57 protein-coding genes, 1 tRNA gene and 1 pseudogene (1 of these 59 only partly in view) are annotated in these 55881 nt (G+C 67.8%); 29 read left to right on the plus strand and 30 right to left on the minus strand.

Features of this window, described 5'->3' with window-relative positions; genetic code table 11:
- Positions 1-101: 101 nt before the first annotated feature.
- Together D0C15_RS09015 and D0C15_RS09020 are read right to left on the minus strand one after the other, a co-directional pair.
- Positions 102-1358 carry an MFS transporter gene (locus tag D0C15_RS09015; protein WP_116042829.1) on the minus strand — a complete coding sequence of 419 codons (1257 nt, stop codon included), beginning with the start codon at positions 1356-1358 and terminating at the stop codon, positions 102-104.
- Positions 1351-2676, minus strand: a complete 1326-nt coding sequence (locus D0C15_RS09020; protein ID WP_116042831.1) for a GH1 family beta-glucosidase — start codon at positions 2674-2676, stop codon at positions 1351-1353. Before D0C15_RS09020 ends, D0C15_RS09015 begins: the two co-directional genes overlap by 8 nt.
- 140 nt (positions 2677-2816) lie before the next feature.
- Between D0C15_RS09020 and D0C15_RS09025 the strand changes: the two genes are divergently transcribed.
- Positions 2817-3464 carry a TetR/AcrR family transcriptional regulator gene (locus D0C15_RS09025; protein WP_245975660.1) on the plus strand — a complete coding sequence of 216 codons (648 nt, stop codon included), beginning with the start codon at positions 2817-2819 and terminating at the stop codon, positions 3462-3464.
- 126 nt (positions 3465-3590) lie between these two features.
- Here the strand turns inward: D0C15_RS09025 and D0C15_RS09035 are convergent, their stop codons facing one another.
- Positions 3591-4742 carry an amino acid deaminase/aldolase gene (locus D0C15_RS09035; RefSeq protein ID WP_116043173.1) on the minus strand — a complete coding sequence of 384 codons (1152 nt, stop codon included), beginning with the start codon at positions 4740-4742 and terminating at the stop codon, positions 3591-3593.
- A 121-nt stretch (positions 4743-4863) separates the two neighbouring features.
- Between D0C15_RS09035 and D0C15_RS09040 the strand changes: the two genes are divergently transcribed.
- Positions 4864-6168 (plus strand): D-arabinono-1,4-lactone oxidase, encoded by a 1305-nt coding sequence (locus tag D0C15_RS09040; protein WP_116042834.1) that lies wholly within the window; start codon positions 4864-4866, stop codon positions 6166-6168.
- Between the two features lie 2 nt (positions 6169-6170).
- Here the strand turns inward: D0C15_RS09040 and D0C15_RS09045 are convergent, their stop codons facing one another.
- Positions 6171-6824, minus strand: a complete 654-nt coding sequence (locus tag D0C15_RS09045; protein WP_116042836.1) for an SDR family oxidoreductase — start codon at positions 6822-6824, stop codon at positions 6171-6173.
- Between the two features lie 68 nt (positions 6825-6892).
- Positions 6893-7519, minus strand: coding sequence for a hypothetical protein (locus D0C15_RS09050; RefSeq protein WP_425455372.1), 627 nt, complete (start codon positions 7517-7519; stop codon positions 6893-6895).
- A gap of 302 nt (positions 7520-7821) precedes the next feature.
- Here D0C15_RS09050 and D0C15_RS09055 point away from each other — a divergent pair, with 302 nt between their 5' ends.
- The 3 genes from D0C15_RS09055 to D0C15_RS09065 all read left to right on the plus strand — a co-directional run bounded on the left by D0C15_RS09055 (position 7822) and on the right by D0C15_RS09065 (position 10597).
- Positions 7822-8445, plus strand: coding sequence for a maleylpyruvate isomerase family mycothiol-dependent enzyme (locus D0C15_RS09055; protein WP_116042840.1), 624 nt, complete (start codon positions 7822-7824; stop codon positions 8443-8445).
- Positions 8446-8646: 201 nt separating this feature from the next.
- Positions 8647-9723 (plus strand): HpcH/HpaI aldolase/citrate lyase family protein, encoded by a 1077-nt coding sequence (locus D0C15_RS09060; RefSeq protein ID WP_116043175.1) that lies wholly within the window; start codon positions 8647-8649, stop codon positions 9721-9723.
- Positions 9716-10597, plus strand: a complete 882-nt coding sequence (locus tag D0C15_RS09065; protein WP_281270676.1) for an HpcH/HpaI aldolase/citrate lyase family protein — start codon at positions 9716-9718, stop codon at positions 10595-10597. The genes D0C15_RS09060 and D0C15_RS09065 overlap by 8 nt, the downstream gene beginning before the upstream one ends.
- A gap of 16 nt (positions 10598-10613) precedes the next feature.
- On the opposite strand, the gene D0C15_RS09070 is transcribed toward D0C15_RS09065, so the two are convergent.
- The 8 genes from D0C15_RS09070 to D0C15_RS09105 form a co-directional block, all read right to left on the minus strand.
- Complete coding sequence (locus tag D0C15_RS09070) at positions 10614-11996, minus strand: amidase (RefSeq protein ID WP_116042842.1); 1383 nt, start codon at positions 11994-11996, stop codon at positions 10614-10616.
- Positions 11993-12796 carry an SDR family NAD(P)-dependent oxidoreductase gene (locus D0C15_RS09075; RefSeq protein ID WP_116042844.1) on the minus strand — a complete coding sequence of 268 codons (804 nt, stop codon included), beginning with the start codon at positions 12794-12796 and terminating at the stop codon, positions 11993-11995. Before D0C15_RS09075 ends, D0C15_RS09070 begins: the two co-directional genes overlap by 4 nt.
- Positions 12793-14235: an aldehyde dehydrogenase family protein gene (locus D0C15_RS09080; RefSeq protein WP_116042846.1), complete on the minus strand. Its 1443-nt coding sequence runs from the start codon at positions 14233-14235 to the stop codon at positions 12793-12795. Before D0C15_RS09080 ends, D0C15_RS09075 begins: the two co-directional genes overlap by 4 nt.
- Positions 14235-15029 carry an ABC transporter ATP-binding protein gene (locus D0C15_RS09085; protein ID WP_116043179.1) on the minus strand — a complete coding sequence of 265 codons (795 nt, stop codon included), beginning with the start codon at positions 15027-15029 and terminating at the stop codon, positions 14235-14237. The genes D0C15_RS09080 and D0C15_RS09085 overlap by 1 nt, the downstream gene beginning before the upstream one ends.
- Before the next feature lie 11 nt (positions 15030-15040).
- Positions 15041-15823 (minus strand): ATP-binding cassette domain-containing protein, encoded by a 783-nt coding sequence (locus D0C15_RS09090; protein WP_116042848.1) that lies wholly within the window; start codon positions 15821-15823, stop codon positions 15041-15043.
- A gap of 73 nt (positions 15824-15896) precedes the next feature.
- Positions 15897-16730, minus strand: coding sequence for an ABC transporter permease (locus D0C15_RS09095; protein ID WP_245975661.1), 834 nt, complete (start codon positions 16728-16730; stop codon positions 15897-15899).
- A gap of 144 nt (positions 16731-16874) precedes the next feature.
- Positions 16875-17822 (minus strand): ABC transporter permease, encoded by a 948-nt coding sequence (locus D0C15_RS09100; RefSeq protein WP_116042850.1) that lies wholly within the window; start codon positions 17820-17822, stop codon positions 16875-16877.
- A complete protein-coding gene (locus tag D0C15_RS09105) occupies positions 17819-19315 on the minus strand; it encodes an ABC transporter substrate-binding protein (protein ID WP_116042852.1) in 1497 nt (498 codons plus the stop codon). The genes D0C15_RS09100 and D0C15_RS09105 overlap by 4 nt, the downstream gene beginning before the upstream one ends.
- Before the next feature lie 88 nt (positions 19316-19403).
- Between D0C15_RS09105 and D0C15_RS09110 the strand changes: the two genes are divergently transcribed.
- A complete protein-coding gene (locus tag D0C15_RS09110) occupies positions 19404-20162 on the plus strand; it encodes a FadR/GntR family transcriptional regulator (RefSeq protein ID WP_116042855.1) in 759 nt (252 codons plus the stop codon).
- A gap of 4 nt (positions 20163-20166) precedes the next feature.
- Positions 20167-21234, plus strand: coding sequence for a patatin-like phospholipase family protein (locus tag D0C15_RS09115; RefSeq protein ID WP_116042857.1), 1068 nt, complete (start codon positions 20167-20169; stop codon positions 21232-21234).
- A gap of 127 nt (positions 21235-21361) precedes the next feature.
- Here the strand turns inward: D0C15_RS09115 and D0C15_RS09120 are convergent, their stop codons facing one another.
- From D0C15_RS09120 to D0C15_RS09135, 4 genes are all read right to left on the minus strand, one after another.
- On the minus strand, positions 21362-22567 hold the full coding sequence (locus tag D0C15_RS09120; RefSeq protein ID WP_116042859.1) for a thioester domain-containing protein: 1206 nt from the start codon (positions 22565-22567) through the stop codon (positions 21362-21364).
- Positions 22568-22913: 346 nt separating this feature from the next.
- Positions 22914-23981, minus strand: a complete 1068-nt coding sequence (locus D0C15_RS09125) for a trans-sulfuration enzyme family protein (RefSeq protein ID WP_116042862.1) — start codon at positions 23979-23981, stop codon at positions 22914-22916.
- Positions 23978-25012 carry an SGNH/GDSL hydrolase family protein gene (locus D0C15_RS09130; protein ID WP_211323132.1) on the minus strand — a complete coding sequence of 345 codons (1035 nt, stop codon included), beginning with the start codon at positions 25010-25012 and terminating at the stop codon, positions 23978-23980. The genes D0C15_RS09125 and D0C15_RS09130 overlap by 4 nt, the downstream gene beginning before the upstream one ends.
- A gap of 40 nt (positions 25013-25052) precedes the next feature.
- Positions 25053-28256 (minus strand): penicillin acylase family protein, encoded by a 3204-nt coding sequence (locus tag D0C15_RS09135; RefSeq protein ID WP_116043187.1) that lies wholly within the window; start codon positions 28254-28256, stop codon positions 25053-25055.
- 182 nt (positions 28257-28438) lie between these two features.
- Here D0C15_RS09135 and D0C15_RS09140 point away from each other — a divergent pair, with 182 nt between their 5' ends.
- Positions 28439-29479 (plus strand): fatty acid desaturase family protein, encoded by a 1041-nt coding sequence (locus tag D0C15_RS09140; RefSeq protein ID WP_116042864.1) that lies wholly within the window; start codon positions 28439-28441, stop codon positions 29477-29479.
- 78 nt (positions 29480-29557) lie between these two features.
- Positions 29558-29929 carry an FKBP-type peptidyl-prolyl cis-trans isomerase gene (locus D0C15_RS09145; protein ID WP_116042866.1) on the plus strand — a complete coding sequence of 124 codons (372 nt, stop codon included), beginning with the start codon at positions 29558-29560 and terminating at the stop codon, positions 29927-29929.
- 62 nt (positions 29930-29991) lie between these two features.
- Here the strand turns inward: D0C15_RS09145 and D0C15_RS09150 are convergent, their stop codons facing one another.
- Both D0C15_RS09150 and D0C15_RS09155 read right to left on the minus strand, forming a co-directional pair.
- Entirely contained in the window at positions 29992-30363 is a 372-nt protein-coding gene (locus D0C15_RS09150; RefSeq protein ID WP_162829968.1) for a hypothetical protein, read from the minus strand.
- Positions 30364-30726: 363 nt separating this feature from the next.
- Positions 30727-30812, minus strand: a tRNA-Leu gene (locus D0C15_RS09155).
- Positions 30813-30939: 127 nt separating this feature from the next.
- Here D0C15_RS09155 and D0C15_RS09160 point away from each other — a divergent pair.
- The 8 genes from D0C15_RS09160 (at position 30940) to D0C15_RS35440 (ending at position 41313) form a co-directional block, all read left to right on the plus strand.
- A complete protein-coding gene (locus D0C15_RS09160; RefSeq protein ID WP_116042870.1) occupies positions 30940-32259 on the plus strand; it encodes an FHA domain-containing protein in 1320 nt (439 codons plus the stop codon).
- 258 nt (positions 32260-32517) lie between these two features.
- Positions 32518-32982 (plus strand): FHA domain-containing protein FhaB/FipA, encoded by a 465-nt coding sequence (locus tag D0C15_RS09165; RefSeq protein ID WP_116042872.1) that lies wholly within the window; start codon positions 32518-32520, stop codon positions 32980-32982.
- Complete coding sequence (locus tag D0C15_RS09170; protein WP_116042875.1) at positions 32979-34358, plus strand: PP2C family protein-serine/threonine phosphatase; 1380 nt, start codon at positions 32979-32981, stop codon at positions 34356-34358. Before D0C15_RS09165 ends, D0C15_RS09170 begins: the two co-directional genes overlap by 4 nt.
- Positions 34358-35842: an FtsW/RodA/SpoVE family cell cycle protein gene (locus tag D0C15_RS09175; RefSeq protein ID WP_116042877.1), complete on the plus strand. Its 1485-nt coding sequence runs from the start codon at positions 34358-34360 to the stop codon at positions 35840-35842. The genes D0C15_RS09170 and D0C15_RS09175 overlap by 1 nt, the downstream gene beginning before the upstream one ends.
- Complete coding sequence (locus tag D0C15_RS09180) at positions 35839-37308, plus strand: peptidoglycan D,D-transpeptidase FtsI family protein (RefSeq protein WP_116042879.1); 1470 nt, start codon at positions 35839-35841, stop codon at positions 37306-37308. Before D0C15_RS09175 ends, D0C15_RS09180 begins: the two co-directional genes overlap by 4 nt.
- Before the next feature lie 4 nt (positions 37309-37312).
- Positions 37313-38692, plus strand: coding sequence for a serine/threonine-protein kinase (locus D0C15_RS09185; RefSeq protein ID WP_116042881.1), 1380 nt, complete (start codon positions 37313-37315; stop codon positions 38690-38692).
- A complete protein-coding gene (pknB, locus tag D0C15_RS09190) occupies positions 38689-40677 on the plus strand; it encodes a Stk1 family PASTA domain-containing Ser/Thr kinase (RefSeq protein WP_116042884.1) in 1989 nt (662 codons plus the stop codon). Before D0C15_RS09185 ends, pknB begins: the two co-directional genes overlap by 4 nt.
- A gap of 501 nt (positions 40678-41178) precedes the next feature.
- Positions 41179-41313, plus strand: coding sequence for a hypothetical protein (locus D0C15_RS35440; RefSeq protein ID WP_281270678.1), 135 nt, complete (start codon positions 41179-41181; stop codon positions 41311-41313).
- Here the strand turns inward: D0C15_RS35440 and D0C15_RS09200 are convergent.
- Complete coding sequence (locus D0C15_RS09200) at positions 41310-41579, minus strand: hypothetical protein (RefSeq protein ID WP_116042889.1); 270 nt, start codon at positions 41577-41579, stop codon at positions 41310-41312. The two genes, D0C15_RS35440 and D0C15_RS09200, sit on opposite strands and share 4 nt — an antisense overlap.
- Before the next feature lie 51 nt (positions 41580-41630).
- On the opposite strand from D0C15_RS09200, the gene D0C15_RS09205 reads away from it, so the two are divergent.
- Genes D0C15_RS09205 through D0C15_RS09220 form a run of 4 tightly spaced genes read left to right on the plus strand, consistent with a single transcriptional unit; the run spans position 41631 to position 43440 of the window.
- Entirely contained in the window at positions 41631-42497 is an 867-nt protein-coding gene (locus tag D0C15_RS09205; RefSeq protein WP_116042891.1) for a helix-turn-helix domain-containing protein, read from the plus strand.
- Positions 42498-42520: 23 nt separating this feature from the next.
- On the plus strand, positions 42521-42709 hold the full coding sequence (locus D0C15_RS09210) for a DUF397 domain-containing protein (protein ID WP_116042893.1): 189 nt from the start codon (positions 42521-42523) through the stop codon (positions 42707-42709).
- 54 nt (positions 42710-42763) lie between these two features.
- Positions 42764-43093, plus strand: coding sequence for a nucleotidyltransferase family protein (locus D0C15_RS09215; RefSeq protein ID WP_116042896.1), 330 nt, complete (start codon positions 42764-42766; stop codon positions 43091-43093).
- Positions 43090-43440, plus strand: a complete 351-nt coding sequence (locus D0C15_RS09220; RefSeq protein ID WP_116042898.1) for a HepT-like ribonuclease domain-containing protein — start codon at positions 43090-43092, stop codon at positions 43438-43440. Before D0C15_RS09215 ends, D0C15_RS09220 begins: the two co-directional genes overlap by 4 nt.
- 118 nt (positions 43441-43558) lie before the next feature.
- Here the strand turns inward: D0C15_RS09220 and D0C15_RS35665 are convergent.
- Positions 43559-43666: pseudogene (locus D0C15_RS35665) on the minus strand (ATP-binding cassette domain-containing protein); the annotation flags it as partial.
- A gap of 2 nt (positions 43667-43668) precedes the next feature.
- The gene (locus D0C15_RS09230; protein WP_116042903.1) at positions 43669-44304 is read right to left on the minus strand and encodes an aminodeoxychorismate/anthranilate synthase component II; all 636 of its coding nucleotides are present in this window, start codon (positions 44302-44304) and stop codon (positions 43669-43671) included.
- Positions 44305-44479: 175 nt separating this feature from the next.
- Between D0C15_RS09230 and D0C15_RS09235 the strand changes: the two genes are divergently transcribed.
- Complete coding sequence (locus D0C15_RS09235; protein ID WP_116042905.1) at positions 44480-45847, plus strand: FAD-dependent oxidoreductase; 1368 nt, start codon at positions 44480-44482, stop codon at positions 45845-45847.
- 151 nt (positions 45848-45998) lie between these two features.
- On the plus strand, positions 45999-46400 hold the full coding sequence (locus tag D0C15_RS09240; RefSeq protein WP_116042908.1) for an SCO5389 family protein: 402 nt from the start codon (positions 45999-46001) through the stop codon (positions 46398-46400).
- Here D0C15_RS09240 and D0C15_RS09245 read toward each other — a convergent pair.
- Genes D0C15_RS09245 through D0C15_RS09250 form a run of 3 tightly spaced genes read right to left on the minus strand, consistent with a single transcriptional unit; the run spans position 46369 to position 48601 of the window.
- Positions 46369-47415 carry an LLM class flavin-dependent oxidoreductase gene (locus tag D0C15_RS09245; RefSeq protein WP_245975662.1) on the minus strand — a complete coding sequence of 349 codons (1047 nt, stop codon included), beginning with the start codon at positions 47413-47415 and terminating at the stop codon, positions 46369-46371. The genes D0C15_RS09240 and D0C15_RS09245 overlap by 32 nt on opposite strands.
- Complete coding sequence (locus tag D0C15_RS34510; protein ID WP_170161329.1) at positions 47412-47567, minus strand: hypothetical protein; 156 nt, start codon at positions 47565-47567, stop codon at positions 47412-47414. Before D0C15_RS34510 ends, D0C15_RS09245 begins: the two co-directional genes overlap by 4 nt.
- Positions 47567-48601 carry a class E sortase gene (locus tag D0C15_RS09250; RefSeq protein ID WP_245975663.1) on the minus strand — a complete coding sequence of 345 codons (1035 nt, stop codon included), beginning with the start codon at positions 48599-48601 and terminating at the stop codon, positions 47567-47569. Before D0C15_RS09250 ends, D0C15_RS34510 begins: the two co-directional genes overlap by 1 nt.
- Positions 48602-48790: 189 nt before the next feature.
- Between D0C15_RS09250 and crgA the strand changes: the two genes are divergently transcribed.
- Both crgA and D0C15_RS09260 read left to right on the plus strand, forming a co-directional pair.
- A complete protein-coding gene (gene crgA / locus D0C15_RS09255) occupies positions 48791-49057 on the plus strand; it encodes a cell division protein CrgA (RefSeq protein ID WP_116042910.1) in 267 nt (88 codons plus the stop codon).
- An 84-nt stretch (positions 49058-49141) separates the two neighbouring features.
- On the plus strand, positions 49142-49558 hold the full coding sequence (locus tag D0C15_RS09260) for a PH domain-containing protein (protein ID WP_116042912.1): 417 nt from the start codon (positions 49142-49144) through the stop codon (positions 49556-49558).
- 6 nt (positions 49559-49564) lie between these two features.
- Here the strand turns inward: D0C15_RS09260 and D0C15_RS09265 are convergent, their stop codons facing one another.
- Positions 49565-50524, minus strand: a complete 960-nt coding sequence (locus D0C15_RS09265) for a rhomboid family intramembrane serine protease (protein ID WP_116042914.1) — start codon at positions 50522-50524, stop codon at positions 49565-49567.
- A 42-nt stretch (positions 50525-50566) separates the two neighbouring features.
- On the minus strand, positions 50567-51118 hold the full coding sequence (locus tag D0C15_RS09270; RefSeq protein WP_245975664.1) for a peptidylprolyl isomerase: 552 nt from the start codon (positions 51116-51118) through the stop codon (positions 50567-50569).
- Positions 51119-51215: 97 nt separating this feature from the next.
- On the opposite strand from D0C15_RS09270, the gene D0C15_RS09275 reads away from it, so the two are divergent.
- A complete protein-coding gene (locus tag D0C15_RS09275; protein ID WP_116043193.1) occupies positions 51216-51926 on the plus strand; it encodes a hypothetical protein in 711 nt (236 codons plus the stop codon).
- 61 nt (positions 51927-51987) lie between these two features.
- On the opposite strand, the gene D0C15_RS09280 is transcribed toward D0C15_RS09275, so the two are convergent.
- Together D0C15_RS09280 and D0C15_RS09285 are read right to left on the minus strand one after the other, a co-directional pair.
- A complete protein-coding gene (locus D0C15_RS09280; protein ID WP_116042918.1) occupies positions 51988-52440 on the minus strand; it encodes a DUF6918 family protein in 453 nt (150 codons plus the stop codon).
- 185 nt (positions 52441-52625) lie between these two features.
- Entirely contained in the window at positions 52626-53168 is a 543-nt protein-coding gene (locus D0C15_RS09285) for a DUF2020 domain-containing protein (RefSeq protein WP_116042921.1), read from the minus strand.
- A gap of 148 nt (positions 53169-53316) precedes the next feature.
- On the opposite strand from D0C15_RS09285, the gene D0C15_RS09290 reads away from it, so the two are divergent.
- The 3 genes from D0C15_RS09290 (at position 53317) to D0C15_RS09300 (ending at position 55746) form a co-directional block, all read left to right on the plus strand.
- Positions 53317-54582 (plus strand): M14 family metallopeptidase, encoded by a 1266-nt coding sequence (locus D0C15_RS09290; protein ID WP_116042924.1) that lies wholly within the window; start codon positions 53317-53319, stop codon positions 54580-54582.
- An 88-nt stretch (positions 54583-54670) separates the two neighbouring features.
- Positions 54671-55069, plus strand: a complete 399-nt coding sequence (locus D0C15_RS09295; protein ID WP_116042926.1) for a hypothetical protein — start codon at positions 54671-54673, stop codon at positions 55067-55069.
- Between the two features lie 38 nt (positions 55070-55107).
- Positions 55108-55746 (plus strand): Pr6Pr family membrane protein, encoded by a 639-nt coding sequence (locus D0C15_RS09300; protein ID WP_116042929.1) that lies wholly within the window; start codon positions 55108-55110, stop codon positions 55744-55746.
- A gap of 40 nt (positions 55747-55786) precedes the next feature.
- Here the strand turns inward: D0C15_RS09300 and D0C15_RS09305 are convergent, their stop codons facing one another.
- Positions 55787-55881, minus strand: partial view of a hypothetical protein gene (locus tag D0C15_RS09305; RefSeq protein ID WP_116042932.1) — the 3' end only. It continues 253 nt past the right edge of the window; only the last 95 of its 348 coding nucleotides appear in the window; the start codon falls outside the window, past its right edge — the gene reads right to left on this strand; the stop codon is at positions 55787-55789.

A 55881-nucleotide genomic window follows, 5' to 3' on the forward strand; every position in this document is an offset into this window, starting at 1 on the left:
CCCCGTTCACAGCACTTGTCGCCCCGCCCCCTCGCGGCACTGGGAGTTCCCCAATGTGGCATTGGGGACGTTCAAGTTCCCTAAAGCCACATTGGGGAACTTCAGCGCACCGTGCGGACGCGGGTGATCAGCAGGCCCGCGGCGAGGGTGACGACTGCGGAGGCGGCGTAGAGGCTGCGGTAGCCGCCGAGGTGCGCCAGTACCAGTGTGGCGACGAGTGGCGCGATGACCTGCGGCAGCGAGTTCGAGATGTTGACGATCCCCAGATCCTTGGCCCTGGCCGTCGCGGCCGGGAGCACCTGGGTGAGCAGCGCGAGCCCGACCGACGCGTAGACGCCGAAGCCGAGCCCGAGTGTCAGCGCGGCGAGCATCGTCACCGCCCACGTCTGCCAGATCACCAGCAGGACCGACGCACCGCCCATCAGCAGGACCGCGATGACCACGTACGGCTTGCGGCGGCCGGAACGGTCCGACAGCGCACCCGTGACCACGGCGCCCACCAGGACGGCGCCCGCGTACAAACTCATCGCGATCAGCAGGCCCGCGTCCGGGTCGGGCAGCCGCACCACGTCGGTCAGAAAGAACAGCAGATACATCACACCGAGCGCGTTGCCGACCTGAACGCAGAAGTGGCCTGCCCAGGCCCAGGCGAAGTCGGGATGCCGCCGGGGTGAGACCCAGATCCCGCGTAAGCCTGCCCCGAACGACTCGGCGGCGGCATCGGTGGGCGGCAGGACGGTGTCCGGGGTACGGGCGGCGAACAGCAGTGCGCCGAGGATCACCGCGACACCGCAGGCGAGGTAGCCGCCGCCGATGCCCACGATCAGCGTGGTGATCACGACAGTCCCCGCGAGGGTGCCGACAATCTGGGTTATGCCGACGATCCCGGCCACCCGCGCGCGCTGCAGCACCGGAACCCGGTCGGGCAGTGCCGCGGTGAGCGCCGCGAGTGTCGCGTTCAGTCCCGCCTGCACCAGGCACCAGCCCAGTGTCATCACCACGACATCGCCCGCGTTCGCCAGTACGACGAACCCCATGGACCCGGCCAGTGCACCGCCGACTGTCCATGGATGACGACGGCCGAACCGTGAGGTGGTGCGATCCGAGGCCATCCCGGCGAGCGGGGTCACCACGGCGGCCACCACCGCTCCGACGCCGGTGACCGCACCGAACACCAGCTCCTTGTCCCCCGCGTCGAGCAGCGCGGCCTGCTTTGGCAGCAGCACCTGGATGGGCGTGATCAACGCGAACCACAGTCCGACGTTGGCCAGGAAGAGCAGGCAGGTCCAGCTGGAGCGCACAGGGGACACCGGCTCGGCGTGGGGATCGGTGACCGGCAGGGCCGCGGGATCAGCCATCGTCGCGCACCAGGCGCTGGTACCACCCGAAGGAGTCCTTCGGCGTGCGCCGCTGTGTCGCGTAGTCGACGTGAACCAGACCGAAGCGTGGGGCGTACCCCTTCGACCATTCGAAGTTGTCCATCAGGGACCAGACGAAGTATCCCCGCACGTCCACGCCGTCGTCCATGGCGAAGCGTAGCGCTCGCAGATGGCCGGAGAGGAATTCGACACGGTCCGGGTCGTGCACGTGACCGTCCTCCGCGACCTCGTCGTCGGCGCTGCAGCCGTTCTCGGTGATGTAGATCGGCGGGAGGGCGCCGGCGTATCGCTCGTGCATCGAGAGCAGGAGTTCGTGCAGGGCATGCGGCACGACTGGCGAGTCGTTCGTGGTCAGTGGGTAGCCCTCGACCGGGCGCAGTTCGAACGGTAACGGGTTTCCCGGCCCCGGAGCGGCGACCCGTTGCGGCTCATAGTAGTTCACGCCGTAGAAGTCGAGTTCCTCGCGAATCACCGGTAGATCTTCGGCGTACCCATCCGGCAGGTGCTGCTCCATTTCGGACGGATATGTCCCGAGCAACACAGGATCGGCGTAGAGCCGGTTGATCAATGCGTCCAGCCAGATCGCGGCGGCTTTGTCATCATCGCCTTCGCTGGCCGTCCACACCGGACTGTGATTGTTCGCCGTACCGATGCCGCTCGCTCCGGTGGCCCGCAACGCTCGAACGGCGAGGCCGTGCGCGAGGTTCTGGTGGTGCGCCGTGGGAATCGCGTCGAGCAACAACGTCTTCCCCAGCGCATACTCGCCGATGGCGTAGCCGTAGATCGACATCACCATCGGTTCGTTGAGCGGGATCCACATCCGCACCCGGTCACCGAAGCGCTCGCCCAGAATCGACGCGTACTCGGCGAACCGCTCGGCGGTGTCCCGGACGAGCCAGCCGCCGGCGTCCTCGACGGCCTGTGGAGTGTCCCAGTGGTACAGCGTGGCAACGGGAGCGATATCCGCGTCGCAGATCGCGTCGAGCAACCGGTCGTAGAAGGCGAGGCCCTCAGCGTTCGGCGCACCCTTGCCTTCCGGTTGAATTCTCGGCCAGGCGAAGGACATCCGGTAGGCGCCGACACCGAGTTCCGCGAGCAGCGCGACGTCCTCCGGGTAGCGGTGATAGTGGTCGGCGGCGATGTCCGCGTGCTCGCCACGGGCGATTCTGCCGGGAGTGGCGGCGAAGGTGTCCCAGATCGAGGGACCGCGACCGCCCTCCCCGGTCGCCCCTTCGATCTGGAATGCCGACGTTGAGACGCCCCAGAGAAATTCACGCGGGAAGGTCGATCTGTCCACGGGCTGCACACCTCTCGCCGGACGTACCCGTTAATGTGAAAAGTATTCACATGCTAGTCGTTCCCTCGACCGGGGGAAAGTGAACGGACGCGCTAAAGTCGCTGATCACGCGACCGGCAACAGCGAAAGTAGAGCCCGCCTTGTCCGACACTCAGGCCGCGAAGTCCGCGGGATCCGCTGATGGAACCCCGCTTCGCAGGCAACCCGTCCAGCAGCGCAGCGCGCAGCGCGTCGAACGCATGCTCGACGCGAGCGCCGAACTGATCGAGGAAGTCGGGTACGACGCACTCACCACCACCCTCATCGCCAAGCGGGCGGGAGTCGCCGTCGGGTCGCTCTACCAGTTCTTTCCGGACAAACGCGCCGTTGTGCAGGCCCTGACGCAGCGCAACCTGGAAAAATTCATGAGCGCGGTGCGCGAGCGACTGACCGGAGTGGATCACCAGCACTGGTGGGACCTGGTGGACTCGCTGCTCGACATCTACCTGCGGATGCACCGGGAGGTGCCGGGGTTCTCCAAGGTCCACTTCGGCGACGCCGTCGACGTGCGCCTGCTCGACGACCGGCGAGACAACAACAACGTGGTGGCCGATTCGCTGACCGGGCTGCTCACCGCCAATCTCAACCTGCCGGAGGACCAGCTCGCGCTGCCGATCGCCGTGGCCGTGGAAACCGCGGACGGCCTGCTCAACCTCGCGTTCCGTCGCTCTCCCGACGGTGACGAGGCTGTCGTCGCCGAGACGAAATACCTGATCAAGGGATATCTGGCCAGCCGGCTTGGCGAGTAAGCAGGCCTGCGAAGTGCTAGGCCATTAGCCGTCTGACCGCAAGCGAGAAAGCGATCATGCTCCGTGCCTCGACGTCGTCCTCGTCCTGGCAGAACGCGCGGAACAGCGAACAGACGCTGGCCAGAGTCAGCCGAAGTTGCGGCCTTCGCCCCGGTAGGTCGGCACCGATCGGTCGACGTGCTGGTCGCGCACGAGGTGGTACTCGTCGAACCGCTCGGCCAGCTCACCGGCTTTCGCGTGGCGCAACCACACCCGGTCGCCCACCCGCAGCGAGTCGGCCGCAGCGCCGGTGACCGGCGTCTGCACCTCCCCCGCACCCTCGACGCCGAGAAGGGTGAGACCTTCCGGCAGATACGGGCGCGGCAACCGGGAGGTGCTCGCCGGGCCGGAGGCGATGTATCCCCCCGCATACAGGGTCGCGATGCCCTTACCGGGCTTACGCACGACCGGCAACGCGAACAACGTCGCGGGTCTCGGGTGGAACCGCGAGTAGCCGTCGAACAGCGTCGGCCCCATCAATCCCGAGCCCGCGGCGATCTCGGTGACCGCGGGGTCCGCTCCGGTGGTCTCGATGCTGCCGGTACCGCCACCGTTGACGAACTCCAAATCCGCGACCGCCCGTACCGCGCGCACGACGGCGCCTCTGCGGCGCGCGAGTTCCGCGGCGGAGCGGCGCTGCATCCAGCGGATGAGCGCACCGCGCTCGCGTGCGTCGGGAACACCGGCGATCTGACCCTCGTAAGCCATCACGCCCACCAGCCGGAAACCCTGCCGCGCCCGCACTTCCCGCGCCAGCCGGACCGCTTGGCGTGGGGTGAAGACCGGCGAGCGGCGAGTGCCCACGTGCAGTCCGGGCAATGGCCGCCAGGAAGCGTCGAGTTCGAGGCAGACCCGGATTTCCGGGCGTCCTGGCCCGACCGCGGCGGCCACGAGGTCGAGGTGCTCGACGGAGTCCACCATGATCGTGATCGTCTGCCTGGCCCGGTCGTCCGACACCAGTTCACGTAGCGCCGAATGATCCGCGGTTGGATAGGCGACCACGATGTCGTCGCTGGTACCAAGCCCGGCCAGCCAGAGTGCCTCGCGCAGTGAATAGCACATCAGCCCGGCGAAACCCGGGCGCCGCAGCACCCGCTCCAACAGGAACCGGCACCGGACGGACTTGCTGACGACCCGTATCGGCTTTCCGTCGGCCCGACGCAGCAGATCGTCGGCGTTCGCGTCGAACGCGGCCAGGTCGACCACGGCAAGCGGAGGATCGAGGTCCTTCGTCGCCATACCGTAGACACTGGTGTTCAGAGTGGACACATAACGACGGTACGACAATCAACCTTGAAACGCGAATCTGATTCACTTATCGTTCGGACACTCGGGCGCGGCGAACGGAACAGGTGGGCTGATGGCAGGGTGGACCAACTGGGCTAGAACCGCCCAAGCTTCGCCGACGCGGGTACACAAACCGCGCAACGTCGCGGAGATCGCTCGTGCCGTCGCCGACGCGGCCGTGGACGGCAGGCGTATCCGCGCACTCGGCAGCGGCCACTCGTTCTCCCCGATCGCCGTCGCCCACGACGACGCCATCGACCTCACTCAGTGGAGCGGCATCGTCTCGGCCGACGCCGGATCCGGCCTCGTCACCGTCCGTTCGGGCACCACGCTGCGCGCGTTGAACGCCGAACTCGACGCGCTGGGTCTCGCGATGACCAACCTCGGGGACATCGACGCGCAGACGATCTCGGGCGCGGTGTCCACCGGCACCCACGGCACCGGGGCGCGCCTCGGCGGGCTGGCCACCCAGATCGCCGCGTTGGAACTGGTGCTCGCCGACGGCAGCGTCGTGTCGTGCTCCGCCGGCCGTCGTCCCGAACTGTTCGCCGCGGCCAGGGTCGGACTCGGTGCGCTCGGGGTGATCAGCACAGTGACACTGCGCTGTGAACCGTCGTTCGTACTCGCCGCCCAGGAGCGTCCGGAACCGTTGGACGAGGTGCTCGCCGGTTTCGATGCGGCTGCCGAGGCCAACGATCACGTCGAGTTCTACTGGTTCCCCTACGGTCGCAACGCGCTGGTGAAACGCAACAACAGGGAGCCCGCCGGGACGGCGGCGAGGCCGCTGTCCGCCGTGCGCCGCTACTTCGACTACGAGATCGTGGAGAACCGCGCGTTCGGCGCACTGTGCGGGCTCGGCCGCACAGTGCCGAAACTGGTTCGCCCGTTGGGGAGACTGTCCTCCTCACTGCTTTCCGCGCGGCAGTACAGCGACGTGTCGCACCGGGTCTTCGTGACCCACCGCGCTGTGCGGTTCGTCGAGTCGGAGTTCGCCGTACCCCGCGAATCGCTGCATCACGTGCTCGGCGAGCTCCGGCGGGTGGTACCTGGACTGGAGAGTCCCGTCGCGTTTCCGGTCGAGGTGCGCGTGGCTGCCGCCGATGACATCTGGCTGTCGACCGCGTACGGCCGCGACTCCGCCTACATCGCCGTGCACCAGTTCGCCGGGATGCCCTATCGCGAGTACTTCGCGGCCTTCGCGGCGATTGCCGGCGAGGTCGGTGGCAGGCCGCACTGGGGCAAGATGCACGAACTCGGCGCCGAACAGCTGCGTGAGCGCTATCCGAGGTTCGAGGACTTCCGGCGGGTGCGGGCCGAGGTCGATCCGCACGGGGTCTTCACCAACGACTATCTGGATCGGGTGCTGGGAGCCGAATAGCGTCAGAGCCGGCTGAGCGCTTCCTCGATGGGCGTGTGGCCGCCGGTCAGTTCCAGGGTGCGGCGCACGGAGATGGACTCGTCCACCACCAGCTCGGCCAGTACCGCAGCGACGTCCTGTCGGCTGATCGCGCCTGCGGGAACGTCCTCGGCGAGGTGCACCACACCAGTTCCCGGATCGTCGGTGAGGCGTCCCGGCCGCAGGATGGTCCAGTCGAGGTCGCGTGCGCGCAGATCGTCCTCGGCGGCGGCCTTCGCCTTGAGGTAAATGGCGAAGGTTTCGTCCATCCCTTCCTGGTCCGCCCGGTCCAGGCCCATCGCACTCACCTGAAGGTGCCTGCGGACACCCGCCTGCTCGGCGAACTCGGCGAACAGCACCGCGGCAGCCCGGTCCACGGTCTCCTTGCGCGCGGTGCCACTGCCCGGCCCGGCACCCGCGGCGAATACGGCGACATCCGCTCCGGAGAGGACCTCGGCGACCGCCGAGACATCGGCGTTCTCCAGGTCGAGTACGGCGGGTTCGGCGCTGACCTCGCGCAGATCCGCCGACTGCTCCGGTTTCCGGATGATCCCGACGGCATCGTCCCCGTTCGCGGCGAGCAACTTCTCCAGTTGCAGCGCGATCTTTCCGTGGCCTCCGGCAATAACGACTCGCATGGCCGCCAGCCTAGATCAGTCGATCGCTGTGCACCGGACGGCGAACGAGGCCGCGGGATGGCTTGGACTCAGCTCTCGGTGGCGACGACGAGCTGGTCGTACACCAGCTCGTTCACCCAGCGGGAGACGGCGTCCTCGTCCAGCAGCAGCCGTTCGGTGCGCCCGCTGAGGTCGAGGTCGACGACGGCATCCTCGTCGGCCGTGACCACGGCCATGCCATAGGTACGGGCACGGGGAAGGCAGTTGTTGACGTAGTCCTGGGTCAGCACAGCCGAGGAGGGCAGGACCATCGCGGCCTCGCCGTAACGCGCGAACGGCACGGTGGCCGCCATCCCCGTCCGCCAGTGCCGGGCGACCGCGAGCACACCGACGATCTCGGCGGCGGCCGGCGCGGCGGTCGCGGCGAGTTCGGGCCAGGTCCAGGTGGAGACGGTGGCCCGGTCGGTCACCGGCTCGACGCCCATGGCGATCCGCTCGGCGTGTGCCTCCATCCGCAGCCGCGCGACCACGAACACTCGCCTGCCGAGAACGGTCATCGGCAGGACGGAACCGTCCCAGCCGAGCTGGGCGGCTGCTTCCACCGCGAGCTCGTCGACGCCCGCGGGAAGTTCGACGGGAGGCAGAACCCGACTCGCCAGCGAATGCGTTCCCTTGGTGCCGCCGTTTACCGCGGTCTGCCCGGGTGTTGTCGCCACGAGGTCCGCCTCCTTCTGTCGCGCCGCCATCAACGTCGTGCCTCCCGAAAGGGGCACATGACTTGACTACCAGTCAGAAAGAGGCAGGTCTGCGGGTCACGAACGCACCTGCGATCGACGGCGCCGAACGGTCGGTGACCGGTCGGTGGGCGGTCATCGGACTTCAGCCCGACGGTGCGGCCGGACGGGTGAGGCAGGGCTGAACGGTCGGACGGTCAGTAGTCAGGCCAACAACGAGAGTCACCGTTCGGCCCTCCGCACGCCGAGCGAAGCGAGGCCGAGCAAAGCTAGCCTCCTGTGCCATGAGCCTGAAGCGGATGGCGCGGGACGAGCGGACGGAGTTCGCGGCGTTTCTCGCGACGCTTTCCCCCGAGCAGTGGGACACCCAGACCCTGTGCGCGGGCTGGCGGGTACGCGACGTCGTGGCCCACGTGATCAGCTACGACGAACTCGATGCCCGCGGCCTGGCCAGCCGCCTCGCAAAGGCACGGTTCAATCCGGACCGGGCCAATGCGGCCGGGCTGCCGGAGTACAACGTCCGACAGCCGGAAGAACTGGTGGCGCTGCTTGACGAGCACGCGGAGCCGCGGGGGCTGCCAGCCGCATTCGGCGGCATGATCGCCCTGGTCGACGCGCTGATCCATCAGCAGGACATCCGGCGTCCGCTGGGCATGCCGCGCGAGATTCCGGCCGAGCGACTCCTGCCCGCCCTGCGTTGCGCGCTGTTCGCGCCGGTCATTCGCGGCTTCTGGCGCGTCCGGGGAGTGCGGTTGGTCGCCACCGACCTCGACTGGGCCAGTGGGAAAGGCCCTGAGGTGCGCGGCAAGGCCGAGGCCCTGCTGATGGTCATCGCGGGACGCCGCGGTGTTACCGGGGAACTGTCCGGCCCGGGGCAGGCGAAACTGGCGGACCGGATCGACGGCTGACCGCCGTTTTGCATCGGTCGTTCCTAAACCGACCGCGAACGCATTGCCGTGCTGGCGGTGCTGGACATCGCGACCCTCATCCCGGAGTTCGTTCGACGCGGCGGGCACGTCTCGCCACAGGGTGAGCTGGACCGCAGCGCGTCCGCGCCCCCGGCGTTAAGGTGACCGCTGAGTAACTTGCCCGCAGCCATGGAGGCTCAATTGCGCTCGCCGAAGGACTTCTTCGCACCCCTGGCCGTGGGGGCCCCCGAACCGGTGCGCCAGATTCCGGCCCTGCCGTCGCGCATGATCCACTTCTTTGACCCGAGCAACGAGAAGATGGCCGCGAAGGCGCCGGACATCGCGAAGAAGGTCGACGTACTGCTCGGCAACCTGGAGGACGCGGTCCGCGCCGACCGCAAGGAGGCCGCGCGGAACGGTCTCGTGGAGATCGCCAAGGCCAACGACTTCGGGCAGACGCAGCTGTGGACGCGGATCAACAGCCTCGACTCGCCATGGGCACTGGACGACCTGATCACCCTGGTAACCGAGATCGGCGACAAGCTCGACGTGATCATGGTGCCGAAGGTGGAGGGCGCACAGGACATCCACTACGTCGACCGGCTGCTGGCCCAGCTGGAGGCGCGGGCCGGGCTGAGCAGGCCACTGCTCGTGCACGCGATCCTGGAAACCGCCAGCGGGGTGGCCAACGTCGAGGAGATCGCCGGGGCGAGCCCGCGCATGCAGGGCATCTCACTCGGGCCCGCCGACCTCGCCGCGAGCAGGCGGATGAAGACCACCCGAGTCGGCGGCGGGCACCCCGGATACCTGGTCCGCACCGATCCGACCGGTGAGGACCTCAACGCGGGGCGCACCACCTACCAGCAGGACCTGTGGCACTACACGGTCGCGCGGATGGTCGACGCCTGCGCGGCGAACGGGATCCTGCCCTACTACGGCCCGTTCGGCGACATCCGCGACGTGGTCGCCTGTGAGGACCAGTTCCGCAACGCCTTCCTGCTCGGCTGCGTCGGCGCGTGGAGCCTGCACCCCGCGCAGATCGACATCGCGAAGAAGGTGTTCTCGCCGGAGCCGTCCGAGGTGGCGTGGGCCCGCAGGGTCATCGCCGCGATGGGCGACGGCACGGGTGCGGTGATGATCGACGGCAAGATGCAGGACGACGCCTCCTTCAAGCAGTGCCAGGTGGTGGCCGAACTCGCCGACGCGCTGAGCGCTCGCGATCCCGAACTGGCCGAGGCCTACGACAAGGCGACCGAGGAGGCACTTGCCGGTGAGTGAGACACAGCTACGGCCCCGCCGCTCGGTGCTCTACATGCCCGGCGCCAACGAGCGCGCGCTGGAGAAGGCCAAGACGCTGCAGGCGGATTCGCTGATCCTCGATCTGGAGGACGCTGTCGCCCCGGACGCCAAGGCGGACGCACGGGAACGGGTGTGCGCGGCCGCCGCCTCCGGCGACTACGGGCAGCGTGAGGTGACGATCCGGGTCAACGGTCTGGACACCGAGTGGCACGACGCGGACCTGCGTGCGGCGGCCCAGGCCGGACCCGCGGCCGTGGTGGTGCCGAAGGTGAACTCGGCCCGCGAGGTGCGCGACATCGAGCGTGCGCTCGAACTCGGCGGCGCGCCGGAGCACACCAAGATCTGGGCGATGGTCGAGACGCCGGTCGCGATGCTGCACGCCGAGGAGATCGCGGCGGCGAGCGACCGGCTGACCGTGCTGGTGATGGGCACCAACGACCTGGCCAAGGAACTGCACGCGGAGTTCGTCCCGGGCAGGGCACCGCTGCTGGGCGGGCTTTCGCTGTGCCTGCTGGCCGCGCGCGCCACCGGCAAGGTGATCCTCGACGGCGTCTACAACGACGTGAAGGACCTCGAGGGGTTCGAGGCGGAGTGCCTGCAGGGCCGCCAGTTCGGCTTCGACGGCAAAACGCTGATCCACCCAGGGCAGCTCGAACCGTGCAACCGCGTGTTCGCGCCGTCCGAGGCCGAGATCGAGTGGTCGCGCAAGGTCATCGAGGCGTTCGAGCAGGCCGGGGCCGAGGGCAGGGGCGTGGTCACGGTGGACGGCAGGATGATCGAGAACCTGCATGTCGACAACGCCCGTCGCATTCTCGCGATGGCCGAGGCGATCAACGCGTCCGCGCAGGCCTGAGCACGCCCCGAGCCGCTCAGGTGGGCCAGGGGCGAGCCGGGGGGCGGAGGCGTTCGTAGGCGGCGGCGAGGCGGAGCACGCCGACGTCGTCGAAGCGGCGGCCCGCTATCTGCAGGCCGATGGGCTGCCCCTCGCTGGTGTAGCCACAGTTGATCGACACCGCGGGCTGGCCGGACATGTTGTACGGCACGGTGAACGCGATGTGCTCGAACGGGCGCGCCGGATCGTTCGTCGGAGATGGCGCGTCGGCGGCAGGCGCGGAGACCGGGCACGTCGGTGCCAGCACCGCGTCGAACGGGGCGCCCGCACGCAGGGCAGCCACGCTGATCGCGTCGATCTGCGCGAACCCGCGGTAGACGTCCAGTCCCGAAACCGCCTCGCCGCCCCAGATCCACTCGGTGATGTACGGCAGGATCCGCTCCTTCCTGCGCGGATCCAGCCCCTCGAGCTCGCCCCGGAAACGGGTGCGCCAGAACTGGTCGAGACCGTCGAGCATCTCCCTGGTCAGGAAGGGCGGCACCACCTCGACCACGGCGCCCGCCGCCTCCAGCACCCGGGCCGCCTCGGCGACCGCCGCACGGATCTCCGGCTCCACCGGAAGGCCGACGCCCGGGTCCAGCTGCAGACCGATGCGCAGGCCTGCGACGTCACCGTCGAGTTCGGCCCAAGGCAGCTCGGCGGGCGGAAGGCTGAGGTGATCGCGCTCGTCCGGCCGGGCGATGACGCTCATCAGCAGTGCGGTGTCGGCGACGGTCCTGGTCATCGGTCCGGCGACACGGCCAGCGAACGGCGGGTCGACCGGCACCCTGCCGAAGCTGGGCTTGAACCCGACCAGCCCGCACCATGCGGCCGGCAGCCGGATGGAACCGCCGATGTCGGTGCCGACGTGCAGTGGTCCGTACCCGGCGGCGGCCGCCGCGCCCGCGCCCGCGCTGGAGCCGCCCGGCGTACGCGCTGGATCCCATGGGTTACGGGCGCAGGCGTGAAAGCTCGACAGGCCGGAGGTGAGCATTCCGTAGTCCGGCATCGTCGTCTTGGCCAGCAGCACCCCGCCTGACTCCCGAACACGCCCCGCGACGGGGGCGTCCTCGGCGGCCGGGACGAGGTCGGTAGCGGCCGTGCCCATCGGCACCGGGGTTCCCTCGGTGGCGATGTTCTCCTTGAGGGTCAGCGGAATCCCGTCGACCGGTCCGCGCGGACGACCGTCCAGCCAGCGCTGCTCGGCGTCCCGTGCGGCGGCGAGCGCGGCCTCCGGTGCGGAGGCGTACAGCGCGTGCAGTTCCGGTTCGCGGGCCTCGATCCTTGCCAGCACGGCCTCGGTCACCTCTACCGGCGACAACCTGCCTGCTCGGAACTCCGCTGCCAGTTCGGTGGCGCTCAGTTCCACGGCGTCGCTCATCGGCCCTCCTCGGTGACTGCTGGTGAACTCCCGGGTGGTTCGTAACGGCCGTCGATCGCGGTCCAGCCCCCGTCGACCGGCAGCACGGCGCCCGTGACGAACGAGGCCGCGTCGGAGGCCAGGAACACGACGGCTCCTGCCAGTTCGTCCGCGCGCGCCCACCTGCCGAGCGCGCTCTTGCTCGCGTACGCCTGGTACCAGCCGGGATCGGCCTTGATCTGGGCGGTCAGCGGGGTCTCCACCACGCCGGGGGCGATCGCGTTGACCCGCACCCCGGCCGGCCCGAACTCCGCGGCCGCCGTGCGCAGCAGCTGGACGAGTCCCGCCTTGGTCGCGGCGTAGGCGCCCTGGCCCGGTTCCACCGTCGTGCCCCGGATCGAGGAGAAGCCGATGATGCTGCCCGAACCGCGTTCGACCATCCCGGAGCCGAACGCGCGGACGACCTCGAAGCTGGCGCCGAGGTTCAGCGCCAGCACCCGGTCGAACTCCTCGCGGGAGTAGTCGAGCAAACGTTTGCGGACGTTGGTCGCCGCGGTCAGCACGACGACGTCGAGCGCCCCGAGATCCTGCGCCGCCTGGTGCACGGCGGCGGGGTCCAGCAGGTCGATCTCAAAGGGCCGGGCGCCTTCTCCGATCAGCTCACATGTCGCGGCTGCCGCGCTCAGGTCGCGGTCGGCGCAGATCACCTCGGCACCGTGCGCGGCGAGCGCCAGCGCGGCCTCCCTGCCGATCCCGCTGCCCGCACCGAGCACGATCGCCCTGCGCCCGTCGAGCCGGAACAGGTCCGAATAGCCGCTCACGGCCGAATCACCGCCATCCTGGTCACCGTCAGCTCCTCCACCGCGAATCGCGGGCCCTCCCTGCCGATTCCGGAGTCCTTCACTCCGCCGTAGGGCATCGTGTCCGAGCGGAACCCGGGCACCTCGTTCACCACGACCCCGCCGACCTCGAGCCGCTCCACGGCGTGCATCGCCGTCGCGAGCGAGGTGGTGAAGACGCTGGCGTGCAGCCCGTAACGGGAGTCGTTGACCATGTCGAACGCGGTCTCGACGTCGGTCACCGCGCGCAGGCAGACCACGGGGGCGAACACCTCCTCGTCCCAGCAGTCGGTGCCGTCCGGGACATCGGCCAGCACGGTCGGCGACAGCACACCGTCCTCGGTCGCACCGCCGGCGAGCAGCCGGGCGCCCGCGGCTTCGGCCGAGGAGATCCAGCCGAGCACGCGTTCGGTGGACCGCCGATCGATCAGCGCCGATACCCGGGTCCCCGGGTCCCGTGGATCACCGGTGACGACCTCGCCGAGGCGGTCGAGCAGTCGCGCGGTGAATTCGCCGGCGATCTGGTCATCGAGCAGCACTCGCTGAACCGAGATGCAGGCCTGGCCGGAGGCGTAGAAGCCGCCGCGCAGCACGGCGTCCACCGCGGCGCCGAGGTCGGCGTCGGCCGCCACCACAAGTGCGGCGTTGGAACCCAGCTCCAGCAAGGTCTTGCGGGGTGCGGCGTCGCGGGCGATGCGGTGCCCGACCGCGGCGGACCCGGTGAACGAGACCGCGCCCACCCGGGGATCGGTGACCAGTGTGGAGCCCACCTCGACGTCGCCGGTGACCAGCTGGGCGAGTTCGGCGGGCGCACCCGCCCTGGCCGCGGCCTCGCGGACCAGGTGCGACAGCCAGAGCGTCGCCAGCGGTGTCGCGGGCGCGGGCTTGGCGATGACCGGGCAGCCGGCGGCGATGGCCGGGGCGATCTTGTGCGAGGCGAGCAGCAGCGGATAGTTGAACCCGGCGATGCCGACGACCACGCCGATCGGCTTGCGGGTCCAGAATCCGAGCAGCCCTTCCCCGGACGGCAGCAGATCCAGCGGCACCGTCTCCCCGTGCAGCCGGGCCACCTCCTCCGCCGACGCCGCCCAGGTGAGCAGGGTGCGAGTGACCTCGACCTTGCAGTCGACCAGTGGCTTGCCCGTCTCCAGCACGAGCAGGTTCTCGAACTCCGCCCGCCGCTGCTCGATCGCGTCGCGCACGTCGGTGAGCACTGCCCTGCGCACGTGCGAGGGCAGCGCGGCGACCTCGCGGCGCACCGCTGCGGCCGCGTCCAGCGCCTGCCGGGCCTGCGCGGAGGAGCCCACGGGTGCCTCGGCCACGGTCTGCCCGTCGAACGGGAACACCACCGGGGTGCTCGCGGGTGCCGGTTCCCAGCCTGCGCCGACCGGCAGTCCTGCCGGATAGGGCGGGTCGAACATCACGCTCTGTCCTCCAGATTCGCCAGCGCAGCGCGAAGGCTCGGTGCGGCCGCGATCAGTTCGCGGGTGTAGGGGTGTTCGGGCTCGTCGTAGACCTGGTCGATCGCGCCGTGCTCGACGATCTCGCCATCGCGCATGACCGCGACGGTGTCGCAGACGTTGCGCACCACGGCGAGATCGTGCGAGACGAAGATCAGGGTCAGGTCGAACCGCCGGACCAGGTCTGCCAGCAGTTCGAGGATCTGCGCCCGGACCAGCACGTCGAGCGCGCTGACGGCCTCGTCGGCGATGAGCACTTCCGGCCTCGGCGCTAGTGCGCGGGCGATGGAGATGCGCTGGCGCTGGCCGCCGGAGAACTGGTGCGGGTACCGCTGGCCGGAGTCGGCGGGAAGATCCACGGCCTCCAGCAGTTCGGCGACCCGCTCGTACCGGTCCCGGGCTCGCCCCAGCGGTTCGCTGATGATGTCGCGCACACGCATCCGTGGGTCCAGGGAACCCATCGGGTCCTGGAACACGATCTGCATCCGGGAACGCAGAAAACCGAGATCGCGCTCGGCGAGGTCGTCGATCCGCCTCCCCTCGAAGGAAACCGAACCCGAGGTGGGCCTGTCCAGCGCGGCCAGCAGCCGGACCAGTGTGGACTTGCCGGAGCCGGACTCGCCGACGATGCCGAAGCGTTGCCCCGCGCGGACGTCGAACGAGACCCCGCGCAACGCGGCGACCTCGGGCTTCGGACCGAACAGGGTGGCGCGCGAGCGTCGGTAGGCGCGAGTCAGATCCCGTACCTCCAGCAGTGCCGGTTCGGTCACTTCGACACCTCCAGGGTCGAGGCCGCGAGCAGGCGACGCGTGTAGTCGTGTTCCGGCGCGGAGAGAACCTGTTTGGTGTCGCCCGCTTCGACGATCCGGCCCTGGTACATCACCAGCACGCGGTCGCAGACCGACGCGACGACCGCGAGGTCGTGGGTGATGAACAGCAGCGAGGTGTCGCGGTCGCGGGTGCCTTCGAGGATCAGTTCGAGGATCTGCGCCTGCACGGTGACGTCGAGCGCGGTGGTCGGCTCGTCGCAGACCAGCAGTGCGGGGTCGTTGGCGAGTGCGATGGCCAGCACCACCCGCTGTCGCTGACCGCCGGAGAGCTGGTGCGGATAGGCCCGCGCCGCGCGCCCGGGGTCGGGCAGGCGAACCCGGTCGAGCAGTTCGACGGCCGCGGCGTGCGCGGAACGCCGGTTCTGGCTGGTGTTGTGCAGCAACATGACCTCGGCAACCTGCCTGCCGACGCGCATGGCCGGGTTGAGGGCCGTCATCGGCTCCTGGAACACCATGGCGAGTTCGCGTCCGCGCAATCGGGACAACGTGCGTTCGCCCGCACCGATCAGTTCGGTGCCCGCGAGGGTGGCGGAGCCGGAGGCCGCCAGCCCTTCGGGCAGCAGCCCCATGATCGCTGAGGCCGTCAGCGACTTGCCCGACCCGGACTCGCCGATCAGCCCGACCCGCTCCTTACGGCCGATCGCGAAATCCACGTCCTCGACCAGCGGCTGCCCACCGGCACCGACCCCGAGCTCCCGTACCTCCAGCAACGCACTCATGTCTCTCGCCTCACTCGCCGGCGGGCTGCACATCGCTCAGTGCCGTACCCGAATCGCTTACGGTGCCGGTCGCTCATCTCCGAGCCTCCAGTTTCGGATCGAACCGGTCGCGCAAGCCGTCGCCGAGCAGGTTGAAGCCCAGCACCGCGATCGCGATGGCGATACCGGGCACGAGCGCCAGCCTCGGCGCGATGGCGAGCAGTTCCTGCGACTCCTGCAGCATGCGTCCCCAGGACGGCGTCGGCGGCCGGGTACCGAAGCCGAGGAACGACAGTGCCGCCTCGGCGAGCACCGCGATCGCGAACGACACCGAGGACTGCACCAGTACCAACCCGGAGATGTTCGGCAGGACGTGTCGCCAGGCGATCCACAGCCGGGACCGCCCCGCGGCGCGGGCGGCGAGGACGTATTCGGTGCTCATCACCCGCAACGTCCCGGACCGGGCGATACGCGCGAACGACGGGATGGTGGCGATGCCGATCGCGATCATCGCGGTCAGCGTGCTCGCACCGTAGACCGCGCCCAGCATGATCGCCAGCAGCAGCGCGGGAAACGCCAGCATGAGGTCGTTCGCCCGCATCACCAGCTCGCCGAGCCAGTTGCGGGACATACCGGCGAGGACTCCCAGCGGGGTGCCGATCACCGCCGCGATCCCCACGGCGACGATGCCGACGTACAGCGTGGTGCGGGCGCCGACCATCAGTTGGCTGACGACGTCGCGGCCGAACCGGTCGGTGCCGAGGACGTAGTCGGCGGTCGGCCCGAGCAGGCGGGCGTTCGCCTCGACGAGCAGTGGATCGTGCGGTGTCCAGAGGAAGGACACCAGCGCCGCAAGCACCACCAGGCCGACGAGCACCGCACCGATCACCAGACTCGCGCTGCGCGGCCGCGTACCGATCATGGTCATGTCTGCCTCCGTAGTTTGCGGGACACCCGCACCCGGTCGGCAACCATGAGCCCGGCTTCGCAAGTGTCACTCATGTCTGCCTCCGTGACTTGCGGGACACCCGCACCCGGTCGGCAACCATGAGCCCGGCTTCGCAAGTGTCACTCATGTCTGCCTCCGTAGCCGCGGGTCGAGGACCGCATACAGCACGTCCACCAGGAAGTTCACCAGCAGCACGCCGACGACCAGCACCAGCACGATCCCCTGCACCGCAAGCAGATCGCGGGAGGAGACGGAATCGAGCAGCATGCTGCCGAGACCGGGCAGCACGAACACCCGCTCCACCACCACGGCGCCGACCAGCAGCGTCGCCAGTTGCAGTCCCAGCACGGTGACCACGGGAACGGCGGCATTGCGCAGTCCGTGCCGGACCAGCGCCTGCCCTGGGCGCAGCCCCTTCGAGCGGGCCGTACGCAGATAGTCCTCACCGAGCACGTCGAGCACCGACGAGCGGACGTAGCGGGTGACGACCGCACCCTGCACCAGTCCGAGCGAGAGCACCGGCAGGATCATGCCGCGCAGCCACTCGACCGGATCACGAACGGGCGGGGTCCAGCCACCGGAGGGCAACCAGCCCAGCTGGATGGCGAAGACCTGCACCAGCAGGATTCCGGCGAGGAACGCGGGAACGGCCATACCGATCTGGGACACGCCGGACACCACCGCGCCGCTGGGCCTGCGGTGACGCACCGCGGCGATCGTGCCGAGCGGCACCGAGATCAGCAGCGCCACCAGCATCCCGCCGCCAACCAGCCAGAGGGTGACACCGAGCCGGTCGAGCAACTGCGGGCCGATGTCCTCCCGCGTCACGTACGAACGGCCGAAGTCACCACTGAGAATGCCGCCCATCCAGTCCAGGTACTGGGTGACCAGCGGTCGGTCGAGGCCGAACTCCTGCCGGGTCTGCTCTACCAGCTCCGGCGTCGCGTTCACGCCGAGTGCGACCTGCGCGGGGTCGCCGGGCAGCACGACCATGAACAGGAAGACGACCACCGAGGCCACCAGCACGCTGCCGATGAAGATCGCGGTCCGCCGCAGGATCGGCAAGATCATGACTCCGCCTTCCCGAGCCCGGTCAGATCGAAGGATTCACTGACCTGGTTGCGCTGCAGGCCGGTCACCGACTTCTTGGCCGCCACCACATTGGGGAACAGGAACAACCAGTTCGCCGCGGCGTCCTCGGTGATCGTGCGGGCCACCTCGCGCATCCGCTCGATCTGCTGCTCCCGGCTGCCCACATCGGCCTCCTCGAGCAGTTCCCCGACCCGTGGGTTGTCGTAGCCCCAGTAGTAGTCCGGATCGCCGAACGTGGTGATGTCGCGCGCCTCGACATGCTGCACGATCGACATGTCGTAGTCCTGGCCGGTGAACACCTGCTGCAGCCAGACCGCGGGGAAGTCCAGCGGCTCGATGCTGACTCCGACGCCGACCTTGTCCAATTCGGACGCCACGACCTGCGCCGAGGACAGTGCGTAGGGCAGGTTCGGCACCCGCAGCCGCAGGGTCAGGTTCTCCTGTCCAGCCTCGGCGAGTAGCTGCCGCGCCTTGTCGGGGTCATGCGGGTAGTAGCCGGAAAGGTCCTCGTACCAAGGATCGGTGGGTGGAACCATGCTGCCGATCAACGTTCCCCTGCCCGCCCACGCGGTCGCGAGCAGCGCCTCGCGGTCGATGGCGAGGGTCAGCGCCCGCCGCACCTTCGGGTCGTCCAGCGGTGGGCGGGCGTTGTTGTAGGACAGCACCACCTCGCCGTTCGTGGTGCCCTGCAGAACGTCGAACCGGGTGTCCGCCTCGAACTGGGGAATGGAGTCCGGCGCCGTGATGGAGGAGATCACGTCGATGCCGTTGCTCAGCAGGGCGTTGTTCATCGCCGTCGGATCCTGGAAGTACTTGAGGATCACCGTCTCGTATGCGGGCGGAGTGCCCCAGTAGCCGGAGCGGCGCTGCAGCGCGATGGAATCGCCCCTGCGGCGCTGCGCGACCTCGTACGGGCCGGTGCCGACCGGGTTGTTCGCCAGATCGTCGACGGCCGTGGGGCTGAACATCGCCCCGACCCTGCCGGTGAGGTCGAACAACCAGGCGTTACTCGGCCTGTTCAGCACCACGCGCGCATGCGTCGGGCTCACGGCCTCGACCCGCTCGACGACGTCCATCTTGGACTTCAGCGAAACCGTCCAGTCACTGCTGACCCGCTCGAGGGAGAACTTCACGTCCTCGGCGGTGAACTCGTCGCCGTTGGCGAAGGTCACCCCCTCGCGCAACTGGAAGTCGTAGACCTTGCGGTCGTCGCTGATCGTCCACGACTCCGCGAGCAGCGGCACGATCTCGCCCTCCGCGTCCAGCTTCACCAGACCCTCGTAGACGTTGTAGAGCAACGCCTGCGGGATGGCGGCACCGTCAGTGGTGGTGAAGTCGAAATTCTTCGGCTCCGCGGTGAAACCGACCGCGAGCGTCGACTCACCGTCTCCGACCGAAGCGGTGGAGCCCGCGGAGCAGGCCGAAGCGGTCAGGAGCAGCACGAAGGCCGCTGCCGCGAATCGAACTCGCATAAATACCCACCCAAGGTAGTATGCTGGTCGGACCAGTAGCCCAGGTTTGCACTTGACCCCCCGGTGGTCAAGAGGAATCGGTGGAACCGTGCGATTCGAACCCGTCGAAACCGTTCGCGCATACGAGCGCGTGGTCGAGCAGATCGAGCAGGCGGTGCTGACCGGCGAGCTGGCTCCGGGCGCGCGCCTGCCCGGTGAGCGTGAGCTGATGACGCAGTTCGGCGTGAGTCGCTCGACCGTGCGCGAGGCGCTGCGGGTTCTGCAGGCAAGCGCGGTGATCCGCTCCCGGCCCGGCGACCCCCGCGGCCCCGAGGTACTGGCCGCCTCCCCCGCGACCCTGCACAAGTCGATGCACCGGCTGACCCGCGCGCGCCACCTCGGCCTCGCCGAGCTGCTGCAGTTCCGGATGGTGCTGGAAGGCTCGGCCTTCCTGCTCGCGGCGCAACTACGCACGGACGAGCAACTGGAGGAGTTGGCGGCCGCACTCGCGGACATGGAACGGCACGTCGAGCACGGCTACACCGAGTTCAGCCAGGCCGATGTCACGTTCCACGAGATCGTCGCGCGCGCCACACAGAACCCGTTGCTCGTGGTGTGCGGTGAGGTGGTCAGGGGGGTCGTGCTGGAGCTGATCGAGGACAAACTGGCCCACGCCGACGACCGGCGTGCGTTGATGCGGGCTTCGCTGGCGCACCACACCGAGGTCCTGGCCGCGGTGCGCACGCAGGACGGAGCACTGGCCTGCGGCCTCGCCCGCCGCGCGCTCTACGACTACTACGCCGAGTACGTCCCCGCCGAGCAGCGGGCGATGCTGGAGCCGCTGTTGCGTGCGCCGTCTATAGGGTGAGGTCATGCGCGACCGCCCCCGTGACCAACTCGGGCACGGCATCGGGGGTAGCGATATCGGGCTGTGCCTGTCCGGCGGCGGGTACCGCGCCATGCTCTTCCATACCGGCGTGCTCTGGCGGCTCAACGAACTGGGCACACTGCCGACCCTTTCGATGATCTCCAGTGTGTCCAGCGGAGCGATCACTGCCGGCGTACTCGCTCACGCCTGGCCGGAACTCCGGTTCCGGGACGGCGTCGCGGTGAACTTCGGCGTTCATGTGGTGGAACCGGTGCGTGCGGTGGCGGAAACGAGCATCGACGTCTGGGCGATCCTTCGTGGACTGGTCAGACCCTGGCGCAGTGTCGGCGAAGAGCTGGCCGGCTCGTTTCGCCGGCACCTCTTCGGCGACCGCAGACTGCGCGACCTCCCGGAGTCACCACGGTTCGTGTTCACCGCGACCAATATGCAGACCGGCGCGCTGTGGCGGTTCTCCAAAGCCGGGACCGTCCTGCAGCGACCCGCCGATCCGGATCTGCCGCTGGCGACGGCGGTCGCCGCGTCCTCGGCTTTCCCGCCGCTGCTCTCCCCTGTCGTCGTGCGGAGCAGGCGGGGCAACGTGGTGCTTTCCGACGGCGGGGTGTTCGACAACCTCGCTCTCGATCCCGCACTCGAGTTCAGCCGGAACGTGCTGGTCAGTGACGGCGGCCTGCGTATGAAGGAGATTCGGCACGTTCCCCGGGACTGGCTGCGTCAACTGCTCCGCACATTGGACATTGTGGACAACCAGGTGCGGAGCCTGCGCAAGAGCTCGCTGCTGGAGTCCTATCGGGACGGAACTCTCGGCGGGGCCTACTGGGGCAGCTACAGCGATATCGCCAACTACGGCCTGTCCGACACGCTGCCCGCCCCGTTGGCGCAGACGCTGGAGCTGGCCAGGGTGCCCACCAGGTTGCACACGACTCCATCCGTGCTGCAGGAGCGGCTGATCAACTGGGGATACGCGATCTGCGATGCGGGTATGCGCCGCTGGGTGACCCCCTCGGCCCCTGCCCCGATGGCGTACCCCTACCCGCACGCGGGCGTCGGCTGACCGGCCTCGCACTTTCCCGGGAAAGTGCGAGGCCTGGGATACGCGGACGGGCCTGGGGCCGGCTTCCGTGGAAACCGGCCCCAGGCCCGTGTTTTGCAGCTGTTCAGGCGTGCTTACGCCGGATTCGTCAGGCGGCGTTACGGCGACGCAGCAGGAGCAGCGTCGCGCCACCGGCGACCAGCAGCCCACCGCCGAGCAGCAGCGGCGTCATCGCGGAGAAGCCCGTCTGCGCCAGATCGTCCTCATTGGCCTGCGGGTTGACCGGGGCCTGCGTGGTCGGGGGCGCAGCGACCTCACTGGAGGCCGGCGGGGTCGTGGTCTCGACCGGCGGCTGGGTCGTCGTCGTCTCGACCGGCTTCGCGGTCCAGTTGGCGGTCGCACCCGCGGACAGCGACGTCTTCTCCGAGGCGGCCACGATCAATGACTGCGAGGGGTGCTCCTGGTAGTCGCTCGCGACGAACAGCCTGCCGGTGTCCACCGCGGCGTTGACGGTCAGTTCGAAGGTGCCGCTGCCCTCCTCGGCGTCGGCGGGCACATCGAAGAACACCTCGGTACCATCCGTCACGTCCTCGGGGTTGATCTCGGCACCCTCGGCGTCGATGAGAGTGACGCCCTCCGGCAGTTCGGAGACGATCTCGGTGATGTCGCCGCTGGTGCTGACCGTGAACGGTCCGACGCGGTCACCAGCCTCCCCGGAAGCCTCCTCCGGGCTGACCTCGAGGGTGGGCGAGGGCTGCTGGCCGATGCCGACGTTCTTGTCCCCGGTCAGGTAGTTGTAGACCGCGAGCACGTCGTTCTTGGCCGCCGGGTTCTGCGGGGTCGGGTTCGCCTCGTCCAGCGATTTCCCGTCGCTGAACCGCCACACGGCGGCCTGCGTCGCGGTGATCGCCTCGGGAACGCTGAGGCCTTCGTCGAAGGTCAGTTCCTCGTCGGTGAGCAGCTTCTCCAGCGCATCGACCTCCACGGCCGGGTAACCGTGGTGCAGCACCCAGTTGATCTTCTCGCGGTTCTCGTGGAAGGGCGAGTGCTCGTTGGGGAACTCGTCCCACGGGACCTCGCCGCGCACCAGGTCCTTGTCCTCGTCGCGGATATCGACCTCGATCTGGACGCAGTAGGTCTTGAGCAGGTCACCACCCTCGAGGCGCAGACCGAACAACGCGGTCGACAGGTTCGGCATGCCCTCGACGTTGACCTTGAAGCCACTGACGCCTGCGGTCTTGTCGAGCTTGCCCTGCGCCTGATCCGCGACGGCGGGCAGTGCCCCGGCCATCAGCGCCATCGACGCGCCGAGAACGGCTGCGCCGGTGCGCGTGAGAATTGTCTTGCCGCGCATGTGTCTCCTTAGCGATTTCCGGACTGCGTCCATCAAGAGCCGTGCGGTGCCGCTGCCGGTCGCAGATGAGGAGGGCACCGTTCGAGAAAATTCACCCAGTCGAACGATGCCGAAGCCTACACAGAAGCGAAATTGCGCCAGCAACCTCCCCCCATTGTTTTTCTCGTTAGTCCAATCGGAGTAATGATCTAATATTCAAGTAGCTTTGCGTTTAAATCCGCATTGCTCTCCGCGACGAAGAATTGGAATGCGGAAGCTTGGCACTTGGCTGCAGAAAAAGGAGATGTCGATCTTGCTTGGTGGTACTTGCAGACGCTCCAAGCTCTGGGGGTGCGGGGCGGGCAGTTCAGGGCAGGTTGTCGAGGGCGGTGGCTAGATCGCGCCAGAGGTCGTCGGGGTGTTCGAGTCCGACGCTGAACCGGATGAGCCCGGCGGGCACGTGCGCATCGCCGGCCAGGGAGGCGCGGCGCTCCACACAACTCTCCACGCCGCCGAGACTGGTCGCGTGCCGGATCAGGGTGAGTGCCCGGCAGACGGCGTCGGCCGTATCGGCCCCGTCCAGTTCGAACGCGATCATCGCCCCCTCGCCGGGGTACCGGACCGCGGTGATGCGCGGATGCCCGGCCAGTCGCTCAGCCAGGTCCGCGGCGCTGCGAGTGGCCTCGGCCAGGCGCACCGGCAGTGTGCGCAGGCCGCGCAGCGCGAGCCACGCCTCCAGCGCGCCGGGGGTGGCACCGCCTCGGGTGCGCGCGTCGCGCAGCTCGCGCGCCAGCCCCTCGTCCGCCGCGACGGTGAGGCCGAGCAGCAGGTCGCTGTGCCCGCCGATCAGTTTGGTGGCGCTGTGCACGACGAGATCCACGCCGAGCGCGAGCGGTTGCCTGCCCAACGGCGTCGCGAAGGTGTTGTCCACGACGACGCGCGGCCGGTGTTGCTGCTTGCGCGCGGCCGCGACGATCGCCTCGATGTCGATCAACTCGAGCGTCGGGTTGGTCGGCGACTCCAGCCACAGCAGGTCGTGGCCGCCCGCGGCCTCGATCCAGCCCGCGGTGTCGGTCGGGGCGAGCTGGGTGACCCGCAGCCTCCCGCTCTGCTCCGCGTGCGCGAGCGAGCCCCTGGTACCCGCGTAGCTGAAGCTGGGCACCGCCACTCGAGCGCCGACCGGCAGCACGTCGAGAACCGCCGCCAGCGTCGCGATGCCGGAGGCGAACGCCGTGGCGTAGCCGCCTTCCAGCGCGCCGATCGTGTCCTCGAGCGCCTCCCACGTCGGGGTGCCGTCCTCACGTGAGTACGCGCGGTCCGTCCCCGCACCGAAGGTGCTCGCGGGGAAGATCGGCACGTTCAGCGGCTCACCCGCGGCCGTCGGTCGCCCCAGCGCGATGGCCTTGGTCCGTGGTGTCCAGTCGTGTTCGCTCACCCGGCCACGGTACCGGGAACCTTCCCGAGGTATTCGCGGGTGAGTCCCGGTGTGGCCACCGGCTCCCCCATGGTGCTGTGCGGCCGCCTGCTGTCCGCTGTGCGCAGAGCTCGTTCGGCGGGGGCCGCGTCCGCGGACTGACCCGCCAGCGTGTTCGCGATGATGCTCGCCACACCCACCATTCCCGACCTGAGTGGGTGATAGGAAGCGGCGCGGAACAGGTCGGTGTCCTTGCCCTGGATCCAGGCGGCCCCGCCGGTCGCGCAAGCGTCGTGTCCTGCCGAAGGGGTGTAGGTGTCGACGAAGACCGTGTCCCCGTCGATGTTCGCCGCCGTGTCGAGTGCGGTGTTCAGCGTCTGCTCGACACTGTCCAGCCAGCGCAGGTCACCATCGGCGAACGGCAGGATGTCCGGGCAGTAGCCGGTCTCCGGGGCGATCCGGGGATAGCCGACCAGGACGACCGTGGCCTGGGGAGACCGTTCGTGTACGCCCCGCAGGACCTCCACCACCCGGTCCTGCGTGCCTTCGATGCGCTGTTTCATCGTGTCGATGCCGTCCACTGTGTACGTGTCCTGACACGGGGAACCAGTGGGGTCACTCTCGGCCAGCTCGGGACAGACGCTGATCAACTCGCCGAACACGCCGAAGTCGTTGCCTCCGATGCCGATGGTGACGAGGTCGGTCCCCGAGTCGAGTGCGCTGAACTGCGGCGGCTGAGCGCCGAACACCGGCAGTGGCTGGCTGCCGGTCATATCGGTGGTGTCGGCGCTGCTGCAACTGACGTCGGTATAGCTGCGGACGTCGAGGTGGTCGGCGAGCCAGGCCGGGTAGTTACTGGTCGAGCGAAAACAACCGAGCGGATCGAGCCGCTGGAACGGGATCAGCGGTCCGGCGGTGTAGGAATCACCGAGCGCCACGTAGTCGATGGCCTCCTGGTGCGTCCCCGATGCGGAGGCCTGCCCCGCCGCGGCCGTCAGCGCTGCCGTCGTCAACGTCGCCGCCGTGAACAGTGCGAACCTGGTCCTGTGCACCGGGTACCTCCAACTCGTACGACTCGCGGGAATCGGAACGTCAGTGGGCGTAGATCTCGAACTCGTGCAACGAGTAGCCGTATCGGGTGCCGCGCTGGACGCCGGCCATCCGGACGAACCTGGCGTCGGCGGCGGGGAAAGCGAGGTTGTCGGTACCTCCGTTGCCGTCGGCGACCATGGTCGCGTCCCGCCACCGCGTCCCGTCAGTGGAGAGCTGGATCTTGTAGGAGCTGCCGAAGGCAGACTCCCAGTGCAGTACCGCCCGCGCCACCGGACGCACACTTCCGAGGTCCACGGTGATCGACTCGTCGTCGTTCCAGTCGCTGGCCCACCTGGTCCCGTAGTCGCCGTCCACCGCTCGTTCAGGTGGCAGGTGGTACCAGCCGCGTTCGAAACTGGTGGCGCTCACCGGTCTGGCGGCCGCGAGGTTCGCGACGTCGTCCCCTCGTCGCGCGGGGAACTCGACCACCTGCTGGAAGGTCGGCCGGTTCTGGGTGCTGATCTTGTCCTGGTTGATCCCACCGAGCGGGCTGTGGATGATCGAGTCGGCGCACCACTGATCGCCCGCGTCGCAGTCCGAATCGCCCGGGTAGACCTCGGTATCCGGCGTGGCCGCGGCCTCCGTGACGGTATCCACCAGGATCTGCCTGCACTGGACCAGATCACCGCCCCCGCAGAACCGATCGCCGAGCGGCTCCCGCACCGGGTCACCGAGAACCTGACGGATGTCCTTGTCGACATATCCCCACCAGCCCGCCTGATAGGCCGAGCCGCGGTGGATGACATCGGAGGGCGCCTCGTCCACCTTCAGCACCCGGGTCATCTCGGCGAAGCCCTCGGCGCCGAGGCCGGGCTCGAACTGTGCCCGCACCAGGATGGGCCACCAGGCGTCCATGATCTTGATGGCCTCGGCGTGGTGATAGGCCTTGCTGCCCGGAGCGGTTTCCGCCCGCAGGCCACCCGCGTCCAGCCAGGCGCGGAGTTTGCCGACGGCCGCCGCTGCCGCCGGATCGCGCAAGTCCGCCGTATCGATGACCCGCAGGAGATGCGGCAGCACCTGCTCAGCGCGCAGATCCACGAGCGCGGCCTCGGCCATCGCCCTGGTCAGTTCGGCCCTGGTGACCTTGCCGCCGCCGGCGATCAGATCCCGGACCCTGGTGTCGAGCAGGTCGCCCCGGTGCACGGCGGACTTCTCGTACCCGGCCGCCGCGTAGTCCTCGGCCTGCGCGTTGTTCCAGCTGATGTAGTAGTCCTGGTTGATCGAGTTCGGGTGCTCGGCGAACGGCGTCACCCGCACCTGGTTGCCCTCCGGTTTCCAGCCCTGCCAGTCGAATGCGGCGTCCGCGCGGACCGGCATGCTCGGATCCACAGTGGATTTACGAACGGGGTTGGCGCCAGAGTTGTAGTACGCGGTGTCGTCCGCGTCGGCATAGAACCAGTTGAATGTGTAGTTCACCTTCGCCGCAGCTCGCTGAAAGTCCTCGGCGGAGCGAATCGCGGCCGGGTCGTTGAACTCCTGGAAACCGATCAGCGAGTCGACCTCGTGGAAGTACGTGGACCGCAGGGATGCGTAGGCCACCGGCGTGCCATCGACAACCCCGCGATGCGTGACCGGCCCGTACTTCGTCCGGAAGCTGCGTAACGTGTACGAACCCGCTGGTGTCGGATCGGCGATGGTGGGTTGCCAGGAGTTCGTCCGCTCGACCACGTCCATCGGCAGGCACCGGCCCCGGTACCGGTAGTGGTTCGACTCCTTCGTCGCAGGCTCGCCGCCCGGTTCGCACAGTTCCAGTGCGTAGGTGTCGACGATGTCCTGTGCCGATGTCGTGGCGCTCCACGCGTAGTCCTGACCCCTGCCGAGCAGTACGTAGAAGCTCAGCCCGGCGAAGGAAGCGCCGCGAGCGCTGATTCCCGGCCCCTGCAACTCCTGCAGCATCAGCAGTTGCGGAGCGAAGTAGCCGGTCTGCGGGCCGAATACGGCGACCGGATTCCCGCTCTCCGAGTGTGCGCCGGAGACGACGAGCGCATTGGACATACCGTGCTTGTCCGAGAGCAGGTTCTCCGGCAGCACTCCCTCGGCGAACATGCCGCGAGCCGGCTCGAGTTCGGCGGGTACGGGCACATCCGCCTCAGCGGAGGGCCCGTCGGCCGCGGAACCGCTGGGATCGAACACCAGCTGCTGCTCGGTCACCGAATCCGGTTCCGGCATCGCGGTGCCCTGCGGATCGGCGGGCGCCTTGCCGTACGGAAAGCTCTGGCCATCATGCAGGGTACGTACGGTTTCCGGGTCGTCCTCCTCGCGCAGGCTCTGCCAGATCCGCTCACCTTCTTCGAGGCCGTAGCGTTCCTGGATCGCGAGCTTGGCGATGGCCGCCTGCACCTCACCTCCGCCACCCGCGCCGAACTGGGCGCCGACCACCGAAGCCAGCACCACCAGGTCGGTGAGCTTGAACGGCTTGATTTCACCGGCATTGGTGATGGGGTCGACATGACCGGTCAGGACGTACTCGCCGGGAAAGGTCCGGCCACTGTGGGCCTTTTCGATGTAGGCGTTGATTCCGTCCACATAGGCCTGTGCGTCGGCGAGCCCTTGCGCACCTCTCGGCCCGGACCCGGCGACGTCGGAGATCTGTTGCCGCAGTTCCTCTTCCGTGTAGGGCGCCGCGCTGAAGAACTGTTGCTCCAGCGCACGATTGCCCTCGGCCCCGCCTGCGAACGGGGTGAGTTGACCTCGGCCGACATGGCGCAGCACGTCCATCAGCCAGAGCCGGTCCTGCGCGGCCGCGTATCCGGCGCCGAACTCCGTGCCGGAGCGGGTGGTGCCGTAGATGTGCGGGACGCCGGTTGCCTTGTCCCGGATGATCGTGACGTCCTCGCGGGGTTTGATCGTGCTGCCCACCTGGTCGGCGGGGACGCCGAACGAGGCGTCGTTGAAGAAGTCGTTGATGGTATCGGTGGTCAGGCCGCCGTAGGAGTCCGCCAGCGCGGCGTACTCGTCGAGCTGATCGGCGGAATGCGCGGGCCGGGTACCCAGTGTCTGGTGGGCGAGGATCTGGGCGAGCGTGGCGTTGCCGTTCTGACCCGGCGGCAGGATGTCGGAGCACTGACCGACACAGAAATCGCCAGCGGGCGCGACTGCCGGGGCGGGCGCCTCGGGCTCCGGCGCCGCCTGCGCGGGAAGCGCCGTCGCCAGGCCAGCGGCGAGCGCGGTTGTGGAGATGATCGCTGCCAGACGTGCCCGCATGACCGCACCTTTCGCGCCGTTGGTCGTGACGCGCGGCACGTTACCCACGAGTACTTCATTTTGTGAAGACTTTTCGCGTTCCGCCCCCCTTCTGGACTACGTCGATCCGGGGGTTGGCCCTACCCCCGGCCGGGGTGGCAGCGGGCTTACAACTGGCCGCCAGGGCGACGAGAGTCGATTGCATGACGATCGACAACGCTGTACGCACCGGCAGCGACTTCGCCGAACTGTCCCGCCGGGTACAGCGAGCGGGCCTGTTCGACCGGCGCCCCGGGTACTACACGGCGCGCATCGGCGTGATCGCGACCTTGTTCGTCGGTGGCTGGGTGGCGTTCTTCGCGCTCGGCGACTCGTGGCTGCAGCTGCTGCTCGCGGGATTCTTCGCGATCATGTTCGCCCAGATCGCGCTCGTCTCGCACGATCTCGCCCACCGGCAGGTGTTCCGCACCAGGAAGCCGAGTGAGACCGCCGGACGGCTCGCGGGGAATCTCTGTGTCGGGATGAGTTACGGCTGGTGGATGGACAAGCACACCCGCCATCACGCCAATCCCAATCACGAGGAGCTCGATCCTGACGTGGTGCCGGACATCCTGGTCTGGTCCGAGGACCAGGCACGGGCGGCCAAGGGAATACCCAGGTTCTTCGGCCGCTGGCAGGCTTTCCTCTTCTTCCCGCTGCTGACGCTGGAAGGGCTGAATCTGCACTACGCCAGCGCCAGGGCGGTACTGCGGCCCGGCCTCAAACGAAGGGGTCTGGAAGCGGCATTGCTGCTCACCCATGCCGCGCTCTATGTCTCCGCGCTTCTGCTCGTCCTGTCACCGGCCAAGGCGCTCGTGTTCTTCGTTGTCCACCAAGGACTCTGGGGTGTCTACATGGGATCGGTCTTCGCTCCCGGACACAAGGGCATGCCGATGCTGAAACCGGGCCAGAAGCTCGACTTCCTCCGCAGGCAGGTCCTCACCTCGCGCAATGTGCGCGGTGGCCCATTCGTGGATCACGCGATGGGCGGGCTGAACTATCAGATCGAGCATCACCTGTTCCCGCACCTGCCGACAGTGAATCTGCCGAAGGCGCAGCACCTCGTTCGTAACTACTGCACCGAACTGGGCCTGCCGTACCACGAAACCGGGCTCGTCGATTCTTGGCGGGAGGCCCTCGGACACCTGCACCAGGTCGGTGAGCCGATCCGCAGGGAACACGCGCACCAGCTTCAGGAAAGGTAACCGGGCGCCCGGTTACCGTGGGACACCGTCCGCATGCCTGGTGGACGGTGACCCATACACACGAAGAAGGAGCAACGCATGGCGCAGAAGCCCGAGGTCGACCGCCCGGAAGGCACTCCGCCCACCGAGCTGCAGACCGTCGATCTCACGGTTGGCGATGGCGCCGAAGCTCAGGCGGGCCACACGGTCAGCGTTGACTACGTCGGTGTGTCGTTCTCCACCGGCGAGGAGTTCGACGCGTCCTACAACCGCGGGCAACCGCTGCAGTTCACCCTCGGAGCGGGTCATGTGATCCCCGGCTGGGATCAGGGTGTGCAGGGGATGAAGGTCGGCGGACGTCGCAAGCTGGTGATCCCGCCCGACCTGGCCTATGGAGATCGTGGCGCGGGCGGCGTCATCAAGCCCGGCGAGACACTGGTCTTCGTCGTGGATCTCGTCGGCGTCGGCTGAGACCGGAACCCCGGCGGGAATTCGACTTCGAGTTCCCGCCGGGATGCGGCCGGTCCCCTGGCTCAGATCTCCATCTCGACGTAGTCCGAACCGCGGATCGGGTCGCTGCCGTCCATGATCACCACGCGGAACGCGATCGTCTTGCCCTCACGCATGTCGTGGTAGCAGATCCGCTTACCGTTGTTCGCGCCGTTCTTGTCGACACAGTCCGGTGTCGAGCGGCTGTAGTTCACGTGCCAGCGCACCACCGCGCGCCTGCCGTCGGCCACCGTGTCGTTGGCGGCGAGATCGTCCCCGTACGACCGGAAGCACGCCTCGCCCCCGTACACCCCGACGCAGGACCAGGACTTCGAGTCCGCGGCCGCGGGCTGCGCCAGCGCCACTGTGCCAAGCGCAGCAAACCCCAGCGCGACAGCAGCTCGGTATCGCCTCATAAATCCACCCCTTCCACAAGTCCACCGCACCCCAGCTCGTGACCGGACCACGATGATCATCAGGAAGAGCCGACGCTAGCCCCCAACACAACCGCAAAAATCCAGAACGCAAACACAGTGAGACAAGACACAAGCCCAGCAAAGCGATCCAGTGATGACCGCGGGGAACCCTCGACGCCCGCCAGGGCGAGCAATCCGCGCCGTGGGGGTCTGGGGGCTCGGCCCCCAGTGTGGGTAGGGACACCGGGAAGAGGACCAAGGGTCCTCGAACATGGTGGGCGAGGAGGCCATGGGTCTGGGGCGGAGCCCCAGAAGATACGAACGACCTTCCCCGAAGGGAAGAGGACCAAAGGTCCTCGAACATGGTGGGCGAGGAGGGAGTTGAACCCTCACGTCCTTTCGGACACACGGACCTGAACCGTGCGCGTCTGCCATTCCGCCACTCGCCCGAGCAACTGCGACAGCCAGAGAAGCGTATCAGGCGCCCGGATCGGGTTTCACCGGCCCCGGTGTCTAACCGCCTCAATCCAGATACGATCGCCTGGTAAGCACATACGTACAGAAGGAGATGTCCCGGTGGGCCGCGTACAGCGCTTCGATCGGCGCCTTGAGGACCTCGTGGGCAATACCTTCGCGCGGATGTTCGGCGGCAACGTCGTCACACAGGAAGTGGCGCAGGCGCTGGAGCGTGAGAGTGAGGGCAATGTTCGGGAGCTGGCGGGCGGCCGGCAACTCGCCCCGAATCACTACATCGTGTCGCTGGGGGCCGCCGACCACGATCGGATGGCAGGCGATGAACAACGAGTCACGAAAGTGCTTGCCGATGCGGTGGCGGAACACCTCGCCGAGCACGGTTGGGACACCTATGGTGACGTCGTAGTCTCGCTCGAGCGCAACGAGGCGCTGCATACTGGACAGTTCAAGACCCGCTCGACCGTGGATCCCGACGTCTCGGCACAGAACGCCGGTGGCGCACAGCGGTCAGCACGAACCAGCGACGCAGGAGACCCACCAATGAGCCAGCCTCCCGGCTACGGCCAGTACGACCAGGGCGACCCGTACGGACAGCAAGGCCAGTACGGCTACGGACAGCCGGGTCAGCCCGGATACGACCAGGGCTATGGCCAACCTGGCCAACCTGGTCAGCCCGGCCAGCCGGGATACGACCAGGGCTACGGCCAGCCCGGACAACCCGGCCAGCCCGGTTATGACCAGGGCTATGGCCAGCCGGGTTATGACCAGGGTTACGGCCAGCCCGGTTATGACCAGGGTTACGGCCAGCCCGGCTACGACCAGGGCTATGGCCAACCTGGCCAGCCCGGACAGCCACCCATGCCACCCGGTTACGACCAGCCGGGAGTTCAGCCCGGTTATGACCAGGGTTACGGCCAGCCGGGTTACGACCAGGGCTACGGCCAGCCGGGTTATGACCAGGGTTACGGCCAGCCCGGCTACGACCAGGGCTATGGCCAACCTGGCCAGCCGGGCCAGCCACCCATGCCACCCGGACCGCCGCCGCAGAGTGGTGGCTTCCCCCAGCAGGCACCCCCGGACCCGTATGCCCAGCAGGGTTACGCGCCTCCCGCCGTGCAGGGTGGCAACCGCCAGCTGGCGGCCAGCCTCCAGCTCGACGACGGTTCCAACCGCACGTACTCGCTCAAGCAGGGCGGCAACGTCGTCGGCCGCGGTCAGGACGCCGACTTCCGCCTGCCGGACACCGGGGTCTCCCGCAGGCATCTGGAGATCACCTGGGACGGCCAGAGCGCGACATTGGCGGACATCGGCTCGACCAACGGCACCACCGTCAACGGCACGCCCGTGCAGACGTGGCAGCTCGCGGACGGCGATGTCATCCGAGTCGGGCACTCGTCCCTGGTGTTTCGGACGCAGGGCTGAAAGGGCGTCGAGCAGTAGAACTGGACAGTGCCTGGGAGTCAGAGCCCTGGCGACTCGATCGCGGACCCGAGTTCTCGCCGCAGGCTCTGAGCCTCCGGCGAAGGCTGATTCACGAGGTTCGCGGACCAGAGGAAGGCAGACCCGGCGATCCCGCACAGTTCGGGTGCGGGCGTCGGCGCATAATGGCGACCTCAAGGGGGACTCGCGGCGAACACGCGCCGCGAGCCGGGCGCGACGAGGCGGGAGCTGACACAACAGGTGCCAGAGCTGGTCGTTCAACTCACCAGGGTAGGTTTTCTCATCCTGCTCTGGCTGTTCGTGCTGACCGCGTTACGCGTGGTTCGCTCGGACCTCTACGCGGCCTCCGGCCTGCGTGTTCAGGTTCCCGGGTTCCGCCGGAACAAGGAAGCCAAGAGACCTCGCGGCGGCAAGACCCCGCGCCAGCTCGTCGTCACGCACGGCGCGCTGTCCGGAACGCGGATCGCGCTGGACGGAAGGCCGATCCTGATCGGTCGGGCAGATGACTCCACACTCGTGCTCGACGACGACTACGCTTCCACCCGGCACGCCAGGCTGTCACTACGCGGTGACGATTGGTATGTCGAAGACCTGGGCTCGACGAACGGCACTTACCTCGACCGGGCTAAGGTCACTGCACCCCTCCGAGTCCCGCTCGGCGTCCCCATCCGGATCGGCAAGACGGTGATCGAGCTTCGCCCATGACCCTCGTCCTCCGCTACGCGGCCCGCAGCGACCGTGGCCTGGTTCGTTCCAGCAACCAGGACTCCGTCTACGCCGGCCCACGCCTGCTTGCCCTTGCCGACGGCATGGGCGGCCACGCCGCCGGTGAGGTGGCGAGCAAGGTCGTCATTGCCTCACTCGCCCCGCTCGACGACGACGAGCCGGGCGATGACCTCCTGTCCCAGTTGCGCGAGGCCGTGTCCCACGGCAACGCCGCGATCTCCGAACTGGTCGCCGGTGACCCCGATCTCGACGGGATGGGAACGACACTGACCGCGGTGCTGTTCTCCGGAACCCGGCTCGGGCTGGTGCATGTCGGGGACTCCCGCGCCTACCTGTATCGGGGTGGCCAGCTCGCGCAGATCACCCGCGACGACAGCTTCGTCAACGAGCTGCTGGAGCAGGGCCGGATCACCGAGGAGGAGGCCGCCACCCACCCGCAGCGGTCCCTGCTGCTCAAGGCGCTCACCGGACACGAGGTCGAGCCGAGCCTCACCGTGCGGGAGGCCAGGGCGGGCGACCGCTACCTCCTGTGCTCCGACGGACTCTCGGGCATGGTCAGCAACGAGACGCTGGCCGACGCTATCCAGATCCCCGACGCCCAGGACTGTGCCGATCGGATGATCGAGCTTGCCCTCAAGGGCGGCGGCACGGACAACGTGACCGTGATCATCGCGGACGTCGTCGACGTCGACTTCGGCGAGGACGCCCCGATCGTGGGCGGTGCCGCGGGTGACGGCAGTGACGAGCACAACCACCAGGGTGATTCCCCCGCCGCGCGGGCGCGTGCGCTCACCGCACCACCGCCACAACCACAACGGGTCGAACCCGAAGAACCGGAGTCAGACCCAAAAGCCAAACGCCGTAGGCGGATACGGCTGCTGGTAGCGCTGGGACTGGCGCTCATCCTGCTGGCCGCCGCGGCGATCGCCACCAGATACTTCGTCCTCCGGCAGTACTACGTCGGAGCGGCTCCCGACTCCGAGGTGGTCATCTTCCAAGGCGTGCAGGGCAGCATCCTCGGATTCGACCTGCATCGGAAGGCGGAGGGCTCCTGTCCGCCGGAGGCGGCCCTCTGCGAGGACCTGCGCCTGACGGACCTGCAGCAGGACGCCCGTGCCGCCGTCACGAACGGCGTCAAGCGGGACGGTCTCGCCGAGGCCCGGCAGTACATCGACACGCTTCGCAGGAACAACGTGCTGGACTACTGCGAGCCCGAGCAGCCCGAGTCCGGCGGTGTCGTCGGCGGGGCCGAGCAGCCGAACGAGTCGACCTCGGCGAATGCGCCGTCGGCGCCGCAGCAGGGTGGGCAGCCGGGGGTGGACTGCCGCCCCAGGCCCACACCAGGTGATCGCTGATGGGCCAACCCATTTCGACGCCGCAGGCCAGCCAGTACGCCACCAACCCCCCGCGCGAACTGCCGAGCCGGCGGGGCACCGAGCTGATGCTGCTCGCGTTTGCCGCGTTCATCGTGACCAGCGCGTTCATCCTCGTTCAGGCCAACCAGGAGCAGGAGCTGTCCTGGTCGCTGCTCTGGTACGGGATGGCCTACCTGGCGATCTTCGCGGTCGCGCACCTCGCCGTCCGGCGCTGGGCGACCTATGCCGACCCGCTGATCCTGCCCTGCGTTGCGCTGCTCAACGGCCTCGGCCTGGTGATGATCTACCGGATCGACCTTGCGGAAGCGGTGAACGACCCCGACTACACCGCCAGTGCGCCGCGGCAGGTGCTGTTCACGATCATCGCGCTCGCCCTGTTCCTCGCGGTGCTGATCGTCATCTCCGACCACCGCACGCTGACCAGGTACGCCTATACGTTCGGCCTGATCGGGATCGTCGCACTCGCCCTGCCCGCACTGCTGCCCAGTTCGTTGTCCGAGGTGAACGGCGCCAAGGTCTGGCTGAAGCTGCCCGGCTTCTCCATTCAGCCGTCCGAGTTCGCGAAGATCCTGCTGATGATCTTCTTCGCCTCGTTCCTGGTTTCGAAGCGGGATCTGTTCATGGCGGCGGGCAAGCGCGTACTCGGCGTCGAACTGCCGCGCGCCCGTGACCTCGGCCCGATCCTGATCGCGGCGATCGCCTGCCTCGGCATCCTCGTCTTCGAAAAGGACCTCGGCACCTCGCTGCTGTTCTTCGGCGTCGTGCTGGTGATGCTCTATGTCGCGACCGAGCGGATCATCTGGGTGGTCGTCGGGCTGAGCCTGTTCTTCGCGGGCTGCATCATCGCCTACAGCCTGTTCACCCACGTGCAGCAGCGCGTCGCGAACTGGATCGACCCGCTGGAGACCTACAACGACGCGGGCGGCGGCTACCAGATCGCACAGGGGCTCTTCGGGCTCGGCACCGGCGGGCTCGGCGGCACGGGACTCGGCGCGGGCAGGCCGGAGATCGTGCCTGCCGCCAACACCGACTTCATCACCGCCGCGCTCGGTGAAGAACTGGGCTTCATGGGGCTCAGCGCGATCCTGATGATCTACCTGTTGCTCGCGATGCGCGGGATGCGTAGCGCTCTCGCGGTCCGCGACACCTTCGGAAAACTGCTCGGCGGCGGGTTGTCGTTCGCGATCATCATGCAGGTCTTCGTCATCGTCGGTGGGGTAACAAAACTCATCCCGATGACCGGTGTCACCACCCCGTTCCTGTCCTACGGCGGCTCCTCGCTGCTGGCGAACTACATTCTGGTCGCCCTGCTGCTGCGTATCTCCGATGCCGCACGACGCCCGCAGACCACGGCCAAGCCGCGTCCGCAACAGCAGGCGCCGCTGGCTGAAGCACACACCGTGATGGTGCAGAGGCCGGACGGAGCGGGCGGTGCTGCCGGCGGACACGAGGGGGCCAGGTGAACACGCCACTGCGTAAGGTCGGCGTCGCCATGCTGGTCATGGTCACGCTGTTGCTGGTGAACGCGACCTACATCCAGGTGGTCAAGGCCGACGACTACCGGGCGGACAGCCGCAACCAGCGGGTGCTGCTGGACGAGTACTCCAGGCAGCGGGGTCAGATCGTGTCCTCGGACAGCGGGCAGATCCTCGCGGGCGTGAAGCCCTCGGACGACAAGTACAACTTCATCCGGACCTACCTGAACGGGCCGATGTACGCGCCGGTGACCGGGCACTACTCCATCCGCTACGGCCCGTACGGACTCGAACGGGCCGCCGACGAGATCCTCAACGGCTCCGATCCAAGGCTGTTCGTCCGCAGGCTGTCCGACATGATCACCGGCCGCGACCTGCGTGGCGGGAACGTCCGCGTGACCGTTCGCCCCGAGGTGCAGGAAGCGGCCTACAACTCGATGGTGGAGAACGGTTACCAGGGTGCCGTGGTGGCCCTTGACCCGAAGACCGGCGACATCCTCGGGATGGTCTCCACGCCGTCCTACGACCCGGCGAAGCTCGCCTCGCACGATTCCGACGTGCAGGAGGAGGCCTGGACCGCCTACACCGAGGACGAGGCGAACCCGATGGTCAACCGGTCGATCTCGGAGACCTATCCACCCGGTTCGACGTTCAAGCTGGTGGTGACCGCGGCCGCGCTGGAGAACGGCATGACGGCGGACACGAAGGTCACCAACGCCGCTGAGGTCCAGCTTCCGGGGGTCAACGCCGACCTGGAGAACTTCGGCCACCAGACGTGCCCGGGGGACACTCTCGCGGCCGCACTCGCCTACTCGTGCAACACCGCGTTCGCGGAACTGGCGAACGAGCTCGGCGCGGAGAAGCTGCGGGCGGCGGCCGCCAGGTTCGGCATCGGGATGACCGATCTGCGGATCCCGCTTCGTGTCGCTCCCTCCGCGCTCGGCGACCTGACCGGTGGGCCGGAGCTCTACCAGAGCGGGATCGGTCAGCGGGACGTCCGGTTGACGCCGATGCAGGTCGCGTTGCTGTCCGCGACCGTCGCCAACGGCGGCGTACCGATGAAGCCCCAGCTCGTGGACGCCTACATCGCCCCGGACCTGTCCGACATCGAGGAGTTCGCCCCTGAGGAGCTGACCGGCGAGGCCGCGATGTCCCAGGAGCACGCCACCGTCCTGCGCGACATGATGATCGCGTCGGAGAACAACACGAAGGGTGGCGGCAAGCGCGAAGGCCTGGAGATCGCCTCGAAGACCGGTACCGCCGAGCACGGTGTCAGTCCGAAGGAGACCCCGCCGCACGCCTGGTACACGGCTTTCGCCCCGGCCGACAACCCGCAGGTCGCCATCGCGGTGATCGTGGAGTCCGGTGGTAACCGCGGCCTCGCCGCTACCGGTGGTTCCGTCGCGGCCTCGATCGGCCGGGCCACGATCAACGCCGCACTCGGGGGTGGGTAGTCAGATGCTCGCGTCCGGGCAGCTGCTTGCCGACCGCTATCGGCTCACCAGTCGCATCGCCGTCGGTGGCATGGGTGAGGTCTGGGAGTCCAACGACACACGGCTCGACCGGACGGTGGCCGTGAAGATCCTCAAGGCCGAACTGTCCGGTGACGCCGAGTTCCTGCACCGGTTTCGCACCGAGGCCAGGACCACGGCCTCGCTGAACCATCACGGCATCGCCGCGGTGCACGACTACGGCGAGACCGTGGAACCCGGCACGCACAGCGCCGAAAGCAAGACCGAACCACAGCACATCGCCTACCTGGTGATGGAACTGGTCGAGGGCGAACCGCTGGCCGGCATCCTGGCCAGGGAACGGCGTATCTCCGCCGACCGCACCCTCGACATCCTCGAGCAGGCAGGCCACGCGCTGCAGGCCGCACACGAACGCGGGCTGGTGCACCGGGACGTGAAACCGGGCAACATCCTGGTCACCCCGACAGGCCAGGTGAAGCTGACCGATTTCGGTATCGCCAAAGCCGCCGATGCCGCACCCGTCACCCGCTCCGGCATGGTGATGGGCACGGCGCACTACATCGCACCGGAACAGGCACTCGGGCACGACGCCGAACCCGCGAGCGATGTGTACTCACTTGCCGTATGCGGTTACGAGTGCCTGATGGGCCACCGCCCTTTCCTGTCGGAGAACGCGGTGACGGTGGCGATGATGCACATCCGCGACATGCCGCCGCCGCTGCCGCCGGACGTGCCACCGCACGCGCGGGCGGTGATCGAGGCGACGATGGTCAAGGACCCTCGCAGGCGCTACAACAGCGGTGGTGAGTTCGCCCACGCGGTCGCCGCTGTGCGCGCCGGGCATCCGCTGCCCGCACCGGTGAGTCTGGTGAACGCCGGGTACTCCGCGGCGGCGCAGGCCGCAGCGCAGGGACCGATGGCCGGTCAGAGCCCAGTCGGGCCTGGCTCCCATCCCACGATGCGTCCGGTGTCCCCGCCCACTGGTGCGGCCGTCCACCCGGGTCTGGCCACGGGGATGAACCAGGTACCGCAGGTCCAGCGGCGCAACCACACGACGTTGTGGCTGCTGCTCGCGTTGGTCATCGTGCTGTTGCTGGTGGGGCTTGCGCTGGTGCTGCCCCGGCTGCTGGAGCAGGACGACGCCGGCATACCGCGCGACGGGCTCGGGGGCGGCAGCTCCGTAACGCGCGAGCAGGGCAACGGCGATCAGGAACAGGGCACCGGAGCTAGCGGTCTTCAGGACGCGATGGACACCACTTCTGTGACGGACAACCGGCCGGGACACGGGCGGCGTTCACCGGATAACGACGGTACACACGGCATGATGGGCACACTGTGGACGGGACAGGACGGCACGGATCGATGAGCGCACCCCGATTGCTCTCAAATCGCTACGAGCTGGGCGACACGCTCGGCTACGGCGGCATGTCCGAGGTGCATCACGGGCACGACGTCCGGTTGGGCCGTGAGGTGGCCATCAAGATCCTGCGCGCCGACCTGGCGCGGGATCCCCAGTTCCAGGAGCGGTTCCGTCGCGAGGCGCAGAACGCGGCCGCGTTGAACCACCCCGCGATCGTCGCCGTGTACGACACGGGCGAGACGGAGACCGAGTACGGTCCGCTGCCCTACATCGTCATGGAGTTCGTCGAGGGCCGGACCCTGCGCGACATCGTCAAGACCGAGGGTCCGATGTCGCAGAAGCGCGCCATGGAGGTCATGGCCGACGTCTGCGCGGCGCTGGACTTCTCGCACCGGCACGGCATCGTCCACCGGGACGTGAAGCCGGCCAACGTGATGATCACCAAGAACGGCGCGGTCAAGGTGATGGACTTCGGCATCGCCCGGGCCATCCACGACGGCCAGTCAGCGATGACGCAGACCGCCGCGGTGATCGGGACCGCGCAGTACCTCTCGCCGGAGCAGGCCAGGGGCGAGTCGGTGGACGCGCGCAGTGACGTCTACGCTGCCGGCTGCGTGCTGTACGAACTCGTCACCGGGGAGCCCCCGTTCACCGGCGATTCGCCGGTCGCCGTCGCGTATCAGCACGTGCGGGAGGACCCGCAGGCTCCTTCGGTCGCGAACCCGGCCGTGTCGCCCGAGCTGGACGCGGTGGTGCTCAAGGCACTGGCGAAGGGCCCGGCGAACCGGTACCAGTCGTCCGCCGAAATGCGCTCCGACCTGGTGCGGACCCTGTCCGGACAGCGGCCGTCGGCACCCATGGTGATGAGCGACGACGAGCGCACCCAGGTGATGAACGCCGGCCGCAGGCAGCCCGACGCGTACGACGAGTACGACCCGGCGGCCTACGACGAAGAGGAGGAACGGCGCAGGCGCCGTAAGCGCAACTGGCTGATCGCGGCCTTGGTGGTCCTCGCGATCGCCCTGATCGCGTTCGTGATGTGGCTGACGGGTGCGTTCAAGGGCGAGGCCGCGGAGGCCCCGATCCCGAACGTGATCGACCAGCCGCAGGCACAGGCGGAGTCGAGCCTGCGTGATGCGGGATTCACCAGCTTCGGGACGCCGAAGAAGGTCGCCTGTCATCCGGTGCCGGACGGGGAACCACCGTGCGACCCCGACGACATCGGCAAGGTGCTCGCGGTCGATCCCGCCGTGGGCGCACAGGTGCCCACGTCGACGACGGTCACGCTGACGGTCGGTGCCGAGCCGGAGGACGTGGCCGTGCCGAACCTCGAGGGCAAGACCCGCGAGCAGGCGGAGCAGCTGCTCAACGATCAGCAGCTGCTGCTGGACCCCACGATCAACGAGGAAGTGGTCGAGGACGAGAACCTGATCGGCAAGGTGATCAAGCAGAACCCTGCTCCGGACGCCAAGATCGAGCAGGGCAGCACCGTCACGATCACCGTGGGCAAGTCGCCGGAGCTGGTGGACGTCACCAACTACGAGGGCAAGCCCTTCGAGGAGGCCAGCGCCGCGTTGAGGGGCGCGGGCTTCGACGTCCAGCGCAACGACGTCGACTCCGATCAGCCCGAGGGAATCGTGGTGCGCCAGCAGCCCAACGGCGCCAAGGCGGCCGTGGGCAGCACGATCACCCTCGATGTCTCGAACGGGAAACTGCAGCAGATCGACATGCCGGATCTGGTCGGGATGACCGAGGACGAGGCGATGGCCAAGCTCCGCGAGGAGGGCTGGTCCGGCAACGTCACGGTGGAGACCGAGGAGGTCTCCGACTCCGACCAGATCGGCCGGGTGACCAGCACCAACCCGTCGGCCGGTAGCAAGATCGACAGGGATCAGGACATCACGCTCGTCATCGGCGAGCAGGACGGTTCCACCGAGTCCTCGGAGAACGACGGCGGGCTCATCCCCGATCCCCCTGGCGGCGGCAACTGATCAACCCGCTGCCCGTCCGGCTGCCCGTTCCCGGCCGGACGGGCGGGCGCGCCGATCCTGCGGTCAGCGTTGCCCCGGATTCGTTTTCGGGGCAAATCGCACGAGGTAGCTGACGTGCCATGACCAGTCGAACCGGCCCATACTGGAAATGGGTAATCCCGTAGTCGCAAACCTCGTCCTGGGGTGCGTAGCCGTAATTCCGTTGTGGTTCCTCTGGTTCTTCCTCAGCAACTTTCCGCTCGCGGAAATTGGGCTCACCCAACGGGAGCCGACCGAGAACGACGGACCACTGCCATGGCTGATCCTGCTGGTTCCGCTTCTTGCGGTACTGCTGGCGCTATGGCTGGTCATAAACTCGTGGGCTCGGCGACGAAATGAACTCCGGACACGTCGGTATTGGCTGTCCAGCGCCCTGATCGTGCTTTTTCCCACCTTCGTATCAATAGTTCTCGTAGCGATTCTCTGATCTTCTACCTCGATGTGCGGCCAGGCGACAAACGATTGCAGCAGCTGGTACGCCGGATCTCCGGCTGGCAGGACCTGGCGGGACAGGGTGCGGGTAGCCCGGTGCAAGTGGCCGCCCCGGCGCGGCGCGAAGCGGCGAAGGCCCTGGAACGCCGCCAGCGGAACAACTAACCCACCCGCGTTTCGGTTGCGGCGTCGAGCCACTTGAGCCGGACGTCGCCGATGATCGACTGGAGGGCCAGCACCCTGGCCGCGGAGTCGGCGGTGTGGACGGATCGGCTGCTCGCCCAGCTGAACAACGTTCCACCGCCGTCCGGCAGCTCGATGCCCCAGCCGAGGAGTGGCTCGTCCGGGTAGCGCTTGAGGGTTCCGTAGATGGCGAACCGGCGGGGCCGTCCTTCGACGGCAGCCACTTCCAGCAACTCTGTCAGGTCCATGCGAACAGTATGGAGAAACTTTCTCGATTAGCAACTGCTAGAGTCCTGCGAATGGACATTCCTTCGGACCCGGAGCTGCTGAAGACCCAGCTCGGAATCGAGCTGCGCCGGCTGCGTGAGGAGGCCGGCTACACCGCGTTGGAGGCGGTGGCGGTCATCGGCGCGCAGACGCCGAAGCTCTCCAAGCTGGAGAACGGCAATCAGACCGCCGACCCGGAGGACATCCGCAAGCTCGCCGAGTTCTACGGCGCGAGCCCGGAGCAGCGCGACTACCTGATCGCCCTGGCGGAGGCCCAGCCGAAGCGCCGGCGCAGGCGCCGCTCCGGGCAACGGGACGCGGTACCCGACTGGTTCCGCCGGTTTCTGGCATTGGAATGGGACGCCACGGAGATCCGCAGCTACGAAATCGACATGATCCCCGGCCTGCTGCAGACCGAGGACTACGCGCGTTCGACGATCGTGGCCTGGGAACCGGAGGCCGATGAGCGGATCATCCAGCAGCAGGTGGCCACCCGGATGAACCGGCAGGCAGCGCTCAAGCGCAACGGCAGGCCGTCGCTGCGGCTCGAAGTGGTGATCAGCGAGGCGGCCCTGCGCCGGATTCAAGGCAGCAACGCCATCATGCGCGCCCAGTTAAGGCACCTGCTCGCCGCCTCCAAACGACCCAACATCACCATCCGGATCCTGCCGTTCGACGCGCCGGACCGCATCACCATGGCGTCGGCGTTCCAACTGTTCCGGCTGGCCGAGCAGAATTTCTCCACGGTCTACCTCGAAGACCTCTTCGGTGCCACCTACCTCAAGGAACCGGAGGAGTTCACCCAGTACAGCAAGGTGCTCGGGCGGTTGCGGGACGCGGCACTGGACCCGGAAAAGTCCCGCGACTTCCTCGATAAGATGGCAGGGTCCTATACCTAGACCGCCACCTGAAGGGGTGCGTCATGACTGCCCCGGACCTCATTGACGAATCCTGGTTCACCAGCAGCTACAGCGGCAGCAACGGCGGCAACTGCGTCGAGGTCGCGTTCGCCGAGCCGGTAATCGGCGTCCGCGACTCCAAGGACCGCACCGCAGGCCACCTCGCGCTCCGCCCCACCGCTTGGCGCGCCCTGCTGACGCGGCTCAAGTGACCACGTGGCTCTTTCCTGCGACAATGGGGGAGGAGTTACAGGAGGGAGCGCACCATGTCCGGCACCGGAGCGTTGATCGATGCCCCACACCGCCGGGTCACCTTGGCCGAGGTACGGGCGCACCGTGACGAGATCTACCGCATCGCGGCAAAGCACGGCGTACGCACAGTACGTGTCTTCGGCTCGGTCGCCCGAGGCGAAGCCGACGATGACAGCGACCTCGACCTCCTCGTGGAAGTCGAACCCGGCACGGGCCTGTTCGCGCTGTCTGGTTTCGCACTCGACGTGGAAGCCCTGCTGAACGTCTTCACGCAGGTCACCACGCCAAACGGACTCAAGGCGCGCTACCGTGACCGCGTCCTCTTCGAAGCGGTGACCGTGTGAAGCGAGCGACCCCAGAGCGCTTGCGGGACATTATTGAAACGGCAGAGATCGCTGAGCAGCTGAAACCTGCGACACGCGAGGAGTTCGACGCGGATCTAAAAGGCCAGCTCGCGCTCACTCGGCTGGCCGAGATTGTCGGAGAGGCATCGAACCACGTCAGCAAGGCCGTTCAGAATGCGCATCCCGAGGTCCCGTGGTCGGCAATCATCGGCATGCGTCACCGCATCATCCACGGCTACTTCGAAGTCGACCTTGAAGTCCTGTGGTCGGTCGTCACTGTCGAACTCCCCGCGTTGCTGCCGCAGATTCGCGCCATCCTCGACTCTCTTTCGGCCGACAACCCCTAGCTAGCCACGGCGGCGGTGGTACGTACGACCAGGACCGTGCTCAGCACGAGCAGGGACGCCCCCAAGCCGAGCAGCACCGGACCACCACACGGCCATGCGCGTCGCGACGGGGAAGCGGTCCGGCAAGTATTCGCAGCAGCGTCGGCTTCCCGGAACCGTTGCCCCCGAGCAGACCCACGACCGTGCCCCGGCCATAGCGCTTACTGACGCCCCGCGGCTCCAGCAGGGTCAGGCGGCGGACTGCAGTGCCTTGGTGGCGGCTTCCAGCGAGTTCACGGTGGCCGGCGCGACGGCGTGCCCGGCAGAGGCCATCCAGTTGGCCAGCATCCGGTGCCCGCCCTGGGTGAGGACGGACTCCGGGTGGAACTGCACCCCTTCCAGCGGCAGCTCGCGGTGCCGCATCCCCATCACCACCCCGGAATCGGTGTGAGCGGTGACCTCGAACTCAGCGGGGATCGTGTCGGCGAGCACAGTCAGCGAGTGGTAGCGGGTGGCGGTGAACGGGTCGGGCAGCCCGGCGAGCACGCCCGCACCGGAGTGGTGCACCTCGCTGGTTTTGCCGTGCAACAGCTCGTGCGCCCTGTCCACGGTGGCGCCGTAGACCACGCCGAGCGCCTGGTGGCCGAGGCAGACACCCAGCATCGGGGTGCGGGACTCGGCGCACCTGCGGATTACCTCGGTGCTCTGACCTGCACGTTCCGGCGTTCCGGGGCCCGGGGAGACGAGCACCCCGTCGAACTCGGGCACGCGGTCGAGGTCGACGACGTCATTGCGCCAGACGGTGCAGTCGGCACCGAGCTGGGCCAGGTACTGGACCAGGTTGTAGACAAAACTGTCGTAGTTGTCGACGACGAGCACGCGCATGTGAACCACCTTAGCGTGCGGCGCCACCCTGCCCCGCCCATACAACCTCTACCTAGGTGGAGGTCAATGGGCAGCCCAGATGCTGGACCGTACGTCATATCACAATGAAACTTAGGGGAACCTTACTTTACCGTGGACAGTTGGGACCTGATCCGTGACTGTGAAGAGGTAGGGCATGAGCCGTCGACTGCGTGTGGCCATCGTCGGGGCCGGTCCGGCCGGCATCTACGCCGCCGACATCCTGGACAAGGCCGAGAAGGCCGGCGTCGAGGTGAGCATCGACCTGTTCGAACGGATGCCGGCCCCGTTCGGCCTGATCCGCTACGGCGTCGCACCTGACCATCCACGCATCAAGGGCATCGTGAACGCCCTGCACAAGGTGCTCGACCGGCCGGGTATCCGGCTGATCGGCAACGTCGACTACGGCAGCGACATCAAGCTCGACGACCTGCGCGAGTTCTACGACTCGATCATCTTCTCCACCGGTGCCAGCGCCGACCGGCCACTGGAGATCCCGGGCATCGACCTGCCGGGCAGCCACGGCGCGGCCGACTTCGTGTCCTGGTACGACGGGCACCCCGACGTGCCGCGGACCTGGCCACTGACCGCGAAGAGCGTCGCCGTGCTCGGTGTCGGCAACGTCGCACTCGACGTCGCACGCATTCTGGCGAAAACCGCCGACGAGCTGCTGACCACCGAGATCCCGCCGAACGTCTACGAGGGCCTCAAGGCCAGCCCGGTCACCGACGTGCACGTCTTCGGCAGGCGTGGACCAGCGCAGGCCAAGTTCACGCCGATGGAACTGCGCGAGCTGGACCACTCGCCGAACGTCGAAGTGATCGTCGACCCGGAGGACATCGAGTTCGACGAGGGTTCGATGACCGCCATCCGCGGATCAAAGCAGATCGACATGGTGGTCAAGACCCTGCAGGAGTGGGCGATCCGCGATCACGGCGACCGCCGCAAACGCTTGCACCTGCACTTCTTCCACTCGCCGACCGAGGTCGTCGGCGACCACGACAGCGGTGTGACCGGACTGCGGACCGAGCGGACAGAGCTCACCGGGGACGGCAACGTACGCGGTACGGGCGAGTTCCACGACTGGGATGTGCAGTCCGTCTACCGCGCTGTCGGGTACCTGTCCTCCAATCTCGCCGAGATCCCGTTCGACAACACCACCGGAACCGTGCCGAACGAGGCGGGCCGCGTGCTCGACCTGGACGAGGAGCAGGTTCCCGGCGTCTATGTCACCGGCTGGATCAAGCGCGGCCCGGTCGGCCTGATCGGGCACACGAAGGGCGATGCGGCGGAGACGATCGCCAGCCTGCTCGCCGACGTGGACGGACTGGCCGAGGCAAAGCAGCCTGATCCGGACGCGATCGTCGAGTTCCTGAGCGAGCGCGGCGTGCCGTTCACGACCTGGGACGGCTGGGGCAAGCTCGACGCCCACGAGCGCTCGCTCGGCGCGACACAGGGCCGCGAGCGGGTCAAGGTCGTCGAGCGCGAGGAGATGGTGCGGGTCTCCCGGGACCACCAGGCCTGACCTGGTGGAGTGACGGTGATGATCACTCAGCGACATCACCTGCGTCCAAGTCGGTAAAGATCTTCATTTCCACTTGTCGTTGACCTCGAGCGTCCAGTAGCCAGGAATGGCGGCCGCCAGCGCGGCCGCACCGGCCACTACAGGAGGTTCGATGTCTCTCGATGTTTCGCCAACCCTGCTCGACAAGGCTGAGCGCGGCGAAGTCGACGACGCCGAGTTCGTCGCCTGCGTGCGGGACTCGCTGCCCTACGCCTGGCAGGTGATCACCACGGTCATCGCCGACCTGGAGGTCACCACGGACGGGTTCGCCGACCACGAGACGCCACCACCGAGCGAGGCCGAACGCGGTCAACTGCTTCGCGCACTGGCCTCGGACGCGATTCGCGGCGGTCTCGAACGGCATTTCGGCGTGAAGCTGGCCTTCCAGAACTGCCACCGGGTCGGCGCGTTCCGCCCGGCCGCCGACGGCACGGTGGACAGCGATCGCTACCGGGCCTTCGTTTCGCCACGAGGGCAGCTGCTCAACCAGAGCCCCGAGCTGCGGGACTGCTAGCGCCCGCGCGTACAGCGGGCAGCACCTCGGCGCCGATGCGCTGAAGGTTCTCCAGCGTGCGCTCCGGCGTACCGGTGGCTTCCACCAGCATGATCACGTGGGATACGCCGGTACGCCGGATGCCTTCGGCCAGCCGGTCCGCGCATTCGGCGGGCCCGCCGACGGGATGGATCGCGCACAGCCGCTCGGCGTAGGCGACTGGGTCCTTGCGCGCGCGGGCGCGGCCGTCGACCGGCCGGTGGGCGGACAGCCCAGGGCCCAGCCAGCCCGGGAGTGAGTCCAGCACGGCTCGCTCGGCCTCGCGCCGGTCGTCGCCGACCTGGCAGAGCACCGTGGAGACGTGCGGAGCCGCACCGGCGGCAGCGGTCGCGGTCTCGTAGGCCCGCACCGTCCGGGCCTTCTCGTCGTCGTTTGCGTGCATCCCGAGCAGCATCGGCAGGCCCCGGCTCGCGGCCAGCCGGACCGAGTCCGAGTCCGGCGAGCCACAGGCGACCACGGGTGCCACGGGTCGCCGAGGCCGCGGCACCAGCCCGACCTCACGAAACGCGAACTGACTGCCCGCCGCGCTCACGGTCGGTTCGCGTGTCGCCGCCAGCAGCAGGTCGAGCGACTCAGCGAACCCGGAGTCATAGCGGTCGAGCCCGGTACCGAAGACCTCCAGGTCAACCCAGGGCCCGCCGCGGCCGACCCCGAGCCGCAAGCGGCCATCGGAGACGGCGTCCAGCATCGACCACTGTTCGGCAAGCGCGATGGGATGGGTGGTCGAGAGCACGCTGACCGCGGTGCCGACGTCGATGGTGCTGGTCCTGCCGAGCACGTGCCCGGCCAGGGTCAATGCCGAAGGACACACGCCATAGGACATGAAGTGGTGTTCGGCGAACCAGACGTCGTCGAACCCGGCGAGCTCTGCGGCGAGCGCGAGCCGGACGGACCGGCGCAGCACCTCAGCGTCCTGCTGGCCCGGAAACCGGCCACTGACCAGGAAGACCCCGAACCGCAAACCGTTCCCGTTCACTCCACCGCGACGTCGTTGAACGGCAGCATCGGCTCGACCCACGGGAAGACCACGAACATCAGCAACGCGGTCACCCCGGCGATGAGCAGCATCGCCTGCACGATGCGCAGGGGTACCGGGCCGGGCAGGTGCCGCCAGATCCAGCCGTACATCAGGCCTCCCCGATCTTCTCGAGCAGACCGGCGTAGTTGGCTCCCGGCTGCTTCTGGAACTCATTGGTCAGCACCGAGTGGATGATCAGGCGTTCCTTGTCGGAGAACTGCGGATGGCAGGTGGTCAGGGTCATCAGCGCGGCCTGGTCGGCCTTCGGCCGGTCGATGTTCGCTTTGTACGGCACGGGCGCGACGGCGTCTCCACGGCTGGGCAGGACGATGCGGCGGCCGTAGGTCTCGCCATAGTCCCCGCCCTCCGGAACGGCAGGGTCGAACAGCGACGGCACGCCCGCGCACTTCGGGTCAAGCCCCTTGCCACCGGCCCAGCCCTCGATCTCTTCCTGCATGGGCAGCACCCGGTAGACAAAGAAGCTCTGAACGGTCTCGACCACCACGGCATCGCAGGAGCTCAGCAGGTCGAGGTCGTTGAACGGCGCACCCTTGCCGACACGGTGACCCGCGATACCGACGTTGCCCGGCTCGCCCGGCATGGCGGTGTCGGGGTAGTGCCCCGGCCCGATTTCCAGCGAATCGGACCCCACCCCCTGCTGCACGGTGAACTGGTAGTCGGCACCGAACGACGGGATGTAGATCTTCGCGAAGGCCTCGCCTTCGAGGAGGTCGGTCTGCAACTGACGCTGCTGGGTCCAGTCGTCGTCGAGTTGGGCGCTGGCTTCGCGTTGCAGCTGCGCGGACATCAGGTTCGTGACATAGAGCTCGTAGACCACGAACAGCAGCACCACAAGGCCCGCGGTGATCAGCAGCTCGCCGAAGGTGCGCACGGCAGCACGCCCCTTGCCTCCGCCGCCCGTCGCGGGTGGCGCGGTGCGGTTGCGCCGGGGTGGTGGCCGGTCCGTGCCGCCGGACTCGTTCCGGCGTTCGGGCCGTTCGGCTCGCTCCGGACGCTCCCGGCGCACCGGCCGCATCACCGTAGTGTCGGCATTGGGGTCGACAGGACGGGTCTGGACGGTGTCCGCGTCGGCCGAATGGGGGCCGTCGAACCTCCGCGGTCTCGGCTGGTCGCGAGATGCCACGCAAGCTCCCTTCGAGCGTCAGATGGACCCGAAGTCACATTCGGGCTGCGAGGACGGCTCTCCCCGGTACTTGCGCGTCCTCGATTACGTTAACGTGTTCAGATAGTCGTGGTTGCGCCTGGATGCGTGACAACGTGGTTGCAACGAAGTTGTTCCTGACAAGAGACCGACCAGCACGCGAGGACTCCGATGCCCAAGTCCAAGGTCCGTAAGAAGACGGCCTACACGCCGCCGGCCGATCGGCACACACCTGTCAAGGTGCGCGCTGCCGGGCCGTCGCACCCGCTCTACAAGGGCGTGATGTTCGGGCTCATGCTGCTCGGCCTGCTCTGGCTCGTGGTGAACTACATCGCAGGCGACAAGATCCCGTTCATGCTCGAACTGGGTAACTGGAACTTCGCCGTCGGGTTCGCCCTGATGATTTCCGGTCTGTTGATGACCATGCGCTGGCGCTAGGTCACAGATAGCAATGATTGCGCCGAACGGCCGCTTGACAGCTAATTACATCACTGTGACTCATCCCCATTGTGGATAAGCCCTGTGGATAACCCCATATGTAGTTGGTCACCGAAGCCGGCGCTGGTCGTCATCGGCTGGCTCGGGGCGGCCGCCGCGGCCGCGGGAAGCACCTATCTGGCGTTCTCGGCCGACCGAACCGGCGCGCTGCTGTTCGGAGTCGCAGCGGTGGCCCTGGTCGCGGCGGCAGCGCATGGTGCCTTCGTCCGGCCCCGGCTCGCGGCCGACCATGAGGGCATCCGGGTGCGGACCCTCGGCCGGAGTCTGCGCTGGGCATGGCCGGAGGTCAGGGTGCGCCTGACAACCACGAGACGACTCGGCAGGGACGTAGACGTGCTCGAGATCGAGGCCGACGACCTGCTGATTCTCGGTTCGCTCGAACTCGGCGCCGACCCCAGAGACGTACTCGACGAACTCAACGCGTTGCGACCGGCGTACTGAGCCTGCTCAGCTGGTGCAGACGAGCTGGTTGCCGACGACCGTGCAGGTCGCGTTGGCGAGCTGGGCGTCGCGGAGCAGGACCAGCCCGATCAGGGCGACCGCAAGCAGCGCGACCGCGCCACCCTGCCAAACGCCGCGGTTCTTCTCCGGCGCGTAGAGCATCGCGACCATGATCAGTGCACCGATGACGAAACCACCGAGGTGGCCGAGCCAGGAGATGTTCGGGATGGAGAACGTGAGCACCGCGTTCAGGCCGATGACGAAGAGCACCGGCGTCGCCTTGAGACGGAGCTTCAGCACGGCGACGAGGATGCCGCCGAGCAAGCCGTAGATCGCACCAGATGCGCCAGCGGTGGCCTTGCCGATGTCGTCGAACATGAACACGGCGGCGGAGCCGCCCAGCAGCGAGACGAAGTACAGCCCGGTGAACCGGAGCCGGCCGAGCAGCATCTCCAGGTCCCGGCCGAGGATCCACAGCGCGAACATGTTCATCGCCACGTGCAGCAGCCCGAAGTGCAGGAACCCCGAGCTGATCAGCCGCCACCACTCGTCGCCGCTGACAATGCCGATCGGCCAGAGAACGCCGTCCTGGTGCAGGTCGGAGGCACCATTGTTCATCGGGTCCTGCGCCTGTGCGGCGGTCAGGATGAAGACGAGCACGTTGATCGCGATCAGCACCGGGGTCACCAGCGGTTTGCTGATCGGATGTGCGCCGGCAGCCGTGCGCGCGCCGAACCCGGCACGGCGGTACTGACCCTGCTGCGCGCGTTGCTGCTGCCGGCCGGCCTGCACGCAGTCGATGCAGTGGTAGCCGACAGAAGCGTCACGCAGGCAGTCCGGGCAGGCCGGCCGCTCGCACCTGGTGCAGCGCAGGCCGGTCTGCCTGTTCGGATGCCACCAGCAGGTCGGCAACGCGGCCTGCTGCTGAGGAGGGTCCTGATGCGGAGGATATGGAGGCTGGTTCACGGTATTTTCCAACTTACCCGTCCGCCGCTTCCGTGAAGTGAATCAGCCTTCGCGGGAGATGGAGACCCGCTCGATGACGACGTCGTCCAGCGGCTTGTCCGCCGGGCCAGTCGCGGTGTGGCCGATCGTGTCGACGACGTTGCGGGAGTCCTGGTCCGTGACCTCACCGAAGATCGTGTGCTTGAAGTTCAGGTGCGTGGTCGGTCCAAGGGTGATGAAGAACTGCGAACCGTTCGTCGCCGGCCCCGCGTTCGCCATGGCGAGCAGGTATGGCTTGTTGAACTGCAGTTCGGGATGGAACTCGTCGTCGAACTTGTAGCCCGGGCCGCCGCGGCCGGTGCCGGTCGGGTCGCCACCCTGGACCATGAAGCCATCGATGACGCGGTGGAAAATCGAACCGTCGTAAAACGGACCCGACTTCTCCCCCTTGGCATTCGGCTGGGTGTAGTCCTTGCTGCCTTCGGCGAGACCGACGAAGTTCGCCACCGTTTTCGGGGCGTGATCGGGGAAGAGGTTGACGTGGATATCGCCCTGGTTCGTGTGCAGGGTCGCCGTCACTGTCGCCCCAACGAGGGATCCATTGCTTTCAGTCACACGTTCATCGTGCCATCCGCAGCGAAATCCGCCAGAAAGGGGCAGGATAGGTAACGAGCAGACAAGCTGAAGTGAAACGATTGACGAGGTGAAGGCCATGACTCGGGCCCCAGAGCAGGTGAACGAGCCTGCCAAGTCCGGCCTGCTCGGTCTGCGTAAGCGCGCTGCCGAGGTCGGCAAGGCGGGAGCCGAGGTGACCGCCCACGCCGCGCAGGTCGCTGAGCACAAGCTCGCCGAGAGCAGCGATACCGCGCGCAAGTCCAGCCGGCGCACGCGGAAGAAGCTCGCGAAGAAGTCGAAGCAGACCCGCAAGGAACTCGCTCGTAGCGCCAAGCAGGCCCAGCAGGTGGCCGCCGAACGCCGCGAGGAACTGCGCAAGCCCGGCCGTAAGGCGAAGAAGGCGGCAATTCAGGCGGCCAAGTCCGCTGGACACTCCAAGCGCAGGGCGAAGAAGGACTTCAAGCACGCGAAGAAGGACTTCAAGACCGCGATGTCCGAGGCGAAGGTGGCCGCGAGGGGCGAGAAGAAGAGCCGCAAGTGGCCGTGGCTGCTGGGCCTCGGCGCGCTCGCCGCCGCAGTGGCCTACGCCGCCCGGCCGAAGCCGGCCCCGCCGATCGCGCCCGCGCCGCCGCGTACGACGCCGCCTGCGCAGAGCAATCCGACGGCATCGAAGGTGTCCGGGTCCTTGGACACTGCCGGTACGGCTAAGCCCGCTCCGACGAAGCCGGTGGCGAAGCCGAAGCCCGAGCAGAGCAAGGGCAACGGTCAGCAGGCGCCGAGCCCGACGACCACCGAGAAGAAGAACTGACCCAGAAAACACCGAGGGCCGGGGCGAACGTTCGCCCCGGCCCTCGGTCTTGCTACGACAATCAGGCAGTCGCGGCGTGCTTGTCGATCAGGTTGCCCAGCCGCGGCAGTGCCTCCTCGACGTTCTTCTTACCCTGCGGGCGCAGCTTGCTGTAGACCTTCTTGATGCTGTCCCTGCTGCTCTGCTCCGCGCGGGAGTCGGTGACGTTCAGCAGCGCGTCGGCGGCCTCGCTGGAACGGCCGGACAGGTAGGCGCCGAAGTCGTTGCCGCCGGAGGCCTTGAAGTCGGCGTAGAACGGCTCGAGGGCGGCGGTGAAGTCGTCGAGCAGGCTGTCGACGGCGGAGCCGATGATGCCCGGCTTGATCTTCTTCACGGCGGCGTGGCCGGTCTTCACGACGGCGCCGGAGACGCCGCCCTTCTCCGAGACCTCTTCGTCGACCAGGGTCTGCAGGTCGGTCACGACGGCCGGACGCCTGCTGGAGTCGAGCAGGATTTCCTTGAGGGTTTCAGCCACGGATTCGTATCCTTTTTACGTAGAGATCGACGGTGCGGTGTGTTCGCGGGGGTCGTGCGCTGATCCGTGTGGCCCTGCGTTCTCGGCCACCGAACGTCGCGCTGGTCCTCGACGCCTGCGCGTGCGGCACAGGGTAGTACAAGATCAACTTGCCCCTGACGCAGCTACTCCTTGAGCCCGCCCGGTCAGATCTGGAGTGCGGAAATGGCCTTTTCGGCGACCCTGCGAGCCTTCACGCTCTGTAACTGGTTGGTACGGACGATAACCGCTGACCCGTCCTTCGCGACCGCGTAGACGGCGCCTTCCTCCAGCTTCTGGTAGCCGCCGTTCCAGCCGGTCGGCTGGCTTGCCGGGTTGGACGTGTCGACCGGAGCGGCCTCGTCCACCAGCCCGGTCGCTACCTCGGTATCGCCGACGTAGACGTGCACGGACAGTTGCTGAGAACCGTCGGGACGGTAAAAGAAGCAGGCGGGATGCGGCTTGTCAGTGGAGGTGCTGATCTTCGAGACGCGCTGCCCGTTCGCCTCCTCGACGAACTCCTCCGTGAGGTATGGACAGGGGCCGTCGGCCACGGGCTCCGGCGAAGGAGGTAGCGCCGGAGCCTGCGCTCCACTCGAAGGAGTGATCTGTGTGGACGGCGCGGGGTTGCCCTTAGCGGCGTCGTCGGACTGACCACAGGCGGCCAGCAGGCCTGCCGTGACCACGGTGATGAGAACCAGTCGTCGCATAACGCGCACAGTCAACCAGACCTTGTGTGCCTGGCCCTCGACTGTTGGCGAAAGTCTGCCGAACCCTTTCCGACTAACGACGGTTGCTGGGTGTACGGCATTCTGAGCACTCTGAGGAGAACACGCTCAGTGATGGTTCGGAGGCTGTATGTTAACTCGTCGTGCCCTGATCGCCGTGGCGGCGATCGCCGGGGGCGCGTTGCTGGCGGCGGCCACGTCGCCGGTCACCGCGCAACCGCAGACCGAGACTGTGCCGGAACGAGGGGTCTACACGGTGCTCGACGCGGAGGATGCGGCGGAGAGAACCACAGTGGCCGGGTCCGGGGTCGACGTGCTCGGAAGCCGCGACGGTGAGCTGACGGTCGTCGCCTCGCCGGCACAAGCCCGAAGCCTCCGAGCGGGCGGCTTCTCCCTTGAACAGGTCGGCGACTTCGACGCGATGCTGGCCGACCGCAGCGGTGGCCGGTCTGCCCAAGGCGTCGACGAGTTCCCCGCCGGTGACGAGAACTACCACACCTATGCGGAACTGACGGAGGAGTTGAAGGCCACCGAGCGCGATCACGCGGACCTGGCGACGCTGTCCAGCGTGGGCCGTTCACACGAGGACCGCGAGCTCCACCTGATCAAGATCAGCGACAACCCGGACATCGACGAGGACGAGCCCGAGGTGCTGTTCACCTGTAACCAGCATGCGCGGGAACACCTCACCACAGAGATGTGTCTGCACATCGTGCAGCGGTTCACCGATGGCTATGCCGAAGACGCGGCGATCAAGAAGTTGGTCGACACCAGGGAGATTCTGGTGGTCCCCACCGTCAACCCGGACGGAGCCGAGTACGACATCTCCGAAGGCCAGTACCAGGGCTGGCGGAAGAACCGGCAGAACGAGGGCACCGACCTCAACCGGAACTGGGGACACCAGTGGGGTTGCTGCGGCGGTTCGAGTGATCGGCCGAGCAGCGAGACCTATCGTGGGCCGTCAGCGTTCTCCGCACCTGAATCCAAGGCGTTGGCCGATTTCGTCGACTCCCGTGTGGTCGGTGAGAGCCAGCAGATCAAGGCGCATATCGACTTCCACACGTACTCCGAGTTGGTGCTGTGGCCTTATGGCTACACCGATGCGGACACCGGCCCCGGCATGACGAGTGCCGAGGCGCAGCGGTTTCAGGACGTCGGCAAGCAGCTGGCGCAGACCAACGGATACCAGCCGCAGCAGTCGAGCGACCTGTACATCACCGATGGTTCGGTGAACGACTGGATGTGGGCCGAGCACAAGATTCTCAGCTTCACGTTCGAGATGTATCCGAGCGACGGAATCGGACTCGACGGCTTCTACCCCCCGGACGAGGTGATCCCGCGCGAGACCGCGCGCAACGACGAGGCAGTGGACACGCTGTTGCGGGCGGCAGGCTGACTCGTCGGTGGCGACACGGCCGGGCGATCCCTGCACGCCCGGCCGTTGCCATCTGGCCGAAGGGTCCGAGCCCTGGCACAGTCGGTGCATGCAGCAGCGGCGTTCGGTGGCGCGCTTGATGGCCTTGGTGGTGGCGCTGGGGGCGCTCACCGTCGCGGTGTGGTGGGTGTGGCTGGGGCTGGACACCGAGCGTGAGTTCGATCAGGCGACGCAGACGACCAGTGGTCCGTACGAGGCGCCGCAGGTGATCGCGTGTGCACTGAGCCTGGTCGTGCTGGCGGTGGCGGCGAGCTGGCTGCTTCCGGTGGTGCCGGTCGTGGTGACCATGACCGTGGCGTTCGTAGGGGCGTGGTCGGTCAACGCGGCCACCAAGGACGGCAGCGGACTGTGGGTCGTGGGCGCGGCGCTGCTGACGGTGGGCATGGCGGCGGGCGCGACGGTGATCGCCATGGGCACGAAGGCACTGCGCCGCAAGTACAAGCGCTGATTCCGGGTCCCGGCCCGACGAACGAAACGGTCCACGTCATGAACCGAGCACACTTTGTCGGCGGCTACCGCGTCATCGGCGCGCTGTTGATCATCGCGGCGCTGGTGTACAACATCGCGGTCAAATGGGACGAACCCGCATTCCAGCTGACGAACTTCTTCAGCTTCTTCACGGTGCTGAGCAACCTGTTCGCGGCGGTGGTATTACTGCTGGCGGCCCGAGTTCCGGTCGAGTCGCAGATCGTCGAAGTGCTGCGCGGGGCGACAGTCGTCTACATGGTCACAACGGGCCTGGTCTACGCGGCGTTGCTGGCCGACGCGAACGTGCAAGCGGTGCCGTTCAGCAACTGGGTCCTGCACCGGATCATGCCGCTGGTGATCGCCCTCGACTGGTTGCTGGTGCCGCCCCGCAAAAGGCTCGCGCTGCGTCGGACGTCGCTGTGGCTGCTTTTCCCGCTGGTATATGTCACATACACGCTCGTCCGGGGCCTGTTCACCGACTGGTACCCGTACCCGTTTCTCAACCCGGACGAACCGGGCGGCTATGGGCAGGTGGCGGTGATGTCGCTGATGATCACGATGCTGTTCGTCGCGCTGACACTGGTGACCACCTGGTCCGCCAGACGTACGACAGTGGGCCCGGTGGACAACGACCGGTTGGACGCCGAAGCCATCTGAAAGTCCGATATAAACCGTTCAGCCCGGCCAGGCGCGAGGTTCAGACGGAGCCGGCGACATTGAAAAAGATCCACAGCGCTCCGACCACCAGGGCCGCGGCCCACACCCCCGTTATCACCCGGCTTCGAAAGCCCG

The sequence above is a fragment of the Amycolatopsis palatopharyngis genome (genome assembly GCF_003385185.1).
In the GTDB taxonomy this organism is placed as follows: Bacteria; Actinomycetota; Actinomycetes; order Mycobacteriales; family Pseudonocardiaceae; genus Amycolatopsis; species Amycolatopsis palatopharyngis.

Excerpts from the sequence above, each read along its gene's own strand:
- D0C15_RS09015 (WP_116042829.1), bottom strand. The coding sequence starts at position 1,358 with ATGGCTGATCCCGCGGCCCTGCCGGTCACCGATCCCCACGCCGAGCCG.
- D0C15_RS09035 (WP_116043173.1), bottom strand. The coding sequence starts at position 4,742 with ATGGCGACGAAGGACCTCGATCCTCCGCTTGCCGTGGTCGACCTGGCC.
- D0C15_RS09040 (WP_116042834.1), top strand. The coding sequence starts at position 4,864 with ATGGCAGGGTGGACCAACTGGGCTAGAACCGCCCAAGCTTCGCCGACG.
- D0C15_RS09045 (WP_116042836.1), bottom strand. The coding sequence starts at position 6,824 with ATGCGAGTCGTTATTGCCGGAGGCCACGGAAAGATCGCGCTGCAACTG.
- D0C15_RS09055 (WP_116042840.1), top strand. The coding sequence starts at position 7,822 with ATGAGCCTGAAGCGGATGGCGCGGGACGAGCGGACGGAGTTCGCGGCG.
- D0C15_RS09070 (WP_116042842.1), bottom strand. The coding sequence starts at position 11,996 with ATGAGCGACGCCGTGGAACTGAGCGCCACCGAACTGGCAGCGGAGTTC.
- D0C15_RS09080 (WP_116042846.1), bottom strand. The coding sequence starts at position 14,235 with ATGTTCGACCCGCCCTATCCGGCAGGACTGCCGGTCGGCGCAGGCTGG.
- D0C15_RS09090 (WP_116042848.1), bottom strand. The coding sequence starts at position 15,823 with ATGAGTGCGTTGCTGGAGGTACGGGAGCTCGGGGTCGGTGCCGGTGGG.
- D0C15_RS09095 (WP_245975661.1), bottom strand. The coding sequence starts at position 16,730 with ATGACCATGATCGGTACGCGGCCGCGCAGCGCGAGTCTGGTGATCGGT.
- D0C15_RS09100 (WP_116042850.1), bottom strand. The coding sequence starts at position 17,822 with ATGATCTTGCCGATCCTGCGGCGGACCGCGATCTTCATCGGCAGCGTG.
- D0C15_RS09105 (WP_116042852.1), bottom strand. The coding sequence starts at position 19,315 with ATGCGAGTTCGATTCGCGGCAGCGGCCTTCGTGCTGCTCCTGACCGCT.
- D0C15_RS09115 (WP_116042857.1), top strand. The coding sequence starts at position 20,167 with ATGCGCGACCGCCCCCGTGACCAACTCGGGCACGGCATCGGGGGTAGC.
- D0C15_RS09120 (WP_116042859.1), bottom strand. The coding sequence starts at position 22,567 with ATGCGCGGCAAGACAATTCTCACGCGCACCGGCGCAGCCGTTCTCGGC.
- D0C15_RS09135 (WP_116043187.1), bottom strand. The coding sequence starts at position 28,256 with ATGCGGGCACGTCTGGCAGCGATCATCTCCACAACCGCGCTCGCCGCT.
- D0C15_RS09140 (WP_116042864.1), top strand. The coding sequence starts at position 28,439 with ATGACGATCGACAACGCTGTACGCACCGGCAGCGACTTCGCCGAACTG.
- D0C15_RS09145 (WP_116042866.1), top strand. The coding sequence starts at position 29,558 with ATGGCGCAGAAGCCCGAGGTCGACCGCCCGGAAGGCACTCCGCCCACC.
- D0C15_RS09150 (WP_162829968.1), bottom strand. The coding sequence starts at position 30,363 with ATGAGGCGATACCGAGCTGCTGTCGCGCTGGGGTTTGCTGCGCTTGGC.
- D0C15_RS09170 (WP_116042875.1), top strand. The coding sequence starts at position 32,979 with ATGACCCTCGTCCTCCGCTACGCGGCCCGCAGCGACCGTGGCCTGGTT.
- D0C15_RS09175 (WP_116042877.1), top strand. The coding sequence starts at position 34,358 with ATGGGCCAACCCATTTCGACGCCGCAGGCCAGCCAGTACGCCACCAAC.
- D0C15_RS09185 (WP_116042881.1), top strand. The coding sequence starts at position 37,313 with ATGCTCGCGTCCGGGCAGCTGCTTGCCGACCGCTATCGGCTCACCAGT.
- pknB (WP_116042884.1), top strand. The coding sequence starts at position 38,689 with ATGAGCGCACCCCGATTGCTCTCAAATCGCTACGAGCTGGGCGACACG.
- D0C15_RS09200 (WP_116042889.1), bottom strand. The coding sequence starts at position 41,579 with ATGGACCTGACAGAGTTGCTGGAAGTGGCTGCCGTCGAAGGACGGCCC.
- D0C15_RS09205 (WP_116042891.1), top strand. The coding sequence starts at position 41,631 with ATGGACATTCCTTCGGACCCGGAGCTGCTGAAGACCCAGCTCGGAATC.
- D0C15_RS09210 (WP_116042893.1), top strand. The coding sequence starts at position 42,521 with ATGACTGCCCCGGACCTCATTGACGAATCCTGGTTCACCAGCAGCTAC.
- D0C15_RS09215 (WP_116042896.1), top strand. The coding sequence starts at position 42,764 with ATGTCCGGCACCGGAGCGTTGATCGATGCCCCACACCGCCGGGTCACC.
- D0C15_RS09230 (WP_116042903.1), bottom strand. The coding sequence starts at position 44,304 with ATGCGCGTGCTCGTCGTCGACAACTACGACAGTTTTGTCTACAACCTG.
- D0C15_RS09235 (WP_116042905.1), top strand. The coding sequence starts at position 44,480 with ATGAGCCGTCGACTGCGTGTGGCCATCGTCGGGGCCGGTCCGGCCGGC.
- D0C15_RS09240 (WP_116042908.1), top strand. The coding sequence starts at position 45,999 with ATGTCTCTCGATGTTTCGCCAACCCTGCTCGACAAGGCTGAGCGCGGC.
- D0C15_RS34510 (WP_170161329.1), bottom strand. The coding sequence starts at position 47,567 with ATGTACGGCTGGATCTGGCGGCACCTGCCCGGCCCGGTACCCCTGCGC.
- crgA (WP_116042910.1), top strand. The coding sequence starts at position 48,791 with ATGCCCAAGTCCAAGGTCCGTAAGAAGACGGCCTACACGCCGCCGGCC.
- D0C15_RS09275 (WP_116043193.1), top strand. The coding sequence starts at position 51,216 with ATGACTCGGGCCCCAGAGCAGGTGAACGAGCCTGCCAAGTCCGGCCTG.
- D0C15_RS09285 (WP_116042921.1), bottom strand. The coding sequence starts at position 53,168 with ATGCGACGACTGGTTCTCATCACCGTGGTCACGGCAGGCCTGCTGGCC.
- D0C15_RS09290 (WP_116042924.1), top strand. The coding sequence starts at position 53,317 with ATGTTAACTCGTCGTGCCCTGATCGCCGTGGCGGCGATCGCCGGGGGC.
- D0C15_RS09295 (WP_116042926.1), top strand. The coding sequence starts at position 54,671 with ATGCAGCAGCGGCGTTCGGTGGCGCGCTTGATGGCCTTGGTGGTGGCG.
- D0C15_RS09300 (WP_116042929.1), top strand. The coding sequence starts at position 55,108 with ATGAACCGAGCACACTTTGTCGGCGGCTACCGCGTCATCGGCGCGCTG.